Origin of the sequence: Pseudomonas capeferrum, assembly GCF_013523055.1 — a bacterium.
Classification (GTDB): Bacteria; Pseudomonadota; Gammaproteobacteria; order Pseudomonadales; family Pseudomonadaceae; genus Aquipseudomonas; species Aquipseudomonas capeferrum_A.
Genome location: NZ_JAAMQM010000033.1, coordinates 1 through 51,004, shown reverse-complemented (window position 1 = coordinate 51,004; position 51,004 = coordinate 1). Strand labels below are relative to the sequence as shown.

46 protein-coding genes, 5 tRNA genes and 1 pseudogene are annotated in these 51,004 nt (G+C 62.1%); 40 read left to right on the top strand and 12 right to left on the bottom strand.

Annotated elements, in window-relative coordinates; genetic code table 11:
- Positions 1–3,066, top strand: a 3,066-nt coding sequence (locus tag G7009_RS26120; RefSeq protein WP_219856777.1) for an RHS repeat domain-containing protein, incomplete at its 5' end; no start/stop codon positions are given.
- Between the two features lie 74 nt (positions 3,067–3,140).
- On the opposite strand, the gene G7009_RS26115 is transcribed toward G7009_RS26120, so the two are convergent.
- From G7009_RS26115 to G7009_RS26090, 6 genes are all read right to left on the bottom strand, one after another.
- A complete protein-coding gene (locus tag G7009_RS26115; RefSeq protein WP_181133162.1) occupies positions 3,141–4,223 on the bottom strand; it encodes a fimbrial protein in 1,083 nt (360 codons plus the stop codon).
- Positions 4,224–4,289: 66 nt separating this feature from the next.
- Positions 4,290–6,788: a fimbria/pilus outer membrane usher protein gene (locus tag G7009_RS26110; protein WP_181133161.1), complete on the bottom strand. Its 2,499-nt coding sequence runs from the start codon at positions 6,786–6,788 to the stop codon at positions 4,290–4,292.
- A gap of 27 nt (positions 6,789–6,815) precedes the next feature.
- On the bottom strand, positions 6,816–7,553 hold the full coding sequence (locus G7009_RS26105; protein WP_181133160.1) for a fimbrial biogenesis chaperone: 738 nt from the start codon (positions 7,551–7,553) through the stop codon (positions 6,816–6,818).
- Between the two features lie 60 nt (positions 7,554–7,613).
- On the bottom strand, positions 7,614–8,159 hold the full coding sequence (locus G7009_RS26100) for a fimbrial protein (RefSeq protein WP_181133159.1): 546 nt from the start codon (positions 8,157–8,159) through the stop codon (positions 7,614–7,616).
- Between the two features lie 181 nt (positions 8,160–8,340).
- Positions 8,341–8,751 carry a PA2817 family protein gene (locus tag G7009_RS26095; RefSeq protein WP_181133158.1) on the bottom strand — a complete coding sequence of 137 codons (411 nt, stop codon included), beginning with the start codon at positions 8,749–8,751 and terminating at the stop codon, positions 8,341–8,343.
- A gap of 186 nt (positions 8,752–8,937) precedes the next feature.
- On the bottom strand, positions 8,938–11,385 hold the full coding sequence (locus G7009_RS26090) for an acyl-CoA dehydrogenase (protein WP_181133157.1): 2,448 nt from the start codon (positions 11,383–11,385) through the stop codon (positions 8,938–8,940).
- Between the two features lie 332 nt (positions 11,386–11,717).
- Between G7009_RS26090 and G7009_RS26085 the strand changes: the two genes are divergently transcribed.
- The 3 genes from G7009_RS26085 (at position 11,718) to G7009_RS26075 (ending at position 14,204) form a co-directional block, all read left to right on the top strand.
- Positions 11,718–12,341, top strand: a complete 624-nt coding sequence (locus G7009_RS26085) for a glutathione S-transferase family protein (protein ID WP_181133156.1) — start codon at positions 11,718–11,720, stop codon at positions 12,339–12,341.
- Positions 12,342–12,495: 154 nt separating this feature from the next.
- Positions 12,496–13,428, top strand: a complete 933-nt coding sequence (locus tag G7009_RS26080; protein ID WP_181133155.1) for an ABC transporter ATP-binding protein — start codon at positions 12,496–12,498, stop codon at positions 13,426–13,428.
- Positions 13,425–14,204: an ABC transporter permease gene (locus G7009_RS26075; RefSeq protein ID WP_181133154.1), complete on the top strand. Its 780-nt coding sequence runs from the start codon at positions 13,425–13,427 to the stop codon at positions 14,202–14,204. Before G7009_RS26080 ends, G7009_RS26075 begins: the two co-directional genes overlap by 4 nt.
- Here G7009_RS26075 and G7009_RS26070 read toward each other — a convergent pair.
- A pseudogene (locus G7009_RS26070) lies at positions 14,196–14,711 on the bottom strand (DUF2062 domain-containing protein); the annotation flags it as partial. The gene G7009_RS26075 and the pseudogene G7009_RS26070 sit on opposite strands and share 9 nt — an antisense overlap.
- Positions 14,712–14,855: 144 nt before the next feature.
- On the opposite strand from G7009_RS26070, the gene G7009_RS26065 reads away from it, so the two are divergent.
- From G7009_RS26065 to murB, 8 genes are read left to right on the top strand one after another with little or no spacing between them, the layout of a single operon-like run.
- The gene (locus G7009_RS26065; protein WP_181133152.1) at positions 14,856–17,114 is read left to right on the top strand and encodes a DNA internalization-related competence protein ComEC/Rec2; all 2,259 of its coding nucleotides are present in this window, start codon (positions 14,856–14,858) and stop codon (positions 17,112–17,114) included.
- 32 nt (positions 17,115–17,146) lie between these two features.
- On the top strand, positions 17,147–17,782 hold the full coding sequence (locus G7009_RS26060) for a MotA/TolQ/ExbB proton channel family protein (protein ID WP_181133151.1): 636 nt from the start codon (positions 17,147–17,149) through the stop codon (positions 17,780–17,782).
- Complete coding sequence (locus G7009_RS26055) at positions 17,779–18,210, top strand: ExbD/TolR family protein (protein WP_181133150.1); 432 nt, start codon at positions 17,779–17,781, stop codon at positions 18,208–18,210. The genes G7009_RS26060 and G7009_RS26055 overlap by 4 nt, the downstream gene beginning before the upstream one ends.
- On the top strand, positions 18,210–19,220 hold the full coding sequence (gene lpxK / locus G7009_RS26050; protein WP_181133149.1) for a tetraacyldisaccharide 4'-kinase: 1,011 nt from the start codon (positions 18,210–18,212) through the stop codon (positions 19,218–19,220). The genes G7009_RS26055 and lpxK overlap by 1 nt, the downstream gene beginning before the upstream one ends.
- 40 nt (positions 19,221–19,260) lie before the next feature.
- Positions 19,261–19,446 (top strand): Trm112 family protein, encoded by a 186-nt coding sequence (locus G7009_RS26045; RefSeq protein WP_003247142.1) that lies wholly within the window; start codon positions 19,261–19,263, stop codon positions 19,444–19,446.
- On the top strand, positions 19,443–20,207 hold the full coding sequence (gene kdsB / locus G7009_RS26040) for a 3-deoxy-manno-octulosonate cytidylyltransferase (RefSeq protein WP_181133148.1): 765 nt from the start codon (positions 19,443–19,445) through the stop codon (positions 20,205–20,207). Before G7009_RS26045 ends, kdsB begins: the two co-directional genes overlap by 4 nt.
- Positions 20,207–20,671, top strand: coding sequence for a low molecular weight protein-tyrosine-phosphatase (locus tag G7009_RS26035; protein ID WP_181133147.1), 465 nt, complete (start codon positions 20,207–20,209; stop codon positions 20,669–20,671). The genes kdsB and G7009_RS26035 overlap by 1 nt, the downstream gene beginning before the upstream one ends.
- Positions 20,668–21,687, top strand: a complete 1,020-nt coding sequence (gene murB / locus G7009_RS26030) for a UDP-N-acetylmuramate dehydrogenase (protein WP_181133146.1) — start codon at positions 20,668–20,670, stop codon at positions 21,685–21,687. The genes G7009_RS26035 and murB overlap by 4 nt, the downstream gene beginning before the upstream one ends.
- A 110-nt stretch (positions 21,688–21,797) precedes the next feature.
- On the opposite strand, the gene rne is transcribed toward murB, so the two are convergent.
- Positions 21,798–25,361, bottom strand: coding sequence for a ribonuclease E (gene rne / locus G7009_RS26025; RefSeq protein ID WP_181133145.1), 3,564 nt, complete (start codon positions 25,359–25,361; stop codon positions 21,798–21,800).
- A gap of 418 nt (positions 25,362–25,779) precedes the next feature.
- Here rne and G7009_RS27940 point away from each other — a divergent pair, with 418 nt between their 5' ends.
- The 4 genes from G7009_RS27940 to G7009_RS26010 all read left to right on the top strand — a co-directional run bounded on the left by G7009_RS27940 (position 25,780) and on the right by G7009_RS26010 (position 28,740).
- Positions 25,780–25,911: a hypothetical protein gene (locus tag G7009_RS27940; RefSeq protein ID WP_258198057.1), complete on the top strand. Its 132-nt coding sequence runs from the start codon at positions 25,780–25,782 to the stop codon at positions 25,909–25,911.
- Positions 25,912–26,111: 200 nt separating this feature from the next.
- Complete coding sequence (gene rluC / locus G7009_RS26020; RefSeq protein ID WP_181133144.1) at positions 26,112–27,068, top strand: 23S rRNA pseudouridine(955/2504/2580) synthase RluC; 957 nt, start codon at positions 26,112–26,114, stop codon at positions 27,066–27,068.
- Positions 27,058–27,732: an HAD family hydrolase gene (locus G7009_RS26015; protein WP_181133143.1), complete on the top strand. Its 675-nt coding sequence runs from the start codon at positions 27,058–27,060 to the stop codon at positions 27,730–27,732. The genes rluC and G7009_RS26015 overlap by 11 nt, the downstream gene beginning before the upstream one ends.
- 6 nt (positions 27,733–27,738) lie before the next feature.
- Positions 27,739–28,740 carry a S49 family peptidase gene (locus G7009_RS26010; protein WP_181133142.1) on the top strand — a complete coding sequence of 334 codons (1,002 nt, stop codon included), beginning with the start codon at positions 27,739–27,741 and terminating at the stop codon, positions 28,738–28,740.
- 281 nt (positions 28,741–29,021) lie between these two features.
- Here G7009_RS26010 and G7009_RS26005 read toward each other — a convergent pair whose 3' ends face one another.
- Complete coding sequence (locus tag G7009_RS26005; RefSeq protein WP_181133141.1) at positions 29,022–29,600, bottom strand: Maf family protein; 579 nt, start codon at positions 29,598–29,600, stop codon at positions 29,022–29,024.
- Positions 29,601–29,695: 95 nt separating this feature from the next.
- Here G7009_RS26005 and G7009_RS26000 point away from each other — a divergent pair, with 95 nt between their 5' ends.
- The 15 genes from G7009_RS26000 to G7009_RS25930 all read left to right on the top strand — a co-directional run bounded on the left by G7009_RS26000 (position 29,696) and on the right by G7009_RS25930 (position 42,010).
- The gene (locus G7009_RS26000) at positions 29,696–30,223 is read left to right on the top strand and encodes a YceD family protein (protein ID WP_181133140.1); all 528 of its coding nucleotides are present in this window, start codon (positions 29,696–29,698) and stop codon (positions 30,221–30,223) included.
- A 13-nt stretch (positions 30,224–30,236) separates the two neighbouring features.
- Positions 30,237–30,419 carry a 50S ribosomal protein L32 gene (gene rpmF / locus G7009_RS25995; RefSeq protein WP_010223221.1) on the top strand — a complete coding sequence of 61 codons (183 nt, stop codon included), beginning with the start codon at positions 30,237–30,239 and terminating at the stop codon, positions 30,417–30,419.
- 3 nt (positions 30,420–30,422) lie between these two features.
- Positions 30,423–31,433 carry a phosphate acyltransferase PlsX gene (gene plsX, locus G7009_RS25990; RefSeq protein WP_181133139.1) on the top strand — a complete coding sequence of 337 codons (1,011 nt, stop codon included), beginning with the start codon at positions 30,423–30,425 and terminating at the stop codon, positions 31,431–31,433.
- Between the two features lie 127 nt (positions 31,434–31,560).
- Positions 31,561–32,499 carry an ACP S-malonyltransferase gene (gene fabD, locus G7009_RS25985; protein WP_181133138.1) on the top strand — a complete coding sequence of 313 codons (939 nt, stop codon included), beginning with the start codon at positions 31,561–31,563 and terminating at the stop codon, positions 32,497–32,499.
- Positions 32,500–32,515: 16 nt separating this feature from the next.
- On the top strand, positions 32,516–33,256 hold the full coding sequence (gene fabG, locus G7009_RS25980) for a 3-oxoacyl-ACP reductase FabG (RefSeq protein WP_181133137.1): 741 nt from the start codon (positions 32,516–32,518) through the stop codon (positions 33,254–33,256).
- Between the two features lie 201 nt (positions 33,257–33,457).
- Positions 33,458–33,694, top strand: coding sequence for an acyl carrier protein (acpP, locus tag G7009_RS25975; RefSeq protein ID WP_181133136.1), 237 nt, complete (start codon positions 33,458–33,460; stop codon positions 33,692–33,694).
- A gap of 154 nt (positions 33,695–33,848) precedes the next feature.
- The gene (gene fabF / locus G7009_RS25970; protein WP_181133135.1) at positions 33,849–35,093 is read left to right on the top strand and encodes a beta-ketoacyl-ACP synthase II; all 1,245 of its coding nucleotides are present in this window, start codon (positions 33,849–33,851) and stop codon (positions 35,091–35,093) included.
- Positions 35,093–35,908: an aminodeoxychorismate lyase gene (pabC, locus tag G7009_RS25965; RefSeq protein ID WP_181133134.1), complete on the top strand. Its 816-nt coding sequence runs from the start codon at positions 35,093–35,095 to the stop codon at positions 35,906–35,908. Before fabF ends, pabC begins: the two co-directional genes overlap by 1 nt.
- A gap of 3 nt (positions 35,909–35,911) precedes the next feature.
- The gene (gene mltG / locus G7009_RS25960) at positions 35,912–37,129 is read left to right on the top strand and encodes an endolytic transglycosylase MltG (protein WP_181133133.1); all 1,218 of its coding nucleotides are present in this window, start codon (positions 35,912–35,914) and stop codon (positions 37,127–37,129) included.
- 18 nt (positions 37,130–37,147) lie between these two features.
- Positions 37,148–37,780, top strand: coding sequence for a dTMP kinase (gene tmk, locus G7009_RS25955; protein ID WP_181133132.1), 633 nt, complete (start codon positions 37,148–37,150; stop codon positions 37,778–37,780).
- Positions 37,773–38,759 (top strand): DNA polymerase III subunit delta', encoded by a 987-nt coding sequence (locus tag G7009_RS25950; protein WP_181133130.1) that lies wholly within the window; start codon positions 37,773–37,775, stop codon positions 38,757–38,759. The genes tmk and G7009_RS25950 overlap by 8 nt, the downstream gene beginning before the upstream one ends.
- 40 nt (positions 38,760–38,799) lie before the next feature.
- Positions 38,800–39,582, top strand: coding sequence for a TatD family hydrolase (locus G7009_RS25945; protein ID WP_181133128.1), 783 nt, complete (start codon positions 38,800–38,802; stop codon positions 39,580–39,582).
- Between the two features lie 480 nt (positions 39,583–40,062).
- Positions 40,063–40,698 carry a TetR/AcrR family transcriptional regulator gene (locus G7009_RS25940; RefSeq protein WP_181133126.1) on the top strand — a complete coding sequence of 212 codons (636 nt, stop codon included), beginning with the start codon at positions 40,063–40,065 and terminating at the stop codon, positions 40,696–40,698.
- A 131-nt stretch (positions 40,699–40,829) separates the two neighbouring features.
- Positions 40,830–41,435: a DUF4823 domain-containing protein gene (locus tag G7009_RS25935; protein WP_181133124.1), complete on the top strand. Its 606-nt coding sequence runs from the start codon at positions 40,830–40,832 to the stop codon at positions 41,433–41,435.
- A 14-nt stretch (positions 41,436–41,449) separates the two neighbouring features.
- Positions 41,450–42,010, top strand: coding sequence for a DUF1285 domain-containing protein (locus G7009_RS25930; RefSeq protein WP_181133122.1), 561 nt, complete (start codon positions 41,450–41,452; stop codon positions 42,008–42,010).
- A gap of 58 nt (positions 42,011–42,068) precedes the next feature.
- Here the strand turns inward: G7009_RS25930 and G7009_RS25925 are convergent.
- Both G7009_RS25925 and G7009_RS25920 read right to left on the bottom strand, forming a co-directional pair.
- Positions 42,069–42,144 (bottom strand) — tRNA-Asn (locus G7009_RS25925).
- A gap of 62 nt (positions 42,145–42,206) precedes the next feature.
- A complete protein-coding gene (locus G7009_RS25920; RefSeq protein ID WP_181133120.1) occupies positions 42,207–43,403 on the bottom strand; it encodes an amino acid aminotransferase in 1,197 nt (398 codons plus the stop codon).
- Positions 43,404–43,700: 297 nt separating this feature from the next.
- Here G7009_RS25920 and uvrB point away from each other — a divergent pair, with 297 nt between their 5' ends.
- The 7 genes from uvrB to G7009_RS25885 all read left to right on the top strand — a co-directional run bounded on the left by uvrB (position 43,701) and on the right by G7009_RS25885 (position 48,729).
- Positions 43,701–45,716, top strand: coding sequence for an excinuclease ABC subunit UvrB (gene uvrB / locus G7009_RS25915; RefSeq protein WP_181133118.1), 2,016 nt, complete (start codon positions 43,701–43,703; stop codon positions 45,714–45,716).
- 159 nt (positions 45,717–45,875) lie between these two features.
- Complete coding sequence (gltX, locus tag G7009_RS25910; RefSeq protein WP_181133116.1) at positions 45,876–47,357, top strand: glutamate--tRNA ligase; 1,482 nt, start codon at positions 45,876–45,878, stop codon at positions 47,355–47,357.
- A 232-nt stretch (positions 47,358–47,589) separates the two neighbouring features.
- Positions 47,590–47,665, top strand: a tRNA-Ala gene (locus G7009_RS25905).
- A 77-nt stretch (positions 47,666–47,742) separates the two neighbouring features.
- Positions 47,743–47,818, top strand: a tRNA-Glu gene (locus tag G7009_RS25900).
- A gap of 52 nt (positions 47,819–47,870) precedes the next feature.
- Positions 47,871–47,946: transfer RNA gene (locus G7009_RS25895), tRNA-Ala, on the top strand.
- Between the two features lie 44 nt (positions 47,947–47,990).
- Positions 47,991–48,066 (top strand) — tRNA-Glu (locus tag G7009_RS25890).
- Positions 48,067–48,240: 174 nt separating this feature from the next.
- Complete coding sequence (locus G7009_RS25885; RefSeq protein ID WP_181133114.1) at positions 48,241–48,729, top strand: acyl-CoA thioesterase; 489 nt, start codon at positions 48,241–48,243, stop codon at positions 48,727–48,729.
- Here G7009_RS25885 and G7009_RS25880 read toward each other — a convergent pair.
- Positions 48,712–48,987, bottom strand: coding sequence for a hypothetical protein (locus tag G7009_RS25880; protein WP_181133112.1), 276 nt, complete (start codon positions 48,985–48,987; stop codon positions 48,712–48,714). The genes G7009_RS25885 and G7009_RS25880 overlap by 18 nt on opposite strands.
- A gap of 293 nt (positions 48,988–49,280) precedes the next feature.
- On the opposite strand from G7009_RS25880, the gene G7009_RS25875 reads away from it, so the two are divergent.
- Positions 49,281–50,261 (top strand): tRNA dihydrouridine synthase, encoded by a 981-nt coding sequence (locus tag G7009_RS25875; protein ID WP_181133111.1) that lies wholly within the window; start codon positions 49,281–49,283, stop codon positions 50,259–50,261.
- 152 nt (positions 50,262–50,413) lie between these two features.
- Complete coding sequence (locus G7009_RS25870) at positions 50,414–50,857, top strand: Hsp20 family protein (protein ID WP_181133109.1); 444 nt, start codon at positions 50,414–50,416, stop codon at positions 50,855–50,857.
- The last annotated feature ends 147 nt before the right edge of the window (positions 50,858–51,004 follow it).

Here is a 51,004-nt window from a genome sequence, read left to right as displayed (position 1 = left end):
ATCGGCTCAGGGGTCGATCCGATGCCGCGGGTGACCCAGCACCTCAACCATCCCGGCCATGGCCAACCGTCGATCGACACGCGCTACACCTATTCGGCCGATGGGCACAACTTCCTGGGCGGCAACGTGGCACTGGAGTGGAAGGACGATGGCCTGGACAACCTGTTCCGCAAGGCACTCGACTATGACTATGGCACCACCGAAACGCTGTGGGTCGATGGCAAGCCGGTGCGCAGCATCGTGCGCAGCTTCAACAAGTTTCACCTGATCACCACCGAGGCGATCTGTCACGGCAGCCAGCTGGGTAATGATGACAAAGAAGTCATTGGTGACAATATCCGACAAGTCACCACGGCGTACAATCTGCTTGCCGACCGTACCTTTGCCGAGCAGCCCAATTACTGCCAGCTGCCACATGGGGTCGAGACTCAGTGGTGGCTGAAAAGCAATGCCACTCGCAATCGCAAGGAAACAGTCAGCAGCACCTACGATGACCATGGCAACCTGAAGAGCCGCACGCTAGCTAACGGGATAGAAGAAACCTACAGCTGGTACGACAAGGCAGAGGCAGATTACCCGGGCGACGAGCAAGGGTTCGTTCGCCATCTTAAGGAAAAAACCGAAAAGCCCGCCAATGGCCATTCTGGCTCTGCGCTTGCGCGGACCACTCGCTACAGCTACCAGCGCCTGCCAGTGCTGGCTGCCTCAGCGGCACAAACCCAGCAGGACTTCTGGCTGGCGCTGAACAGCGAAACCCTGGCCAGCGGCCGCGACCTGAAAACGGTCAGCCACCGTTACTTGCAGGCCGCGGACGAAACGGTCCAGCCCGATAAGCCGCTGGTGCATGGACGCCTGCAGGCACAGGTAACGGCGTTCCCGAATCCCGAAGCAGACAAGCGGGGTGCGCCGAAAACGCTGGACACCCGCATCGAGCATGCCTACACGTTCGAAGCGCTCGACTGGCAAGAAACGGCACAAGCCGATCATGCACGCGATCGCAGCTACATGCTCAAGCTCAGGGGCTTGCGTGTCTTGCAGGACAAGCAGACCTTGACCGGTTTCGATGGCGCGGCCAAGGAGACAAGGGTGCAGCACTCGCTGGCAACGGGCGAGATGGTGCTCAGCCGCGACGACACCGATGTGGAAATTCTCACTCTGTTCGACCCGTTGCGTCGTGTCACCCACGAAATTGTCAGCCCAGGCAAGCCGGAAGAAGCGGAGCGACGCTACGAGTACCAGCTTTGCGCCAGCGAGAGTGACCAGGCAACCCAGGCGCGTATCGATGTCAAGAATGTGAAGACCGTGGCCTATTTCGATGGAGCGTACCGTACCGTCGAAGAGCAGCGGGATGACGCTGACAAGGAATGGTCGGAAGGCGGCTTCAGGTCGACCTACAAGGCCACTTATGACGCATGGGGTAATGTGGCTTCGGAAACAGAAATCGACTGGCTCAAGGACCATGAGCTGCACTTGGTCAGCCATGTCAGGTACGACGCTTGGGGGGAACAGCTTTGCGTGATCGGGCCGGACGGGGTAGGTGAGTTCGCCGAAATCGACCCTATCGGCGATGGCTCGACAGGCCCGATCACGCGTGAGTGGCGCCAGCAGGTATTGGACGACAAGGGCCAAGAGCTGGAAAACGGCACCAAGACCGGGGTGACCGAAAGCCAGTTGAACCTGTTCGACAACCCTGTTCGCGCGCGCCGCTTGATCAAGAGGGCGCCTGCCGATGAGCAGGAAACAGAGATCAAGAGCCAGACGATTACTGACTACGATGGGTTTGGCCGAAGGGTCAAGGAGGTTTCTGGCCTGGTTGAAGATAGCCAACAGCAGGAGGCGTTCACTTATGACCCGTTCGACCGTTTGCTGAACCATCAGCTGCGAGAAGGTGAAGTGGTGGTGCGCACCTACGCTGCGCACAGCGAAAAAGACTTGCCGGTCACCATCAAGGTGGGCGATGCACTGTTAGGCGAACAAGGCTTCGATGGCCTGGACCGCATGGTCCTGTCGAAAACAGGGGGACGCGAACAGACTTACGGATACCTGACCGGCCAGCTCAAACCGTGCACCGTGAAAACCCCGAAAGGCGAGATCCAATACACGTATCAGCCCCACCTGAGCGAAGAGCCGGTGCGGCGAATCCTCGGCGGGCAAGAGGCTGCTTATACCCTGGACAGCAAAAGTGCGCGGTTGGAAAGCTGTAGCGAGGAGGGTGGCCAGGCGTTCTCGCGTACCTACTTCAGCACGGGTGAAGTGAAGACTGAAACCCGTGGCGAATACGACATGGCATACGCCTACAGCTTCCGGGGGCGCCTGGAAAGCTATGTCGATGTGCTGAACCAGACTCAGAGTTACGTCTACGACAACAGCGGGCGACTTGCAAAAACCTCACTGGGTGCGCTGGTGTCCGAGTTCGAATATGACGCGTTGAGCCGTACGCTCAGCTTCAAGACCGTCGAAATCGACGACAACGCCAGCCCTGTCAACTCGTTGAAGACAACCCTCGGCTACGACGAGCTGGAGCGTGAGATCTCGCGTACGTTCACGTTTGGTGATTCTCCGGAACAGGTGCTGACCCAAGAATATGACGATTTTGACCGAATGACCAAGCGTACCCTCAAGGAAGGAAACACCACGCTGCGCGAGGAGACTTACAAGTACGATACGCGAGGCCGGCTGACGACGTACGGTTGCGAAGGCGATCAATGCCCTGTGGATCCCTATGGCAAGCACATCACGGGTCAGGTTTTCCGCTTCGACGCGCTGGACAATATCACGCAGGTGCTGACTCGGTTCCCGGGTGGAACGAACATGGCTGTTTACCATTTCGAAAACCCTGACCCGGTTCAGTTGAGCCGGATTACCAACAACGGCGGCGCGCCATACCCGGCCGAGATCAAGCTCGAATATGATGCCAATGGCAACCTGACGCGTGATGATGCAGGGCGTGCGCTGGAGTACGACGCGCTCAACCGCCTGCGTACAGTCACCGACCCCGTTCAAGGCGACTGCACTTACGGTTACGACCCAGTGAACATTCTGAGTTCGACCCAGAGCGTTGCCTGAACCGTTTGCATTGACCATCACATGCCCAGCTACCACAAGGCACCTGGGCATCGTTTTATCTGGCCATAGGCTTGTCAGCGATAACGAATGGTGAAGTTCAGCGCGCCTTTGGCCTTGCCAGGCCGGACTGCGCTAGCGCTGTCGGTCTGGTAGAAGCGGGCGCCGAAGTTGAGTACGGTACTGCCGTCCTGGATCGCCTTGAGGTCCACCTCTTTTTGTAGCGGCAATGGCGAATGGTCATCTTTGAGTATCTGGATGCCGATGCCTTCAACGTCGGAGTCGCTGGTGAGGCTGAACACGCCATCGAGCCCAAGGACCGGTGTCGAGCCTTCGGCACCGTCGAGCTCTATGGTCGCTCTGGTCTGCCCCCCAGCGTCGGTTTGGCAGTTGCTCAAGGTAATGGCGAAGGGGATGGTCGCAGTGGTGGTGCCTATCGCCTGGAAGTCGGCCTTGTCCCAGTCGCCGAGTTCTACCGGGTCGGCGCTCACTGGGTCGCCAATGAGGCTGCATTGGGTCTGTAATACGGTGGCTTGCAATCGGTAGCGCAGGACCAGCCCCATGCCGACGGGGCTGAAATGGCCAGTGAACAGCTCGCTGTCGACATAGTGTATGCCTGGGGCGATGTCACCTGTCTTCACCAGCGTAACCCGGTTTGAGAACCCCCGGAGCCTGAAGCCCCCGACGTCGGTGTTGGCCTGCTGGGTAGAGCGAAAGGGGATGAACGGGTTGTGTGCCCCACCCTCTGGCATGAAGTAGCCGTTGGCCGAACCGTTGAATGGGATGTCCAACATAATGCGCGCGCCAATGCCGTCGATATTGGTTTTCAGGATATGACCATTGGAGGGCATGCCGCCGACGGGCGGTAACGGGTCCGGGAAGATAGGCGCGGTCGGATTCATATCGAACCGCCAGAGTACTGTGCCATCGTTGAAGCAAAGGAATTCCGACGCGGGGAAAGACTGGGTGAACTCTCGCGTATTGGGCGTGCCGATCACATCCCCCGGCTTGGCACCGCCAGGCACATGCATGACACCCGCAAGCACGCGAGTGATATGCAAAGGGGGAGTTCCTGCGCTCCAGTTACAGACATCGCCGGCATGTGCCTGGCCGCTGGCGACCATCGCGACGACAAGCGCGATGTACTTGAAGTGTTTCATAGGCGTTTCCTGGTCATGCGCGCCGATGGCCGGCGCGCATTTCACGGTGAATGGGTGGGTATCGCGTCATTTACAGGTCAGCGTCTGTAGGCGGTAGCCCTGGTCTGGCGGGGTCGATTGAGGGTCCACCTGGAACAGGCAGCCGTCGTCCGGCGAGTCGCCCCAGCGGGCTTCCATGCGCTGTACGCCATCGTTCAGCGACAACATGGCTCGGCCGGCCTGGCCCACCATGCCGAGCACGTTGCTGTCGGTATCGTGCAGCTGAGTGCCAAATGGCAGCGGCTGCTGGTCTCTGGCGAGCAGGGTCAGCACTACGCGGTTGGCCCGGCGGGCGTTGAACTGGCTTTTGACTATCGCCCCACGGCGCGGCGTGACTGTGGCGGTACCATTGTCGATGTCCACTTCGGGGCTTAGCCGGTCCGTATCGAGTACCAACTGGTTGGCCCGGTAAGGTCGCAGATGGGGCACCAGGGCATAACCCTTGGCGTTGGTACGCAAGGCGCTATTGTTCTGCAAGCCCACGTCGGCGATATCAGGCACGTGCAGCAGGCCGATGGTTTCCCCCAAATAAGGCCCCAGTTCCACGCCGTCAGCATGTACCAGCGCCGCGCCACTGAGGTTGAGGGACAGGCTGTGATGGTTGTCGGAAGCGCTAATCCCCGCACCCACCGTGGCCTGGGGCGCCTGGTAGGCCAGCGAGAGCCCGGCGCTTTGCTGCTGCCGCTCGTTGATCGCCACACTGGCGTTGTAGCTCAGCCGGTCGGCATGGCTGCTCAGCGCGGCGCGCTGCGAAGTGCCGTGGGCCGAATGCTGCAGGTCGAGACTCAAGGTGCTGCTGCGCCCGAATTCCAATGGGATCGACACAGTGAGGCCGAACTGTCGGTCGCTGCCAGAGCGCGTTTGCGTCAACGACTGTGAGCCGTTGAAACTGTAGCTGATGCCCTTGTGCTGGGTGCTGAAGTTGAACTGGAACTGGCGTTGAACATCGCCGCGTTGCCAATAGTCCTGTTGCGACACTGACAGGCTTAGGGCGCTGCGCTGGCCAATGCGTTGATTGATCGAGCTTTCGAGGCGGCTGCGGCGGCTGCCGAGGAAGGTTCGATCGCTGCTGCGCTGGTTGATCCACTCATCGAAGTCACGATAGCCTTGGGTTGAATAGCGGTAACCGGCAAAGCGCAGGTGCGTACCACTGTTGAAGGCCTTGCTGTACTTGATGGCATAGCTGAGCCCTTGCAGGGTACGGTCTTCGACAGGCGCGAGGTCACTGCTCGAATGGGTGACGTCGAACGACAGCGCTCCTGCTGCGCCCAGATCGCGGGCGATACCGACAGCTTCGGCGGTATATCCCTCACTGGCCATCAGGCCGCCATACAGCGTGGCATTCCACACCGTGCCCAAGGCCAGGGTGCCTTGCCAGATAAGCGGGTCCTGGTCGCCAGCAGCGGGGTTGTAGCGGCCAAGGGTGGTGCTGTAACGCCACACCCCGGGTCGCAGCAGATTACTGATGCTGGCATAGGGCTGGGTGAACCGCCGCACTTGGCCATCGGCTTCGGTGAGCACTACCTCCAGTTCACCCGTGCCGCCGACGTTCAGGTCGTCGATGGCGTAGGAGCCGGGGCTGACGTAAGTGGAGTAGATCGGGTAGCCGTTTTGCCACACTTCAAGCTTGGCCCGTGTCTGCGCCACGCCACGTAGCGTAGGAGCATAGCTGCGGTGGGTGTCGGGCAGCATGTCAAAATCGGAGGCCAGGCGCATACCGCTGACGGGTATGCCACGGAACACATCGCTACTGGTGAAGCTCTGACCCAGCGTGATATTGCCCCAGGTGCCGGGCAGGTCATGCTGAGCGTAGGTATAGGCGCGGCTCCATTGTCGTTGGCCCTGGTTGTCCTGGCGCCAGGATTGGCTGCTACGCAGGCGCCAGCCGCCCAGGTTGATACCACCATTGAGGTACAGGTCCTGGTTGCTGTAGCGACCTTGGCCACGGGTGTCGCTTTGCAGCATCGAAGCCTGGTAGTTGACGAACGCGGCCGGGATGCCATTGTCCCAGCTTGCTGGGTCTACCTGGCCGGCCAGGTCCCGGCGCAGGGCAATCTGCGGGATGGAAATGGCAAGCTGCAGTTGGCTGCTGTCGAAATCGGCGAGTGCGCCCGGCACCAGGCCTGGCAAGTCGAGACAGGGTTGTTCGCGTACGGACGGGTCCGGCAACGCCTCCAGGCGCAGGCCCAGCTCGTCCAGTAGTTCAGGCGAAAGGCAAGGCCGTAGACGTCCACTGGCAGGGTCGGCTTCGAGCAGCAGTTCACGCAACCCAGCAGACGTCAGGTTGACCTGCACCCGTACCGGATACCGTCCGGGCGGAAGTTCCTCTCGTTCGGAGAGCGCACGCAAGGCATGCACCGCAGTCCCGGTTGGCTGCCTTGGATCTTGCCGAAGAAAGCCTGCCTGGAATTCCATGTCCGAAGGTTCATGGGAGTCTGCCAGTGCCATGGGGGCCGATATGCAGATGATTATCAGGCACGCGTGGCGCAGGCGAACACGCCCGCGCCCAAGGGGTCGCAGGATCATTTGACGTCCTCAAGAATGCCGTTGGGATCAGGGTGTGTTGTGCACGGGCAGAGTCAGGGGCTTGCTGGTGCCGCCGTAGTCGTTGATGACCGTCACGATCGCTTGCAGATTGGAGCCGTCGATGCCCGCTGGCAGCGCATAGCTACGCTCGGAAAGGGGCGCCAGCATGTCAGTGGCGGGTATGGCTTTTTGCTGACTGCCGTTGACGATATCGAGGCGGCTGAAGGTGTAGTGGTAGGGCGTCGGGTTGCGGATGGACAGGTGAGGGCGGCCCTCTTGCCGGGTTATGGCAAGGTATAGTTCCTTGAGGCTGCGTACCGGGTCGCCTTGAATTTGTGTCGGGCGGTAGAACAGCTTGATCCGAGTGCGCAGGGCGATGTTGAGTACATTACTGGGCCCGTTACTTGCCTGAGGGACCTCCTGCAGGTTGAAGAAGAACAGTGATTCGCGGTCCTGGGGCAGGTCGTTGGGCAGGCCGCTGATCTGGACTGTCTGGTCTTTGCCGGCAGACAGCCGGAACAGCGCAGGTGCGGTGATGAAGGGGACGGCCGTGGTGGTATCGTCGGCCTGGGTGTTGATCCAGGTCTGTGCGGCGAACGGGCGTTGGCTGGGGTTGGCGATGACTACCGAGGCGCTGCGTTGGGCGCTGTCGTAAACGATGCGTGTGGTACTGATGGTAAGAGCGGCATGGGCGCTGTTCAGGGTACAGACCAGCGCCAGCAAGCAGCCTCCCAGCAGCGTCGAGGTGCGGGTGATGGAGAGCATGAAAGATGACCGTTTCAGAAAGAAGGGGATTCCAGGTGCGTGACCGCACCTGGAGGACCATCAAGGCAGTTCGACCTTGAAGTTCACTTCGGCTTCGGCCAGACCTTCACCGACCGTGGCGCCGGTCGACACGTAGGCGGCGTAGAATTTCAGATCCGTGGGCTGGGACGAATACAGGTCGTATTCCTTGGACGGGTCCAGCGGTTCGACCCTGTTCTTGTCCTCGTCCTTGATCTCGACCGCAATATGGGTAGCACCGCCCCCACGGACTGCGTAGAACTCGCCACCGGTACCGGCGGGACCATGCAGCGACTCGAAGGTGATCTTGGCTTTTGCGTTTGGTGCGATCACGCAGGTGGCATCCGGGGTGACTCGCAGTGCAAAGGCGACATCGGGAGTGGCTGTGCCGGGGGTAGTGAAGTACTTGCTCAGGTAGTTGCCCAGCGATACCCAGGGCAGCACGCCGGCGCCCGGGTCGACGACTTCGATGGGGCAGGTGCCACCGGCGTAGACACTACCGTGGAAGTTGATGCGCCCGGTTTCATCTGCGGCGAATGCAGTGCTGCTTGCCAGGCTTAAGGCAAGTGTCATCATGATCTTTTTCATTGTTCAATCCATACAGTGAAGGTCGAAGGGCTGCGGGCAGAGCCTGCAGCTATTCAAGCGGTCGGAGTTCGCTTGAATCTGCCTTCAGGGTATGGATCGACGCCGGGAAAGGATGTAGGGCGAAGTAGCACGTGTAGGCGGAAGTATCGTCAGGCACCTGGCCAGGCAGGTGCCGAGGGGCTTAGTGGCGAGGGGCGCTGGAGGCCAGGTTCAGCAACTGCTTTTGCGCATTCCAATCGAACGGTTCGCCGTTCTGTTCGGCCTCGTAGCGGCGCTCTTCCAATTGCTGATACAGGTCTAGCTCTTCGTCGGGCATAAAGTGCAGGCAGTCACCAGCAAAGAACCACAACAGGTCGCGCGGTACCAGATGGGCGATTTGCGGGTAGCGCTGGATCACCTGGCAGATCAGGTCCTGGCCCAGATACTGGCTTTCGAGTGGATCTTGCGGCAGCAGGGTCAGCAACTCGTCAAAGCGTTCGAGGAACAGGGCGTGGCTTTCCTCCGGTACCTGTTCGGCTTCACCCAGGGCTGCCAGGATGGTGCGCAGGTGGTGGAGCAATTGCAGGTGGTAGTGCAGGTGCGGATTGGCCATGGGGGCAGTCCTCGGTGAAGTTGAAACGGGCGCGGAGTATACGCCGGTTGAGAAGGACTTGGGCAATGTGCTGCCGGTGCTGACCATTCGCGGGCAAGCCCCACACAGCCCTCGCAGCCCTTGAAAGCGGCCGGGTATCTGGGGAGCGTGCTTGCCCGCGAATGGGCCGTGAAGCGGCCCCTTGTGTCAGCGCACCTTGCCCTGCTCCAGCAGCAACTGCTCCTTGTCGAATGCATCCACATCGATCACCACGCGACGTGCCTGCTCGGCCGCATGCAGGCGCTGACCCTCACCTGGCTGTAGCACGCCACTTTCCACGGCTGCATCAACCGCCGACTGCCCTGCGGCTGGTCGCACCTTGCCCTCCTTGATGGCCTGGTGCAGTGCCTTGTGCAGCGGCGCGGCTTCGTCCAGCAAGTCGCTTGCCTGTTGCAAGGCCGCCACCGGATCGCCTTCGGCTTGCGGCCTGAAACATCCCGCGAGCAACTCCTCCAGCGCAGGATCGCCTTTCGTGCGGCCAATTAGTTCCGCCACTTCGGCATCCAACTCGTCGCTTGGCCCGGTGTGACGGCGGCCGAAGGGGAATACCAGCACCCGCAGCGCGCAGCCGACAAAGCGGTTGGGGAAGTTGTCGAGCAGGCGGTCCATAGCCTTTTCCGCCTGGCCCAGGCTCTCTTCCAGGGCCCAGCGCAGCAGCGGGCGCATGTGTTCAGGCGAACCCAGGTCGTGGTAGCGCTTGAGCGCCGCCGAGGAGAGGTACAGGTAGCTCAATACATCGCCCAGACGCGCCGAAAGGCGCTCGCGACGCTTGAGCGCGCCTCCCAGCAGCATCATGCTCAGGTCCGCCAGCAGCGCGAACGCTGCCGCCTGGCGGTCGAGTGCATGGAAGTAGCTCTGGCTCAAGGCATCGCCCGGCACTTTTTCCAGACGCCCGAGCCCCAGGCCGAGCACCAGGGTGCTGGCGGCGTTGCCCACGGCGAAACCGATATGCTTGAGCAGCAGCTGGTCGAATTCCACCAGCGCCTGAGCGCGGTCTTCACGCCCGGCCAGGGCCATCTCCTTGAGCACGAACGGATGGCAGCGAATGGCTCCCTGACCGAAAATCATCAGGTTGCGCGAAAGAATGTTGGCCCCTTCCACGGTGATGAAGATCGGCGCGCCCTGCCAGTTGCGTCCCAGGTAATTGTTCGGGCCCATGATGATGCCCTTGCCGCCGTGCACGTCCATCGCGTGCTGGATGCATTCGCGACCGCGCTCGGTCAGGTGGTACTTGAGGATCGCCGACAGCACCGAGGGCTTTTCTCCCAGGTCCACGGCCTGCGCGGTGAGCAGGCGGGCGCTGTCCATCAGCCAGGCATTGCCGCCGATGCGTGCCAGCGATTCCTGGATACCTTCGAAGGCCGCGAGAGGGACGTTGAACTGCTCACGGATACGCGCGTACTGCCCGGTCACCAGGCTGGTGTACTTGGCGGCGCCGGTGCCCACGGCAGGCAACGAGATCGAGCGGCCCACCGACAGGCAGTTCATCAGCATCATCCAGCCCTTGCCGAGCATCTTCTGGCCGCCGATGAGGTAGTCCAGCGGGATGAAGACGTCCTTGCCGCTGTTGGGGCCGTTCATGAAGGCTGCGCCCAGGGGCAGGTGGCGCTGGCCGATTTCCACGCCGGGCGTGTCGGTGGGGATCAATGCCAGACTGATGCCGAGCGCTTCCTGCTCGCCGAGCAGATGGTCAGGGTCATAGGCCTTGAATGCCAGACCCAACAGCGTGGCCACGGGGCCGAGCGTGATGTAGCGCTTTTCCCAGTTCAGGCGCAGGCCGATGACCTCTTCGCCCTGCCATTGGCCCTTGCAGATCACTCCGGTATCGGGCATCGCGCCGGCATCGGAACCGGCCAGCGGGCCAGTAAGGGCGAAACAGGGAATCTCGTCGCCGCGTGCCAGGCGTGGCAGGTAGTGATTGCGCTGCTCACCGGTGCCGTAGTGCAGCAACAGCTCGGCCGGGCCTAGCGAGTTGGGCACCATGACGGTAGAGGCCAGATCACCGCTGCGGGTCGCCAGCTTCATGGCCACCTGCGAGTGAGCGTAGGCCGAGAAGCCCTTGCCGCCGTATTCCTTGGGGATGATCAGGGCAAAGAAGCCATGTTCCTTGATGTGCGTCCAAGCCGCGGGTGGCAGGTCCATGTCCTGGCCGATCTGCCAGTCGCTGACCATGGCGCAGAGCGCTTCGGTCGGGCCATCGATGAACGCCTGCTCCTCTTCGGTCAGCCTTGCGGCGGGATAGCCGAGCAAGGTGTCCCAGTTCGGTCGGCCACTGAACAGTTCGCCGTCCCACCATACGGTGCCTGCATCGATGGCCTCGCGCTCGGTCTGCGACATGGGCGGCAGGGTTCGCTGGAACCAGCTGAACATCGGCGCGGTGAAGACCTTGCGGCGCCACTCAGGCAACAGCAGGAAGGCCGCCGCCGCTGCCAGCAGCCCCCAGAGGATGACCAGCAACCAGCCCGGTGCATGGCTGAAGATACCCATCAGCAGCACGTACCCGGCGATGATGCCCAGCGCCGTCAGGGCCGCCATACGTCGGTGCGCCAGCCAGGCTGCACCGATCACCAGAACTATCAACCACAACAGCAACATGATTCATCCTCCGTGGACAGCGTGGGCGCCTTGCCGCCAACCAGAGCTTGGGTGGTCATCGCCGGACGGCCTCGTCTGTTGAGTGACAGGGCTCGGCAGCAGGAGTTCGCCGGGGGGTTGTCAGAGTATGTTTCCTTGCTGTCCGTACCAGCCTCTTCGCGGGACAAGCCGGCTCCCACCGGTTGGCGTGTAAACCAGTAGAATCGGTGCTGTACCCAGTTTACAAGGCGTACATCGCACTCGGTGGGAGCGGGCTTGCCCCGCGAAGAGGCCGGTACATGCCACGATGCTCTGGAGTAAACTCCCACGCTCGCACTCATGAGGACGTCGTCATGCTGAAGATCTGGGGCAGGAAGAATTCGAGCAACGTGCGCAAGGCACTCTGGTGCGCGCAGGAGCTGGGGCTGGACTATCAGTCGATCGACGCTGGCGGCGCCTTCGGCCTGGTCGACGAACCGGATTATCGGGCGCGCAATCCCAATGGCCTGGTGCCGCTGTTGGAAGACGGCGACTTCGTGCTATGGGAATCCAACACTATCGTGCGTTACCTGTGCGCCCAGTACGGACATGAAGCCGGCTGGTATCCGGACGACGCACGCCAGCGCGCCCAGGCGGAAAAATGGATGGACTGGACCACCTCGGCCCTGGCGCCGGTGTTCCGTCCATTGTTCTGGGGCATTCTGCGCACTCCGCCGGAGCAGCAGGACTGGGTGGCGATCAACGCTGCGCACAAGGCCGTTGCCCAATTGCTGTCGATGGCCGACCAGACCCTGGCACGCCAACCCTATCTGTCGGGCGATGACGTCGGCATGGGTGACATTCCGTTGGGCTGCTTTGCCTATGCCTGGTTTGAAATGCCCATCGAGAGGCCCGACATGCATCATCTGCGTGCCTGGTACGAGCGACTCGCGGCTCGCCCGGCCTACCAGGCGGCGGTAATGACCGCGCTGACCTGAGCCAATCGGCCTGAACACAACGGCCACTTCGATAGTCACTATCGATACGCACGACTGTACTTGTGCGGCCTGGCCTTGCACCATGGCCGTACTCACTGCGCCAGCCCTCTGACCTGGCGTGTTCCGAACCCCTTTCCACGGTACGCGATCCGCTATGAGTTCTGCCCTGTCCATCCGACAGCTCACCAAGATCTACGGCAACGGTTTCCAGGCCCTCAAAGGCATCGATCTGGAAGTGGCCGAAGGTGACTTCTTCGCTTTGCTCGGCCCCAACGGCGCCGGTAAATCCACGACCATCGGCATCCTCTCGACCCTGGTCAACAAGACCAGCGGCACGGTGAATGTCTTCGGTCACGACCTGGACCGCGAGCCGTCCGCGCTCAAGCGCAGCATCGGCGTGGTGCCCCAGGAATTCAACTTCAACCAGTTCGAGAAGACCTTCGACATCGTCGTGACCCAGGCCGGCTATTACGGCATCCCGCCGAAACTGGCCAAGGCCCGCGCCGAGCAGTACCTGACCCAGCTCGGTCTGTGGGACAAGCGCGACGTGCCGTCCCGCGAGCTGTCGGGCGGCATGAAGCGGCGCCTGATGATCGCTCGTGCGCTGATCCATGAACCGCGCCTGCTGATCCTCGATGAGCCTACGGCCGGGGTGGACATCGAACTGCGCCGCTCGATGTGGAGCTTTCTCACCGAGCTGAACCAGAAAGGCATCACCATCATCCTGACCACTCACTACCTGGAAGAGGCCGAGCAGCTGTGCCGTCACATCGGCATCATCGACCATGGCACCATCGTCGAGAACACCAGCATGCGCAAGCTGCTGGGCAAGCTGCACGTCGAGACCTTCGTGCTCGACATCAAGGGGGACCTGGCTCAGGCGCCGGCCCTGGCCGGTTACCCGTGTCGGTTGATCAACCCGCACAGCCTGGAAGTGCAAGTGGACAAGGATATCGGTATCACCGCGCTGTTCGGCCAGCTCGCGCTGCAGAACATTGAGGTCCTGAGCCTGCGTAACAAGACCAACCGTCTCGAGGAGTTGTTCGTGTCCCTGGTGGAAAAGAACCTGGCCAAGGTGGCCGTATGAGTGTGGAACTGCAGACCAACTGGGTCGCCCTCAATACCATCGTCTACCGCGAAGTCCGACGCTTCCTGCGGATCTGGCCACAGACCCTGCTGCCGCCGGCGATCACCATGGTCCTGTACTTCGTGATCTTCGGCAATCTGATCGGTCGGCAGATCGGCGACATGGGCGGCTTCACCTACATGGAGTACATCGTGCCAGGGTTGATCATGATGTCGGTGATCACCAACTCCTACGGCAACGTGGTATCGAGCTTCTTCGGCAGCAAGTTCCAGCGCTCGATCGAAGAACTGATGGTGTCGCCGGTCTCGCCGCATACCATTCTGGTCGGCTATGCCCTCGGCGGCGTGCTGCGTGGGCTGGCAGTGGGGGTGATCGTGACCCTGCTGTCGATGTTCTTCACCAAGCTGCAGATCCACCACCTGGGCGTGACCGTCGTGGTGGTCTTGCTGACGGCAACGATCTTCTCGTTGCTGGGCTTCCTCAATGCGGTGTTCGCCCGCAACTTCGACGATATCTCGATCGTCCCGACCTTCGTCCTGACGCCACTGACCTACCTGGGCGGCGTGTTCTATTCGATCACCCTGTTGCCGCCGTTCTGGCAAATGGTGTCGTTGGCCAACCCGGTGCTGCATATGGTCAATTCGTTCCGCTACGGCATCCTAGGGGTTTCGGATATCCGTATCGGCACGGCGATTACCTTCATGCTGGTGGCCACTGCCGTGCTCTACACCCTGTGCGTGCGCCTGCTGGTCAGCGGACGCGGCATGCGCAGCTGATCGCTGCCGACGACGGCGCCACTGCCGACCTACCCACCAGCGCCAGTAAAGCATGGTCAGGCAGTAGGCGAGGGCACCGAGCACCACGCCGCAGACGATCGAGCCCAGCAGGAAGGGTTGCCAGAGCGTGGAGAGCTGATCGGTGATCCACTCGAAGGTCAGCGATTCGGGCAGGGTGCGCGGCGGAACCTGCATTAGCCAGGCACCGGTCATGTAGGTTGCGAAGAACACCGGCGGCATGGTGATCGGGTTGGTCAGCCAGACCAGGCTGACCGAGATCGGCATGTTGCCGCGTACCAGGATGGCCAGGCAGGCGGCGAGCAGCATCTGCATGGGGATCGGAATGAACGCGGCGAACAGCCCCACGGCCATGGCCCGCGCCACGGAGTGGCGATTAAGGTGCCAGAGGTTAGGGTCATGCAGCAATCGGCCGAGAAAGCGTAAGGATTTGTGTTCCCTGATGCTGGTCGGATCCGGCATGTAGCGTTTGAAAAGTCGGCGCGGCATGTCAGGCCTCGGCGGGATGAAGGCCCTCAGTATGCCTTTATTCCCCTGAATACCTTGTTCAGACTTTGTGACAATTGTTGAGTGAGCAACCCACGTGCGTGGGCTATGCCTCAGGAGGATGTTTTTCTTCTGGAGCCTGGAACCATGCGCACAGGGATGTTCGCGCTCGCACTCGGGCTGCTCAGCCTGCGTTTTCTGTCTGCCTTGCCATCGGTCGGATGGCTCGCCCTGATGGCCGTGCTTGGACTCGCCAGCCTGCGCAGTCGGGTCTGGCCCCTGGGCTGCTTCCTGCTCGGATTGAGCTGGGCCTGCTGGGTTGCCCAGGCCGCATTGGATGACCGCCTGGCCCCGGAGCTGGATGGCCGGACCTTGTGGCTGGAGGGCAGGGTAGTGGGTCTGCCGACCCAGGGAACTCGCTCGATACGCTTCGAACTCGAGGAGGCCACGTCGCGACGGGCGCGGTTGCCCACGCGCCTGCAACTGAGCTGGTTCGACGGACCGCAGGTGAACAGCGGCGAACGCTGGCGCCTGGCAGTCATTCTCAGGCGCCCGCATGGCTTGCTCAACCCCCATGGCCCCGATCGCGAAGCCACCTTGCTGGCGCGGCGCACGGGCGGGACCGGTACGGTCAAGGCCGGCATCTTGCTGGAGCCGGCAAGTGCCGCCTGGCGCGACGCCATCCGCCAGCGCGTGCTGGCTGTCGATGCCCAGGGCCGCGAAACGGCGTTGGCTGCCTTGGTGCTGGGCGATGGGGGCGGCTTGCCGGATCGGGACTGGCGAACCTTGCAAGCGACGGGCACGGTCCACCTGCTGGTGATCTCGGGACAGCACATTGGGTTGCTGGCGGGCCTGGTATACGCCTTGATCGCTGGCGCGGCTCGGTTAGGAGCATGGCCACGAAAACTGCCCTGGCTACCCTGGGCGTGCGGTCTGGCGATGGGGTCGGCACTGGCCTATGGACTGCTGGCGGGGTTCGAGGTGCCGGTCCAGCGCGCCTGCCTGATGCTGGCGGTGGTGCTGCTCTGGCGCCTGCGCTTTCGCCACCTGGGGGCGACCTTCCCCTTGCTCTTGGCGCTTGTGGGTATCCTCCTTGCCGCGCCTCTGGCGAGTCTGCTGCCAGGGTTCTGGTTATCGTTCGCCGCCGTGGCCATCCTCGTCTACACCTTCTCCGGCCGCCTAGGTGGCTGGCGCCCCTGGCAAGCCTGGACTCGCGCCCAATGCGTCATCGCCGTCGGTCTCCTGCCGCTGCTGCTGGCGCTCGGCCTGCCCATCAGCCTGACGGCGCCTTTGGCCAATCTCCTGGCCGTGCCCTGGATCAGCCTTTTGGTGCTGCCCCTGGCGTTGCTAGGCACACTCCTGTTACCGCTGCCCATGCTCGGGGCACCGCTGCTGTGGCTGGCCGGCGGCTTGCTGGATGGGCTGTTCCAGGTATTGTCGTGGGTCGCCGATGGATATCCGGCCTGGGTGCCCGAACAACTGCCGATCTGGGCCTGGTGCCTGGTCTCGCTGGGGACGCTGCTGGTGCTGCTGCCGCGAGGCATGCCCTTGCGTGTACCCGGGGCAGTCATGCTGCTGGCGCTCTGGGCACCTCGGGAGCACGTGCCAGAGGGTCAGGCGCAGATCTGGCAACTGGACGTCGGCCAAGGCCTGGCCGTCCTGCTGCGTACTCGCCACCACACCTTGCTTTACGATGCCGGGCCGGCGCAGGGCGAGGTGGACCTGGGCGAGAGCGTGGTGCTGCCTAGCTTGCGCAAACTCGGCGTGCGCCGGCTGGATGTGATGCTGATCAGCCATGCGCATGCCGACCACGCAGGCGGAGCAGGGGCCGTCCAGCGGGGCCTGCCGACCACACGGGTGCTGGCGGGCGAGGCGTCGGCGCTGCCGCCCGACATGCGGGCGCAGCCTTGTACCAGTGGAGAGCGCTGGCGCTGGGATGGCGTGGAGTTCTCGCTATGGCGCTGGTCCGATGCGCCAACCAGCAATGAGCGCTCTTGCGTGCTGCTGGTCGAGGCGCGGGGCGAGCGGCTGCTGCTGGCGGGCGACATGGAAGCGGGGGCCGAGCGTGCATGGCTCGCTGACACCCTCGACCCTGGCATCGATTGGCTGCAGGCGCCCCATCATGGCAGCCGAACATCGTCCAGCGAGCTTTTCATGGCTGCCACCGCGCCTCGGGGCGTGCTGATTTCGCGGGGACGTTACAACACCTTCGGCCATCCGCATGCCGAGGTCATCGACCGTTACAGGCGCGCGAACCTGGAAATCCATGACACGGCCTTGCACGGTGCCCTGCGCCTTCAGCTGGGAGCCCAGAGCGAGGTCCTTGGCCAACGTACCCAGCGTCGGTTCTGGCGCGAGCCCGGTCGACGACCTCTGGCTGATGAGCCCCTCTCGCTCCTATGGTAGAGTGGCGGACTTTTTCCGAGGGGATGTCTACTGTGTGGGAGTTGGTCAAGTCCGGTGGCTGGATGATGCTGCCGATCATTCTGAGCTCCATCGCCGCCATGGCGATCGTCGCAGAGCGTTTGTGGACCTTGCGTGCCAGTCGCGTGACCCCGCCCCACCTGCTGGGCCAGGTGTGGATGTGGATCAAGGACAAGCAGCTCACCAGTGACAAGCTCAAGGAGTTGCGCGCGGATTCGCCATTGGGCGAGATCCTCGCCGCGGGCCTGGCCAATTCGCGCCATGGCCGCGAGATCATGAAGGAGTGCATCGAAGAGGCGGCGGCCCGTGTCATCCATGAGCTGGAGCGCTACATCAATGCGCTTGGCACCATTGCCGCCATGGCGCCGTTGCTCGGTCTGCTGGGGACCGTGCTGGGCATGATCGATATCTTCAGTGCCTTCATGGGTACGCAGATGACCGCAAACGCCGCGGTGCTTGCCGGGGGCATATCCAAGGCCCTGATAACCACCGCTGCCGGCCTGATGGTCGGTATCCCGGCGGTATTCTTCCATCGTTTCCTGCAGCGACGCATCGACGAGTTGGTGGTCGGCATGGAGCAGGAGGCGATCAAGCTGGTCGAGGTCGTGCAGGGCGATCGCGAAGTCGAAGTGGCCGGAGACAAGGCGTGAAATTTCGGCGCAAACCACGGGAGACCGTGGACATCAACCTGGCCTCGCTGATCGACGTGGTGTTCATCCTGCTGTTGTTCTTCGTGGTCACCACCACCTTCACCCGCGAAACGCAACTGCGTGTCGAGCTGCCGGAGGCCGCCAGCGCTACCGCGGCCGAGCCGGAGCAGGGCAAGCGCCTGGACGTCACCATCAGCGCCGAAGGCGTGTATTCTGTGAATGACCACCTGCTGCCCAAGAGCGACCTGGCGACCCTCACCGAGGCGTTGCAGCGAGAATCCGGCGGTGACACCACGCTACCGCTTTCGATCAGCGCCGATGGCAAGACGCCGCACCAGGCAGTGGTCACCGCGATGGATGCCGCCGGCAAGCTCGGCTTCAGCCAGTTGCGCATGACCACCGTCGAGGCGGCCCAGGGGACGCCCTGATGGCCCTGGGGGAACGCCTGCTCGCCGCCTGGTATGAAGGTCACCGCGGCTTGGCGTTGCTGCGACCGTTGGAAGCCTTGTACCGGCGTGTGGTAGTGAACAAGCGCGCGCGTTTCCTCAGTGGCGACAGCCCCAGCTATCGCGCGCCGGTGCCCGTGGTCGTGGTGGGCAACATTACCGTTGGTGGCACCGGCAAGACACCCATGATCCTCTGGCTGGTCGAGCACTGTCGTCGCCAGGGGCTGCGTGTCGGTGTCGTCAGTCGTGGATATGGCGCCAGGCCGCCGCATCTTCCCTGGCGTGTCCAGGCCGAGCAGTCGGCCGAACAGGCTGGCGACGAGCCACTGCTGATCGTCCAGCGCACCGGCGTGCCGCTGATTATCGATCCCGATCGTTCCCAGGCCGTGAAGGCCCTGTTGGCCAGCGAACCACTGGACCTGATCCTTTGCGACGATGGCCTGCAGCACTACCGCCTCGATCGTGACCTGGAGCTGGTACTGATCGACGCAGCCCGCGGCCTCGGCAATGCCCGCTGTCTGCCGGCAGGGCCGCTGCGCGAGCCGGTCGAACGCCTGGAGCAGGTCGATGCGCTGCTTTACAACGGTGCCGGTGCCGACCCTGAGGATGGCTACGCCTTCCGCCTGGATCCCGCCGCGCTGGTCAACCTGCGCAGCGGCGAACGCCGTGGACTCGATCATTTCCCTCCGGGCCAGGCCGTGCATGCGGTGGCCGGGATCGGTAATCCCCAGCGTTTCTTCGACACGCTGCAAGGGCTAGACTGGCAGCCGGTGCCGCACCCTTTTGCCGACCATGCGCAGTTCAGCGCCGAGCGTCTGGCCTTCAGCCCGGCCTTGCCGCTGGTCATGACCGAGAAGGACGCGGTGAAGTGTCGCACCTTCGCTGGCGACGACTGGTGGTACCTGGCAGTCGATGCGCGGCCGTCCGCTGCTTTCCGTGACTGGTTCGACGCCCAGCTCGAGCGCCTTCTGCCGGGCCGATCTCGACCCTGACCTTACCCACTTTCCGGCCATTGGCCTCTAGGAACATTCCATGGACACCAAACTGCTCGATATCCTGGCCTGCCCGATCACCAAGGGCCCGCTCAAGCTCAGCGCCGACAAGACCGAGCTGATCAGCAAGGGCGCCGGGCTGGCCTATCCGATCCGCGATGGCATCCCGGTGATGCTGGAAAGCGAAGCCCGTACCTTGACCGATGACGAGCGCCTGGACAAATGAGTCTGGATTTCACCGTTGTGATTCCTGCCCGCCTGCGCTCCACGCGCCTGCCGGGCAAACCCTTGCTGCCGATTGCCGGCAAGCCAATGGTTCAGCATGTCTGGGAACAGGCGTGCAAGAGCGGCGCCGGCCGCGTGGTGGTCGCCACCGACGACGTCAGCATCCTCGAAGCCTGTCGGGCATTCGGCGCCGAGGTGCTGTTGACACGGGCCGACCATGAGTCCGGCACCGATCGTCTGGCCGAAGTGGCCGCGCAGTTGGGCCTGTCCAGCGATGCCATCGTGGTCAATGTCCAGGGCGACGAGCCGCTGATACCTCCTGTGATCATCGACCAGGTGGCGGCCAACCTGGCGGCTCACCCGGAAGCGGGTATCGCGACCCTGGCCGAGCCGATCAGCGAGCCCGAGGTGGTGTTCAATCCCAACGCGGTCAAGGTTGTCAGCGACAAGAACGGCCTGGCCCTGAGCTTCAGCCGCGCGCCGCTGCCATGGGCACGGGATACCTTCGCCAGGACGCGCGAGCAACTGCCGGACGGTGTGCCTTATCGTCGCCATATCGGCATGTATGCCTACCGGGTCGGCTTCCTGCGGGACTTCGTTGCCTGGGGCCCATGCTGGCTGGAGCAGACCGAGTCGCTGGAACAGCTGCGGGCACTCTGGCATGGCGTGCGCATTCACGTGGCCGACGCTATCGAGGCACCGCCCGTGGGCGTCGACACGGCCGAAGACCTGGAGCGCGCCCGGCGCTTGCTGGAGGCCTGATGCGTATTCTGTTCGTCTGCCTGGGTAATATCTGCCGCTCGCCAACCGCCGAAGGGGTGCTGCGTCATCAATTGCAAACCGCTGGCCTGACATCGCGGGTCCATGTCGCCTCTGCCGGAACCGGCGACTGGCATGTGGGCAAGGCGCCGGACAGTCGTACCTGCCGTGCGGCAATGGCGCGTGGCTATGACTTGTCGCGCCAACGCGCGCAGCAGGTCAGCACGGCGCATTTCGCCGAGTACGACCTGGTCCTGGCCATGGACGAAAGCAATCTCGCTCACTTGCGTGTCATGCGTCCGCACGGCGGGGCGGGCGAGCTGGACCTGTTCCTGAGACGCTACGGTGCAGAACTCGATGAAGTGCCGGATCCTTACTACGGTGGCGAGGCCGGCTTCGAGCAAGTGCTGGATCTGATCGAAATCGCCTGTCAGGCGCTGATCGTCGAAATCAAGGGGCGTCTATGACCGAGCATTGGCAGCAGCAGGTTTCGCTCAAGCCATACAACAGCTTCGGCATCGATGTGAAAGCACAGTATTTCACCCAGGCACACAACGACGATGAGGTCCGCGACGCCCTCGCCGAGGCGGCCGCGCGACAGCTGCCGGTGCTGGTACTGGGTGGTGGCAGCAATGTGCTGCTTACGGGCGATGTGCAAGGGCTGGTCCTGCATATGGCCAGCCGTGGACGACGTGTAGTGCAGGATGACGGCGAGCGCATTGTGGTGGAGGCCGAAGCTGGTGAGCCGTGGCACCCCTTCGTGCAATGGAGCCTGGCGCAGGGGTTTGCCGGATTGGAAAACCTCAGTCTCATTCCAGGCACCGTGGGTGCCGCGCCGATGCAGAATGTCGGCGCCTATGGGGTCGAGATCAAGGATGTATTCGCGGGCCTGACCGCCTTGGATCGGCAGACGGGCGAGCTGCGTGAGTTCGGCACGGAAGCTTGCGCATTCGGTTATCGTGACAGCCTGTTCAAGCGTCAGGTGGGTCGTTGGTTGATTTTGCGGGTATGTTTCGCCCTTGGGCGCGCACTGCGCCCCCAGCTTGACTACGGACCTGTACGGCAGCGTCTGGCCGAGCAAGGTATCGAGCAGCCGACCGCGCAAGCAATCAGCGAAGCTATCTGTAGCATTCGCCGTGAAAAACTCCCTGATCCTGCCGAGCTGGGCAACGCGGGAAGCTTCTTCAAGAATCCTGTCGTACCTGTCGCTGTCGCCGAGCGGATTCGCGCGAGCCATCCGGGTGTCGTGGCCTATCCCCAGGCCGACGGACAGGCCAAGCTGGCGGCTGGATGGTTGATCGAACAAGCGGGTTGGAAGGGCTACAGGGAAGGGGACGCGGGCGTGCATCGCTTGCAAGCGCTGGTACTGGTCAATTACGGCCAGGCCAGTGGGGCGCAGCTGCGGGCGCTGGCGCAAAAGATACAGGCCGATATCCACGAGCGCTTCGGCGTGGAGCTGGAAATGGAGCCGAACCTGTATTGAGGGTTGCTAGGCGCGTACGTGCGTTGCGCTGTCGCGGACGTCTCGACAGACAGGCATGAAAAAGCCCCGCCAGCGAAAGCTGGCGGGGCTTTTTCATTCAGCCAGGGAGATCAACCGTGAGGCTTGTGCTCCTCGGTTGTTTCCAAGGCTTTCGGCTCGCGTTGCACTGCTGCAGGTTCCTCGATCACTGGCACTGACTCGTCGATAGACGGAGCGCTTTCCACGGTCGATTGCTGCTGGGCGGCAGCGGCAGCGGCAGCTTCGGCCTCGCGCTTGCGACGACGCACTTCGCGCGGGTCGTTCGGCGCTCGACCGTTGGAGAGCATGACCGTCGCGGGTTCTGCTTTCGGCTCCGGGGCAGGCTCGACGGCAACCGGGGCTGGCTCGGTCACGTCAGGCTTGGCCTCGGCTGGCGCTTCGGTGGTCGGAGCGGCTTCTGCCTGTTCGGCAACGGCGTGCACAGGTTGCACCTCGATCACGGTCGCGGTGGTCGCAGGGGCTTCGACCGCTGGTGTCTCGACCACTGGCGCGTCGACGGCAGGCACTTCGACGGCTACCGGTGGCACGACTTCGACCACAGGGTCGGCAGTCGGCTCGACAGCGGCGACCGGCTCGGTGACCGGCTGTTCGACAACCGGCGCGATCGCGACTTCAGGTGCTTGGGTCACGGCTTGCGGTGCTACTTGTTCAGCCGACTCGACCGGAGCCTGTTCGCTATCGACTTCGGCTGTCGCGGTTTCCTCCACAAGGGCGGAAGCGCGTTCGGCCTGCTGATGGGCCTGGGCTTCGGCATTGGCGCTGATGTTGCTGGAGGCGACGGCGGCAGTTACTGCCAGACCGGCGGCCAAGTCGGCGCCCAGCTCGGTAGCCTTGTGCTGTTCCTCGGCCCCCTCTTCGCTACCTTCTTCCAGCTCACCGTTGACATTGCGTTGGCGCTCGCGACGATTGCTGCGGCGACGCTGGCCACGGGAGCGACGACGAGGACGTTCGCCATCGCCACCTTCCTGCTGCTCGTCCTGCGATTCCTCGTTTGTCAGCTCTTCCTCGACAGCTTCGCCAATCGGCTCGGCGGGACGTGACTGGCGCTCTTCACGCGGTGGGCGTGGCTGGCGCTCTTCGCGAGAGATGCGTTGCTCGTCTTCGGCATGCTCTTCGGTACGTTCAGCGCGAGGAGCGCGTTGCTCGCCTTCGGCACGCTCTTCGGTACGTTCAGCACGAGGAGCACGTTGCTCGCCTTCGGCACGCTCTTCGGTACGTTCAGCACGAGGAGCACGTTGCTCGCCTTCGGTCCGCTCTTCGGTACGTTCAGCGCGAGGGGCGCGTTGCTCGCCTTCGGTCCGCTCTTCGGTACGTTCAGCACGAGGAGCGCGTTGCTCGCCTTCGGTCCGCTCTGCGTTACGTTCGGCGCGTGGGGCGCGTTGCTCGCCCTCGGTACGCTCTTCGTTACGCTCCGCGCGAGGGGCGCGCTGTTCGGCTTCCGCACGTTCTTCACGAGGGGCGCGCTCTTCACGCGGTACACGCTCTTCACGAGGGGTACGCTCTTCACGCAATGCACGCTCTTCGCGCGGTTGACGCTCTTCACGGGTTACACGCTCTTCACGCGGCTGACGCTCCTCGCGAGCGACCGGTGTCGCGTCCAGCGGTTCGCGCAGTTCGCGGACAGGGCGGTCCTCGCGGTTACCGCGGCGATCCTCGCGTGCCTGGCGTGGTTGACGCTCTTCGCGGGGAGCGCGCTCTTCACGTGGCGCACGTTCTTCACGTGGCGCACGTTCTTCGCGCGGCGCTCGCTCGGCGCGTTCTTCACGCGGCTTGCGTTCTTCATCGCGGCGACCGTTACGGTTACGGCTCTGCTGACGACCATTGCGGCGCTCGTCATTACGCTGCGGGCGTTCGGCAGCAGGCTTTTCCGGTGCTACCACCGGGGCGGCGGCAGGCTCTTCCTTGCCGGCGAACAGGCTGACCAGCGACTTGACCAGGCCTTTGAACAGGCTCGGCTCCGGTATGCTTGGGGCCGGTGCTGGAGCGACGGGCGCGGCGGGCTGCTCCGGTGGTGCGGTCTGAGCCGGAACTGGCGCACTGGTACGGGCGGGAGCGGTCTTCACGGCCGCTTCCTGGCGTACCAGGGTGCGGGTAGCGATCGGTTGCGGCGCTTCTTCGGTTTCGGTAGTGGCGATTTCGTAGCTGGACTGGCCGGTTTGCGCTTCAGGGCTGTCGTCGCGCAGGCGCTGGACTTCGAAGTGCGGGGTTTCCAGATGGTCGTTCGGCAGGATGACGATGCGTGCACGGGTGCGCAGTTCGATCTTGGTGATCGAATTGCGTTTTTCGTTCAGCAGGAAGGCTGCCACCGGGATCGGTACCTGGGCGCGGACCTCGGCGGTGCGATCCTTGAGGGCTTCTTCCTCGATCAGGCGCAGGATGGCCAGCGACAGCGACTCGACGTCACGGATGATACCGGTGCCGCTGCAACGAGGGCAGACGATACCGCTGCTTTCGCCGAGCGACGGACGCAGGCGCTGGCGAGACATCTCCAGCAGGCCGAAACGCGAGATGCGACCGACCTGGACACGGGCGCGATCGGCTTCGAGGCATTCGCGCACGCGTTCTTCGACGGCGCGCTGGTTCTTGGCCGGAGTCATGTCGATGAAGTCGATGACGATCAGGCCGCCGATATCGCGCAGGCGCAGCTGGCGGGCGATTTCCTCGGCCGCTTCCAGGTTGGTCTGCAGCGCGGTTTCCTCGATGTCGCTACCCTTGGTGGCGCGCGCCGAGTTGATGTCGATGGAAACCAGGGCTTCGGTCGGGTCGATGACGATCGAGCCGCCCGATGGCAGGTCGACGACGCGTTGGAAGGCGGTCTCGATCTGGCTTTCGATCTGGAAACGGTTGAACAGCGGGACGCTGTCTTCGTAGAGCTTGACCTTGCTGGCGTACTGGGGCATCACCTGGCGGATGAAGGTGAGGGCCTCTTCCTGGGCGTCCATGCTGTCGATCAGCACTTCGCCGATATCCTGGCGCAGGTAGTCGCGGATGGCGCGGATGATGACGTTGCTTTCCTGATAGATCAGGAAAGGCGCGGAGCGGTCCAGGGACGCTTCCTTGATCGCGGTCCAGAGCTGCAGCAGGTAGTCGAGGTCCCATTGCATTTCCTCGCTGCTGCGACCCAGGCCGGCGGTGCGCACGATCAGGCCCATGTCGCTCGGGACGGTCAGGCCATTGAGAGCTTCGCGCAGCTCGTTGCGTTCTTCGCCCTCGATGCGACGAGAGATGCCGCCGGCGCGTGGGTTGTTGGGCATCAGCACCAGGTAGCGACCGGCCAGGCTGATGAAGGTGGTAAGGGCCGCGCCCTTGTTGCCGCGCTCTTCCTTCTCGACCTGGACGATGACTTCCTGGCCTTCGCTCAATACTTCCTTGATGTTGACTCGGCCTTCGGGGGCCTTCTTGAAGTATTCGCGGGAGATTTCCTTCAGCGGCAGGAAGCCGTGACGTTCGGAGCCGAAGTCGACGAAGGCGGCTTCGAGGCTGGGTTCGATCCGGGTGATGCGACCCTTGTAGATGTTGGCTTTCTTCTGCTCGCGGGCGCCGGACTCGATGTCCAGGTCATAGAGGCGTTGGCCATCTACCAGAGCTACACGCAACTCTTCGGGTTGAGTTGCGTTGATCAGCATTCTTTTCATGTTGTACCGTCGGTTTCCGGGCTGCCGGAAACGGCGTTCGGCACACACGACTTCTCAGGGTCTGTGCCAGGGTGCGCAAAGGGTGGCGAGCCACCCCCGTGTCCAGCGATGCTCGATCCTTGCCGGTTGCCCGGCGCTGTCGATGTCGCGACGACGCGTCCTGTTTGCTGCGGTGCCTAGTGCACTCAGGCAGGAGGAGGAATCAGCCTTCGGTCGTGGACGCCCGGGGGCATCTTGATCAGGACCGGGTCCGCTCGCCGAGCCAAACAGTGGGTCGGTGGCCGGACGCAGTGCTACACGGTCCGAGGGTTGTGCATCTCCACCCTGCACGTATCCCTGAAAATTCGGGTGCTGCCGCGCGCTGAATCCGCAACGGGTTGCATTTTTTACCAGCCCCGGTTCTAGAGCTGGCGCATTCATGTCCAAGGCAGGTATTTCCGAAGCATTCGCCAGGCGCTGCGTGGAAGCGACGGTGCAGGCAGAGTGCAAGGAAAAAGAACAGGAAGGAGGTGAAACACCGCACTTGTCGTTTTTTTTCGATCTTCTCTAGCCGACGCTGGTGGCGATTCCAGGCAATTCGTTAAACTGGCGAAAACCCCGTCGGACGGCCTCGCGTCCTCTAGAATTGCGTTGGTCAGGGGCCGACTCCAAGCCGTGTACCGCTGGCCTGCCGCTGGTGGGCGGCGTTCGCGACTATAGCAGTAATCATTAAGTGCTTCAAATCCATAAAAAATTGTTATGATCGGCGCCATGACGACCAAAACCCCCCCGACCCCCGGCGTTCAGCTGATCGAGGTCGCGCCGGAGCTTGCCGGCCAACGCATAGACAACTTCCTCATCACCGCGCTCAAGGGGGTACCCAAGACCCTGGTGTACCGAATCCTGCGCAAGGGTGAAGTGCGAGTGAACAAAGGGCGTATCAAGCCCGAGTACAAACTGCAGGCCGGCGACGTGGTACGCGTGCCGCCCGTGCGCCTGCCCGAGCGCGACGAGCCCGCGCCGGTGGCGCAGGGCCTGTTGCAGCGCCTGGAAGCCGCCATCGTCTATGAAGACAAGGCCCTGATCGTGCTGAACAAGCCGACGGGTATCGCCGTGCATGGCGGCAGCGGCCTGAGCTTCGGCGTGATCGAAGCGATGCGTCAGATGCGTCCGGATGCCAAGGAGCTCGAGCTCGTGCATCGCCTGGATCGCGACACGTCCGGCTTGCTGATGATTGCCAAGAAACGCAGCATGCTGCGCCATCTGCACGCCGCGTTGCGCGGCGACGGTGTCGACAAGCGCTACATGGCGTTGGTGCGTGGCCATTGGGCGACCTCGAAGAAGCAGGTCAATGCGCCCTTGCAGAAGAGCAACCTGCGCTCGGGTGAGCGCATGGTCGAAGTGAACGAAGAGGGCAAGGACGCCTTGACCGTCTTCCGTGTGCTGCGCCGCTTCGGCGAGTTCGCCACCCTGGTCGAGGCGCGCCCCATCACCGGGCGTACCCATCAGATCCGTGTGCACACCCTGCATGCCGGGCACTGCATTGCCGGTGACAACAAGTACGGCGACGAGGACTTCAGTCGCGAGATCCGCGAGTTGGGCGGCAAGCGGCTGTTCCTGCATGCCTACGCACTGACCGTACCCTTGCCTGACGGTGGCGAGCTGAAACTCGAGGCGCCGGTCGACGAGATGTGGGCCAAGACCGTGGAGCGTCTGAGTGCGACGTGATTACGAGCTGCTGATCTTCGATTGGGACGGCACCTTGGCCGACTCCATCGGCCGTATCGTCCTGGCCATGAACCTGGCGGCCGAGCGCGCGGGCGAAGCGCTCCGCGCCGAGGAAGCGATCAAGGGTATCATCGGCCTGGCGCTCGACGAAGCCATCCTGACTCTCTATCCGCACCTGGATGCCGCGCAGGTCCAGACCCTGCGCAGGCACTACGCCGATGTCTACATGGCTCTGGACGAGCAGCCTTCGCCGCTGTTCGACGGTGTCAGCGAGTCGCTGGAAGCGTTTCGCGCCGAGGGCTACCGCCTGGCCGTGGCAACCGGCAAGGCGCGGCGCGGCCTGGATCGGGTACTGAAAGCCAACGGTTGGGAAAACTACTTCGATGTCACTCGCGGCGCCGATGAGACACGTGGCAAGCCGCACCCGCGGATGCTCGAGGAGATTCTCGCGCACTGCGCTGTCGAACCGCAGCGTGCGCTGATGGTCGGAGATTCCTCGTTCGATCTGTTGATGGCGCGCAATGCGGGCATGCACTCGGTCGCTGTGGGTTATGGCGCGATGTCGCTGGAGGCCTTGAGCGAGTTCGGTCCGCAAGTATGCATCGATCATTTTTCGCAGTTGCGCGACTGGCTGGCTGGTTCGCGCACTCATAACCCGGGGTAGGTAAGCATGGCTGACGAGTGGAAAGCGCCAGAGTCCCAAGAATCCCAGGAGCCCGATGACCGGGAAGAGCGCAAGGGCTGGAAGCTGCTGGAGAAGACCCTGTTGGCCGGCGTTCAGGAGCAGCGGCGGGCGCGGCGGTGGGGGATCTTCTTCAAGCTGCTCACCTTCGTCTACCTGTTCGGCATTCTGGCGCTGTTCCTGCCGTTCATGGATGTGGACAAGGCCGCTTCGCGCAGCGGTAGTCACACTGCATTGATCGAGGTGCGCGGAATGATTGCCGACCAGGAGCCGGCCAGTGCCGACAACCTGATCAGCAGCCTGCGGGAAGCATTCAAGGATTCCGGTACCAGGGCGGTGTTGATGCGTATCAACAGTCCGGGTGGCAGTCCGGTGCAGTCCGGCTACGTCTATGACGAGATCCGGCGCCTGCGTGCCGAATATCCGGCGATCAAGCTCTACGCGGTGATCACCGACCTGGGGGCTTCCGGAGCCTATTACATCGCCAGCGCGGCGGACCAGATCTACGCTGACAAGTCCAGCCTTGTCGGCTCGATTGGTGTGACCGCGGCGGGTTATGGTTTCGTGGGCGCCATGGAGAAGTTGGGTGTCGAGCGGCGTACCTATACAGCAGGTGAGCATAAGGCATTCCTCGATCCCTTCCAGCCGCAAAAGCCGGACGAGACGGCCTTCTGGCAGGGTGTGCTGGAAACCACCCATCGCCAGTTCATTGCCAGTGTCAAGCAGGGGCGAGGCGAGCGCCTGAAGGACAAGGAGCATCCTGAGTTGTTCAGTGGCCTGGTCTGGTCGGGTGAGCAAGCCCTGGACTTGGGTCTGGTGGATGGTCTGGGCAGTGCCGGCTACGTGGCGCGTGAGGTCGTGGGCGAGAAGAACCTGGTGGACTTCACGGTTCAGGAATCGCCGTTCGATCGCTTCTCCAAGCGCCTGGGTGCCAGCGTGGCCGAGCGCCTGGCGATGTGGATGGGCTTCCAGGGCCCTGCCTTGCGCTGATGTCTTGAAAAGCCAGTCTGGTGGTTGATGTCAGTCAGGCATCAGATTTCGATGCCAGGGCTGATCGTTCGGCTTGCGAGCCTTCAGTGATGCTGCTGGCAAGCCCGCTCGCCACTGGACACGTAGTCTTGGCTACACCGCATACAGGTGGCGAGGGGGCTTGCCCCGCGATAGGGCTTCGGCATCGGAAGGTTCAAGAGCTGCCAAATATGCTTTGGCATATGATCGAATGTCTTTGCTCGAGTGGCTGGCTTTGATCTGATGGTCGGCTTTTTTGTCTATCAGGGGATGCACACGCCTTCCTGGGCCAGCATGTCCACCAGTCGGATCAGGGGCAGCCCGATCAGGCTGGTCGCATCGGGGCCGTGTGTGCTCTGGAACAGACTGACGCCGAGACCTTCGGCCTTGAAGCTGCCTGCGCAGTCGAAAGGCCGTTCGGCTTCGACATAACGCTCGATGCACGCCACATCCAGTTCGCGCATGTTCACCGTGAAGGGGATGCAGTCGACCTGGCACGTTCCGGTTTCGCTGTTGAGCAACGCCACGCCGGTCAGGAAGGTGACCTGCTGCCCGCTGGCGGCCAGCAATTGCTCGCAGGCGCGCTCGAAGGTATGGGGTTTGCCAAGGATCTGCTCGCCAAGTACCGCTACCTGATCCGAACCGATGATCAAATGGCGGGGATATGCGCCTGCCAAGGCGTGCGCCTTTTGTCGGGAAAGTCGGCGTACCAGGTCGCCTGCGCCTTCGCCGGCAAGGCGCTGCTCGTCTATGTCGGGGCTGGCGCAGGTAAAGGGCAGGCGCAGGCGCTGCAGCAATTCGCGTCGGTAAGAAGAGCTGGAAGCCAATAACAAAGGAAGCATGGAAGACTCCTGGACAGGTGCGCGGATTCTAACATGCGAGATGCCGCGGAATTTCCTTTGACAGGGGGAGGGGGCATCCCTAGAATGCTGCGCCTATGTTGAATGACCCGATTCCACCTCACGTTGACCCGCGCAAATTGGCTGATCGCGGCGTAACCCTCCAGGGTTCGCTTCCGCTCGCCGATTTGGAAAGACTCTGCGACCCGCTTTCCGATTCTGTCGGTACGGTGCAGGTCAAATTCGATTTTGAGCGAGACGAACAGAACGTTGTGGTATGCCACAGCGAACTCGACGTCGAGGTCAAGATGATTTGCCAGCGTTGTCTTGAGCAGGTCACCCTGCCGATCCACAGCGAGTGTACCTACGCCGTGGTGAAGGAGGGTGCGAATACCCAGTCGTTGCCGAAAGGTTATGACGTGCTGGAACTGGGCGAAGATCCTTTGGATCTGCAGGCGCTGGTCGAGGAAGAGCTGCTGCTCGCCCTGCCTATCGTGCCTGCTCATCATCCGGAAGAATGCCAGCAGCCGGCGGGCGTAAATGAGCCCGAACCGAGCAAGGACGAGGTATCGCGGTCCAACCCGTTCAGTGTTTTGGCGCAGTTAAAGCGTGACCCAAACGTTTAGGAGTTAATCAATTATGGCTGTTCAGCAGAACAAAAAATCCCGCTCTGCCCGTGACATGCGTCGTTCGCACGATGCCTTGTCGGAAAACGCGCTGTCGGTAGAAAAAACTACCGGTGAAGTTCACCTGCGTCACCACGTTTCGCCAGAAGGCGTATACCGTGGCCGTAAAGTGATCGACAAGGGCGCTGACGAGTAAACCTTGTCCGCTCAGATCATCGCGATCGACGCAATGGGCGGGGACTTCGGTCCCCGCAGCATTGTCCAGGCATGCATTGCCTGCCTTTCGGCTACACCTTCGCTGCACCTGACCCTTGTCGGTCAACCCTCTCTCCTTGAAGACCTTCTTGCCAGCCAGCCGGTGGCGAATCGCGCGCGCCTGCAGATCGTGGCTGCCAGCGAAGTGATCGGCATGGACGAACGGCCCTCCCAGGCACTACGAGGCAAGCCGGATTCATCGATGCGCGTTGCCCTCGAGCTGGTGCGGGATGGGAAGGCGCACGCCTGCGTCAGTGCTGGCAATACCGGCGCGCTGATGGCGCTGTCGCGCTTCGTTCTCAAGACATTGCCAGGCGTCGATCGCCCGGCGATGGTGGCGGCCATTCCCACCCGGACCGGCTATTGTCAGTTGTTGGACCTGGGGGCGAATGTCGATTGCACCGCCGAGCACCTCCACCAATTCGCGGTGATGGGCTCGGTTGCCGCTCAGGCGCTGGGTGTTCAGCGCCCGCGCGTGGCGCTGCTCAATATCGGTATCGAGGACATCAAGGGCAACCAGCAAGTGAAGCTGGCCGCCAGCCTTCTGCAGAATGCCCGGGGGCTAAACTATATCGGCTTCGTCGAAGGTGACGGCCTGTACCGCGGCGAGGCCGACGTGGTGGTCTGCGACGGATTCGTTGGCAATATCCTGCTAAAGTCGAGCGAAGGATTGGCTACCATGATTGCCGCGCGTATCGAGGCTCTGTTCAAGGGTGGGGCATTCGCGCGCATGGCGGGGCTCATGGCGATGCCGCTGCTCAAGCGGCTGCAGGCCGACCTGGCGCCCGCGCGTCATAATGGCGCAAGTTTCCTCGGGTTGCAGGGTATCGTGATAAAAAGCCACGGTGCCGCGGGCGTGCAAGGCTTCCAGAGTGCGATCCAGCGCGCGCTGATCGAGATCCAGGAGGGGTTGCCGCAGCGTCTGCATGGTCGCCTGGAAGACCTGTTGCTTTAGGCGGATCCGTCATGAGGTGGTTAAATGTGACCACTTGGTTTTCGTTTTCATCCAAGTTTTCAGTTTCCGTGTTGTGCCATGCGCGCGATACCTATCATTCGACGACTAGATCATAAGGGCTTGTTCAATGTCTGCATCCCTCGCATTCGTCTTTCCCGGTCAAGGTTCTCAGTCGCTGGGCATGCTCGCCGAGCTCGGCGCGCAGCAGCCACTGATCATTGAAACCTTTCGCGAGGCCTCCGAGGCTCTGGGTTACGATCTCTGGAAGCTTGTCCAGGAAGGCCCGGAAGAACAACTCAACCGAACCGACAAGACTCAACCGGCCATCCTTGTCGCCTCCATCGCGCTGTGGCGCTTGTGGCTGGCCGAGGGCGGCGTGCGTCCCGCCTACGTGGCGGGCCACAGCCTGGGCGAATACAGTGCCTTGGTCGCTGTGGGCAGCCTGACCCTGGCCGAAGCGGTCAAGCTGGTCGAGCGCCGCGGCCAACTGATGCAGGAAGCAGTGCCGGCAGGGCATGGCGCCATGGCGGCGATTCTCGGCCTGGAAAATAACGTCGTCGTGGACATCTGCGCGCAAGCCGCGGAAGACGAAGTGGTCAGCGCGGTCAATTTCAACTCCCCGGGCCAGGTAGTCATCGCCGGCAGCAAGGCTGCCGTCGATCGGGCCGTCGAGCTGTGCAAGGCCGCAGGCGCCAAGCGCGCGCTGCCGCTGGCGGTCAGCGTGCCTTCGCATTGCGAGCTGATGCGTCCCGCCGCCGAGCGCTTCGCCGAGGCGGTCAACGCCATCGATTGGAAGGCGCCAGAGATTCCCGTGGTCCAGAACGTCAGCGCCGCGGTTGCGGCTGACCTCGAGACCCTCAAGCACGACCTGCTCGAACAGCTGTACAAGCCGGTCCGCTGGGTCGAGTGCGTGCAGCGCCTGGCGGCGCAAGGCGCCGTGAATCTGGTCGAGTGCGGCCCTGGCAAGGTCCTGGCGGGCCTGAACAAGCGCTGCGCCGAAGGCGTGACCACTTACAACCTCAATACCCCTGACGCTGTCGCCGCCACTCGCGCGGCGCTGGCCTGAATTCGGAGAAACTTGCATGAGCCTGCAAGGTAAAGTTGCACTGGTCACCGGCGCCAGTCGTGGCATCGGCCAGGCCATCGCCCTGGAACTGGGTCGCATGGGCGCCACCGTGATCGGTACCGCTACCACGGAGTCCGGTGCCGAGCGTATTGCCGCGACCCTGAAGGAAAACGGTGTGACCGGCACTGGCTTGGCGCTCAACGTCACCGACCGCGAGTCGGTCGAGGCCACTCTGGCCACTATCCAGGCCCAATACGGTGCACCGGCGATCCTGGTCAACAACGCAGGCATCACGCGTGACAACCTCATGCTGCGCATGAAAGATGACGAGTGGTTCGACGTTGTCGATACCAATCTCAACAGCCTCTACCGTCTGTCCAAGGCTGTGCTGCGTGGCATGACCAAGGCACGCTGGGGTCGTATCATCAGCATCGGTTCGGTCGTCGGCGCCATGGGCAATGTCGGCCAGGTGAACTACGCTGCAGCCAAGGCGGGCCTGGAAGGTTTCAGTCGAGCCTTGGCGCGTGAAGTCGGATCGCGTGGTATTACCGTCAATTCGGTAGCCCCAGGCTTCATCGATACGGACATGACGCGCGAGCTGCCCGAAGCGCACCGTGAGGGCCTGCTGACTCAGATCCCGCTGGGTCGCCTGGGTCACGCCGACGAAATCGCCAAAGTAGTTGCGTTCTTGGCATCCGACGGTGCAGCCTATGTCACCGGCGCCACCGTGCCAGTGAACGGCGGGATGTATATGTAACCCTGCAACTCAATGTGACGGATTGCCTCGAAAAAGAGTCATACTCGCACGCTGAAATCCGTTATAAAGCTGCCACCAGATTCCAGGCAGAGGGTGAGTGTCAGGTTCGAGGTGCATTACGCTTGAAAAGCAGGCGTCTTTCTATAAACTTGTCCACCGGCCAGCTGCCTGACATATATTCATTAGGAGTGAAAAATAGGTATGAGCACCATCGAAGAACGCGTCAAGAAAATCGTCGCCGAGCAACTGGGCGTCAAGGAAGAAGAAGTGAAGAACACCTCTTCCTTCGTCGAAGACCTGGGTGCCGATTCGCTTGACACCGTCGAGCTGGTGATGGCTCTGGAAGAGGAATTCGAGACCGAGATTCCTGACGAAGAAGCCGAGAAAATCACTACCGTTCAAGCGGCTATCGACTACGTCAACAGCCACCAGGCCTAAGACGTTTGTAGTCGACGCTTCTTGTCGGGAAAAACCGCACTGCCTTGACTGGCGTGCGGTTTTTTCTTTGCGAGAACCGCAGGGTCCGTCGCCTTTCATTTGCCCTCGCGAATCAAAGGGCAACGCACCTCGTGAATAGAATAAGGAGAGTACTGTGTCGCGTAGACGCGTCGTGGTCACTGGTATGGGTATGCTGTCGCCACTGGGTACCGATGTACCGAGCACCTGGCAGGGCATTCTGGCTGGCCGCAGTGGGATCGGTCCGATCGAGCATACGGACCTGTCTGCCTACTCCACCCGTTTTGGCGGCTCGGTGAAGGGTTTCGAGATCGAGCAGTACATGTCGGCCAAGGAGGCTCGCAAGCTCGACCTGTTCATCCAGTACGGCCTGGCGGCCGGGTTCCAGGCCGTGCGCAGCGCAGGGTTGGAAGTCACCGATGCCAACCGTGAGCGCATTGGCGTGGCCATGGGCTCGGGGATCGGTGGGCTGACCAACATCGAAGAAACCAGCAGGACCTTGCATGAGCAGGGCCCGCGGCGGATTTCGCCGTTCTTCGTGCCTGGATCGATCATCAACATGATTTCCGGCTTCCTGTCGATCCACCTGGGGCTGCAAGGCCCCAACTATGCCATTGCGACTGCCTGCACCACGGGTACGCATTGTATCGGCATGGCGGCGCGCAATATCGTCCACGGCGAAGCCGATGTGATGATCGCCGGTGGTGCCGAGATGGCGGCCTGTGGTCTGGGCATGGGTGGCTTTGGTGCTTCCCGCGCGCTTTCGACACGCAATGACGAACCGTCTCGCGCGAGTCGTCCGTGGGACAAGGGTCGGGATGGCTTCGTGCTGTCCGATGGCGCTGGTGCTCTGGTGCTCGAGGAACTCGAGCATGCCAAGGCGCGCGGAGCCACGATTTACGCCGAGCTTGTCGGTTTCGGCATGAGTGGCGACGCCTTCCACATGACTTCGCCACCTGCCGATGGCGCCGGTGCTGCTCGCTGCATGGCCAATGCCCTGCGCGATGCCGGCCTGGAGGCTGCACAGGTCCAGTACATCAATGCCCATGGCACCTCGACCCCGGCAGGCGATCTGGCAGAAGTGGCAGCGATCAAGCGTGTGTTCGCAAGCCATGCCCAGCAGCTCGCGGTCAGTTCGACGAAGTCGATGACCGGTCATCTGCTCGGCGCCGCGGGTGCCGTGGAGGCGATCTTCAGCGTGTTGGCCATCAGGGATCAGGTAGCCCCCCCCACGATCAACCTGGATGAGCCCGATGAAGGTTGTGACCTGGATTTCGTGCCGCATGAGGCACGCCAGATGCCAATCGATGTCGTGCTGTCCAACTCGTTCGGCTTTGGCGGGACCAACGGCTCGCTGGTATTCCGCCGGTTCGCCGACTGATGCATGGCTGGATAGATGGCCAACCTGCGACTGCGGTCAATCTGCAGAATCGTGGACTGGCCTACGGCGATGGTCTGTTCGAGACCATTGCGGTCAGGGCTGGTCATCCGGCTTTGCTGGAAGGTCACCTGGGGCGCCTCGCGCTGGGTTGCCAGCGTTTGGCGATCCCGGTCGATATCGCCCTTGTGCGTGACGAGGTCCTGCGCTACGCCAGGGCCTTGGATAATGGCGTGGCCAAGCTGATCCTCACTCGCGGTGACAGTCAGCGTGGCTATGCGCCGGCTGACGGGGCCTTGTCGCGTCGCATTCTTCAAGGCACCCCAGCGCCTGGTTATCCGGCCGGCAACGGCGAGCACGGCGTACGCCTGTACCCTTGCAGCACCCGTCTGGCGGAACAACCACGCCTTGCCGGGCTCAAACATCTCAACCGTCTGGAGCAGGTGTTGGCGCGCGCCGAATGGCAGGATAGCGAGCATGCCGAGGGGCTGATGCGCGACACCAGCGGGCGGGTGATCGAGGGGGTCTACAGCAACCTTTTCATCGTCCGCGACGGCGTGCTGCAGACCGCTTGCCTCAGTCGCTGCGGCGTCGCCGGTGTGATGCGCGCCGCCTTGCTGGACCTGGCGCCCGGCCTCGGGATCCCTGTTCAGATCAGGGACCTGTCACTGTCGGACCTGGAAAAGGCCGATGAAGTTTTCCTCTGCAACAGTGTCTACGGGGTCTGGCCGGTCCGCGCATTCGCCGCCTCGAACTGGCCGCCAGGATCGCTGACCCGTAGACTGCAGGCCGTTGCCCAAACGCTATTGGATGCCTGATTCGTGAGACGTAAATTCCTGCTGTTGCTGGAAATGTGTTTGATTCTGGCTGGGCTGGCAGTGGGCTGGTCGGCCTGGAAGGTACACTCCGCCCTGGATCAACCCCTGCAGGTCACGCAGGAGCAGATGCTCGATGTGCCTACTGGGACTACACCGAACCGCATGTTCTATCGCCTGGAAGGCGAGGGCATCCTCGACGACGCTTTCTGGTTGCGTCTGTACTGGCGATTCAATATGGCGGGTGTGCCGCTGCATACTGGTGAATACCGCCTGTCCCCAGGAATGACCGTGCAAGACATGTTCGAAGCCTGGCGACGCGGAGAGGTCGTGCAATACAGCATGACCTTGGTCGAAGGCTGGACATTCCGTCAGGTCCGTAGCGCGATCGCCCGTCATGAAAAGATCACCCAGACTCTCGATGGTTTTTCCGATGCCGAGGTGATGGACAAGCTGGGTCACACCGGTGTCTTCCCCGAGGGACGCTTCTTCCCGGATACCTACCGTTTCGTGCGCGGCATGACCGATGTGGAGCTGCTGCAACAGGCCTACATGCGCTTGGAGGAAGTCCTGGCGCGCGAATGGGCCCAGCGTTCCACCGACCTGCCTTACCGTGACCCCTACCAGGCCCTGATCATGGCGTCCCTGGTGGAAAAGGAAACCGGTGTTCCGCAGGAGCGTGGCCAGATCGCCGGTGTGTTCATCCGTCGTTTGCGCCTGGGGATGATGCTGCAGACCGACCCCACGGTGATCTATGGCATGGGCGAGCGCTATAACGGTCGTATTACCCGAGCCGACTTGCGCGAACCGACGCCTTATAACACCTATACCATGACCGGTTTGCCGCCGACGCCGATCGCCATGGTCGGACGCGAGGCGATCCACGCCGCGCTCAACCCCCTGGAAGGCAAAAGCCTGTACTTCGTGGCCCGGGGTGACGGCAGCCACGTCTTCTCCGATGACCTGGATGAACACAATACGGCGGTGCGCGAATACCAGCTCAAGCGTCGCTCGGACTATCGCTCGAGCCCGGCGCCGCAGTCGGGTAACGATAGCGGCGACGCCGCCGCGCCGACTACCGGGGAGCAGGGCGCTACCGACGAGCCAGCCACGCCATCGCCGGATGACCACATCGAGCCATCTGATGGCAACCCTGCGCCCGGCACCGAGGTGCCTGTACTGACTCCCGACTCTGCGCCGGCCGAAGAGCCGGCAACTCGCTGATCAATTGAAGGACTGCCTGTGAGCGGCTTGTTTATTACCCTGGAAGGCCCGGAAGGTGCGGGCAAGAGCACCAATCGAGAATACCTGGCGGCGCGGTTGCGCGAGCGGGGCCTGGACGTGCTTCTGACGCGCGAGCCGGGCGGAACGCCCCTCGCCGAGCGGATCCGAGAGCTGCTGCTGGCACCGAGCGATGAAGTGATGGATGCCGATACCGAGCTGCTGCTGGTGTTCGCCGCGCGTGCCCAGCACCTGGCGCAGGTCATTCGTCCGGCATTGGCGCGTGGCGCAATCGTACTGTGCGACCGCTTCACGGATGCGACCTACGCCTACCAGGGTGGTGGACGTGGCCTGTCGGTCGAACGCATCGCGATCCTGGAGCGCTTCGTCCAGGGGGATCTGCGCCCTGACCTGACCCTGGTCTTCGACCTCCCCGTGGAGGTCGGCCTGGCCCGCGCTGCCGCTCGCGGCCGTCTGGATCGTTTCGAGCAGGAGGGCCTGGCCTTCTTCGAGGCCGTTCGTCACGCCTACCTGGAACGAGCGCGCCGTGAACCGCAGCGTTACAGCCTGCTGGATGCGGCGCAGCCACTCGACACCGTACAGCGTACCCTCGATGGCCTGGTGCCGGTCATCCTGGAGCGGTACCGTGGCTGAAGCCTATCCGTGGCAGCAGGCGTCATGGCAGCAACTGGCCGGACGTCAGCAGCATGCCCACGCCTACCTGCTCCATGGTGTGCAAGGGATCGGCAAGCGTGCGCTGGCAGAGCGGCTCATGGCGCGTCTGTTATGCCAGCGACCGCAGGCGCTGGACGCTTGTGGGCAGTGCAAGTCTTGCCTGCTGCTCAAGGCGGGTAGCCATCCGGACAATTTCGTACTGGAGCCGGAAGACGCCGACAAGCCGATCAAGGTGGACCAGGTTCGCGACCTGGTGTCCTTCGTGGTCCAGACCGCGCAACTGGGTGGACGCAAGGTGATCTTGATCGAGCCGGTCGAGGCCATGAACGTCAACGCTTCCAACGCGCTGCTCAAGAGCCTCGAGGAGCCGTCCGGCAACACCGTCCTGCTGTTGGTCAGCCATCAGCCGAGCCGTCTATTGCCCACCATCAAGAGCCGCTGCCAGCAAGTCGCCTGTCCGCAGCCTAGTCTGGCCCAGAGCCAGGAGTGGCTCGCCACGGCGCTGCCTGACTGTGATGAAGTGGAGCGCGATGAACTGCTCAGCCTGGCTGCCGGCTCGCCCTTGACTGCCGTCAGCCTGCAGGCGCAGGGTGTTCGCGAGCAGCGGGCGTTGGTCACTGAAGGGGTCAAGAAGCTTCTCAAGCAGCAGCAGTCGCCCAGTCAGCTGGCCGAGGCGTGGAATGGCATTCCCTTGTTGCTGCTGTTCGACTGGTTCTGCGACTGGTCGTATCGCGTCCTGCGCTATCAACTGACACAGGACGAAGAGGGCCTGGGCATGGCTGACATGCGCAAGGTCATCCAATACCTCGCGCAGAAAAGTCGACAGGACAAGGTCCTGGAGATCCAGGCGTGGATCCTCGAGCAGCGTCAGAAGGTGCTCGGCAAGGCCAACCTCAATCGTGTTCTGTTGCTCGAGGCGCTGCTGGCATTCTGGGCCCAGTTGCCGGGTTCGCGTTGAGCCTGGTCATCCTCCATTTTTTTCATGTGTGCTATTTCCCATGCTCGTAGATTCCCATTGTCACCTTGACCGTCTTGACCTGACTGCCCACCAGGGCTCGCTCGATGCCGCGCTGCAGGCCGCCCGTGATCGCGGTGTCGGGCATTTCCTGTGTATCGGGGTGAGCGCCGAGAATGCCGGCGCGGTGAAGTCATTGAGCGAGCAGTATGCCGATGTCGATTGCTCCGTCGGTATACACCCCTTGGATCTCGCGCCCGGCGAAGCACCAGCGTTGGAGTGGCTGCTGCGGGAGCTGACGCATCCGCATGTGGTAGCCATCGGTGAAACGGGACTCGACTATCACTATGAGCCGGAAGCCGCCGAGCTCCAGCAGACATCCTTCCGCTTGCACCTGGAAGCTTCACGCCTGACTGGCAAGCCGGTGATCGTCCATACGCGCGCCGCGCGTGCCGACACACTGACTCTGTTGCGTGAAGCAAGCCTGCCCCAAGCCGGGGTTCTGCACTGCTTTACCGAAGACTGGGACATGGCCAAGGCGGCGCTGGACCTTGGCTACTACATCTCGTTGTCGGGCATCGTTACCTTCCGCAATGCCGACGGCCTGCGCGAAGTGGCGCGCCAGGTCCCCGCCGATCGCTTGCTGGTGGAAACCGATTCGCCCTACCTTGCGCCAATCCCTTACCGCGGCAAGCCCAATCTGCCGCAGTACGTGCGCGAAGTGGCCGAGTTCATCGCTCAGGTGCGAGGCGAATCCTATGAGCGTCTGGCTCGGCAGACCACTGACAATTTCAAGCGACTATTCCCCCTGGCTCGGGTTGCTTGATAGCGATGTACCGATGGCCGCGAGAAGCGGTCGCAAGCACTCTGAAGGTAACCCCCAGCAGATAAAAAAAACCCGGGTTCTGGGGGAGGAATCCGGGTCAAGACCATTAGGAGTAAAACAAAGGTGCACGGTCCGTAGGCACCTTTATCAGCACGGCACTGGGGGGTGTGCCGTGTCAACACTTCTAGTATTGGTCATGTTTGGCCGCGCGCCACTGGCAATCGCTCATTTTTTAAACAGATTTGGAATACGACGGGGAATCATTGCGCTTTGAAAGCACTATCGAGCGTTGAACCAGGCGTTGCGCGGCTTTTTTCGGCTTGGCCCGACAGCCTAGGTGTTGCACCCATCCGGCGCTCGTCTCTATCCGCGCGACTGCGCAAACTCATCATGAAACATTGATATGAACGGATGATCCGTGCAATTTCCTGCAAGATAGGCATAATAATCTGCTTCTTTTTTCATCCAGTCCTTCTTCATATGCAGAAAGAACCTCGTAAGGTCCGTGAGTTTCGCCGCCGCGAACAAGAGATCCTCGATACGGCGCTGAAGCTGTTTCTCGAACAGGGTGAAGACAGCGTCACCGTCGAGATGATCGCCGATGCCGTGGGTATCGGCAAAGGCACCATCTACAAGCACTTCAAGTCCAAGGCCGAAATCTACCTGCGCCTCATGCTGGACTATGAACGTGATCTGAATGCCCTGCTGCATTCGGCCGATGTCGATCGCGACAAGGAAGCCTTGTCGCGCGCCTATTTCGAGTTCCGCATGCGCGATCCCCAGCGCTATCGGCTGTTCGACCGTCTCGAAGAAAAGGTAGTCAAGGGCAACCAGGTGCCGGAGCTGGTTCAGGAGCTGCACAGCATTCGCGCCTCCAATTTCGACCGCCTTACCCTGTTGATCAAAGGTCGGATCAGCGAGGGCAAGCTTGAGGACGTGCCTCCATACTTCCACTATTGCGCAGCCTGGGCACTGGTCCATGGCGCGGTGGCCCTCTACCATTCGCCGTTCTGGAGCAATGTCCTGGAAGATCAGGAAGGTTTCTTCCAGTTCCTCATGGACATCGGTGTGCGCATGGGCAACAAGCGCAAGCGTGATCCGGACCCCGCAGGCTGAGGCAACCCAAACGCGCAACTCCGGATCCAGGCAGGCGCCGCGACAGTGAAGCAATGGGTGTCGGAACCTGGCGCAAAAGCTGCATCACGCGGCTGTTCGCCGGTTTTTCGTCGCCGGCTCTGGAGAAAAAGATGCGTAGCCTGGTCTTGCTGCTGGCGCTCATGGCGTTGGGCGGCTGCATGAATGTCAGCGATATGGGCGAAGGCGTCCGATACCACATGAGCGATGCGGGGTTGCTCGACCATAGTGATACCCGTCGCACACTGTCCGTGCGGCTTCAGCCCGATTCCTTCATCTTCATCGGTCAAGGCGCCTTCGCACCGCCTGGGCGTGGGGCGCTGCCGCGGCCGAACGTGGTGGCCGAAGAGGCGTTCGACGCATTCGTCGAGTATTTCCCGTTGGTGCGTCGTGCCCAGGGTCCACTGGGGCTCGAGGAGGCGCTGGCTGAAGCTCGGTCGGTAGGCGCGCACTATGTGCTGTATACCCGCTTTGCGCGGACCGACGACCGCATCGGCAACAGTGACGAGTGGTATGACGAACAGGCGGTCGACCGCCTGGGGGTCGACACTGGCGTTGTGCAGATGATGCTGATCGAGACAAGCACGCGTTATCTCATCGACACGGCACGGGTACGCAGTCGCGGCGGTTTGTTGACGTTCCATGACAACAAGCCGGAAGATTTGCTAGGGCCCCCCTTGCGCGATTACGCTCGTAGTCTGTTAGGCATGAGCCGCTAAGAGAGGAGAGCGCAATGACCGGTAGTGCGAAGGCCGATGATCTTCTATCCCAGATCCCCGCAGCGGGGAAGGGGCTACCGCCGGTGCACCTGTGGAATCCGGATTTCTGTGGCGACATCGATATGCGTATCGCGCGAGACGGGACCTGGTATTACCTGGGTACCCCGATCGGGCGCAAGCCGATGGTGCGCCTGTTCTCGACCATCATCCGCCGCGAAGGCGATGACTATTTCCTGGTAACCCCGGTCGAGAAGGTAGGGATCAAGGTCGATGACGCCCCCTTCGTTGCCGTGATTCTGGAAACGCTCGGCCATGGCGAACAGCAGGTGCTGCGGTTCACCAGCAATGTCGAGGATCAGGTCGATGCCGGGTCGGATCATCCCTTGCGCGTGGAAATCGATCCACGGACCCAGGAACCTGCGCCTTATGTCGTCGTTCGGGGAAACCTTGAGGCGTTGATCAATCGGAACGTGTTCTATCAGTTGGTCGAACTGGCGGTGCCACGGCAGATCGATGGCCAAGAGTGGTTGGGCGTCTGGAGTAGCGGGGCGTTCTATCCCATTGGTCGGGTCTGACACCCGGCCGGAAATGAAAAAACCTCCAGTGCTTGCGCAACTGGAGGTTTTCAGTATTTGGCTCCGCGACCTGGACTCGAACCAGGGACCCAATGATTAACAGTCATTTGCTCTACCGACTGAGCTATCGCGGAATCTGAGGCGTATCTTACTGATTGCTAAAGGGAAGTCAAGCTTCCCTTTAGCAGTCGATGGATTACAGGACCGCGACGATAGCCTTGGTCACCACATGGATGTTGCTCTGGTTCAGGGCGGCGACGCAGATCCGGCCGGTATCCAGCGCGTAGATGCCGAATTCGTTCTTCAGACGTGCAACCTGCTCGGCGGTCAGGCCGGAGTAGGAGAACATCCCGCGTTGACGACCCACGAAGCTGAAGTCGCGCTTGGCGCCGTACTGGGCGAGCAGTTCGACCATCTGCTTGCGCATGCCATGAATGCGACCGCGCATCTCGCCCAGCTCGGTTTCCCAGGACTGGCTCAATTGCGCGTCGTTGAGCACGGCGGCAACGATGCTGGCGCCATGGGTCGGCGGATTGGAGTAGGTGGTGCGGATCACGCGCTTGACCTGGGACAGGACGCGGGTGCTCTCGTCCTTGGAGTCGGTCACGATCGACAGTGCGCCGACGCGCTCGCCATACAGCGAGAACGACTTGGAGAACGAGCTGGAGACGAAGAAATTCAGGCCCGACTCCGCGAACAGTCGCACGGCGAAGGCGTCTTCGGCGATGCCGTCGCCGAAGCCCTGATAGGCCATGTCGAGGAAGGGTACATGCCCCTTGGCCTTGATCACCTCGAGGACGTTTTTCCAGTCTTCCAGGGTCAGGTCGACACCGGTCGGGTTATGGCAGCAGGCGTGAAGCACGATCACCGAGCCGGAGGGCAAGGCGTCCAGGTCTTCCAGCATGCCAGCGCGATCTACATCGTGGCTGGGCGCGTCGTAATAGCGGTAGTTCCGCACCGGGAAACCGGCGGTTTCGAACAGCGCGCGGTGGTTTTCCCAGCTTGGGTCGCTGATGGCGACCACGGTGTCAGGTGCCAGGCGCTTGAGGAAGTCGGCACCGATCTTCAAGGCGCCGGTGCCACCCACTGCCTGGACTGTCACGACACGGCCTTCGGCCAGCAGGGGCGACTCGGCGCCGAAGAGCAGCTTCTGTACGGCCTGGTCGTAGGTGGCGATCCCGTCGATCGGCAGGTAGCCGCGGGAGGCGTGCTGTGCGGCACGCTGGGTCTCGGCTTCGATGACAGCGCGCAGCAGCGGAATGCGGCCTTCCTCATTGCAGTAGACGCCCACGCCCAGGTTCACCTTGTCGGTGCGGGTATCGGCGATGAATGCTTCGTTGAGGCCCAGGATAGGGTCGCGGGGTGCCAGCTCGACAGCGGAAAACAGGCTCATTGTTACCTTGGCTCTGATAGGAGGTGAGAGAGGTAGCACGCTCCAGCCGAATGCACTGAAGCGGTGCGAAAACGGGGAGTCAGTATAGTGATAGCGCTCGGTGACTGCGACAGTCTGGCGCAGCTTTTCAGCGCTTTTACGCGAATATTTTTCAACCATTGGTCCAATTGATCGGTCCACTGGGTTAATTACCCCGCGCGCAGTCTTGAAACTGGCCGCAGGTAGCCTCAATTGGGTATAACTACTGGCTAAATCCACAGTGGGGAGTTTCCTGCTGTAAGCACACCGAGGTCCGTCATGCCCGAGTTTCAACTCGTTACCCGTTTCCAGCCAGCCGGCGACCAGCCCGAAGCTATCCGTCAGATGGTCGAGGGCATCGAGGCTGGCCTCGCGCACCAGACCCTGCTCGGCGTGACAGGCTCGGGCAAGACCTTCAGCATCGCCAACGTCATCGCCCAGGTGCAGCGTCCGACCTTGGTCCTGGCGCCGAACAAGACGCTGGCTGCCCAGCTCTATGGCGAGTTCAAGGCGTTTTTCCCGCACAACGCGGTGGAGTACTTCGTCTCCTACTACGACTACTACCAGCCCGAAGCCTATGTGCCGTCCTCGGATACCTTCATCGAGAAGGATGCGTCGATCAACGATCATATCGAGCAGATGCGACTGTCGGCGACCAAGGCGCTGCTGGAGCGTCGCGATGCGATCATCGTCACGACGGTCTCCTGTATCTATGGCCTGGGCAGTCCCGAAACCTACCTGAAGATGGTCCTGCACGTGGACCGAGGCGACAAGCTTGACCAGCGCGCGCTGCTGCGCCGCCTCGCCGACCTGCAGTACACCCGCAACGAGATGGACTTCGCCCGGGCCACTTTCCGCGTGCGCGGGGACGTGGTCGATATCTTCCCGGCCGAATCGGACCTGGAGGCCATCCGTATCGAACTGTTCGATGACGAGGTGGAGAACATCGCCGCCTTCGATCCGTTGACCGGCGAGGTGATCCGCAAGCTGCCCCGCTTCACCTTCTACCCCAAGAGCCACTATGTGACCCCGCGCGAGACTCTGCTCGGCGCGGTGGAAGGGATCAAGGAGGAGCTCAAGGATCGGCTCGATTACCTGCACAAGGGCAACAAGCTGGTTGAAGCCCAGCGCCTGGAGCAGCGGACCCGTTTCGACCTGGAGATGATCCTCGAGCTGGGGTACTGCAACGGGATCGAGAACTACTCGCGCTACCTGTCCGGACGGCCATCCGGCGCGGCGCCGCCCACGCTCTATGATTACCTGCCCGCGGATGCCTTGCTGGTGATCGACGAATCCCACGTCAGCGTTCCGCAGGTCGGCGCCATGTACAAGGGCGACCGCTCGCGCAAGGAAACCCTGGTGGAGTACGGCTTCCGTCTGCCTTCGGCGCTGGATAACCGGCCCATGCGTTTCGATGAGTGGGAGAGTATCAGTCCGCAGACCATCTTCGTCTCGGCGACGCCTGGGCCCTACGAGGCCGAACATGCGGGGCGGGTCGTGGAGCAGGTGGTGCGTCCGACCGGGCTGGTCGACCCGCAGATCGAGATTCGTCCCGCGCTCACGCAGGTCGATGATCTGCTTTCGGAGATACGCAAGCGCGTTGCCAATGAAGAGCGGGTGCTGGTTACCACCCTGACCAAACGCATGTCCGAAGACCTTACCGACTACCTGGCCGACCACGATGTACGGGTACGCTACCTGCACTCGGACATCGACACGGTGGAAAGGGTCGAGATCATCCGCGATCTGCGCCTGGGCACCTTCGACGTACTGGTAGGGATCAACCTGCTGCGCGAGGGACTGGACATGCCGGAGGTGTCGCTGGTCGCGATCCTCGATGCCGACAAGGAAGGCTTCCTGCGTTCCGAGCGCTCGTTGATCCAGACCATCGGTCGCGCGGCGCGAAACCTCAATGGCCGGGCGATTCTCTATGCCGACCAGATGACGGGATCCATGCAGCGAGCGATAGACGAGACCGACCGTCGCCGTGCCAAGCAGGTCGCGTTCAACGAGGCCCATGGCATCGTACCCAAGGGCGTGGTCAAGGACATTACCGACATTCTCGAGGGCGCCACGGTGCCGGGCGCGCGCAGCAAGAAGCGCAAGGGGATGGCCAAGGCCGCGGAAGAGAATGCGCGCTACGAGGCCGAATTGCGTACTCCCGGCGAGATCACCAAGCGTATCAAGCAACTGGAAGAGAAGATGTTCCAATTCGCGCGCGATCTGGAGTTCGAGGCGGCCGGGCAGTTGCGTGACGAGATTGCCAAGTTGCGCGAACGGCTGATCACCACCTGAGTCAGGCAGGAGAGGGCGCGAGTCGCCATGCAGGGTTGGCGCTCAGGTGTGCCCGACGCGCCACCGCGTCATGTCCTGTGTGCATGCGCCATGGCTGGAGCCCGGCGCCCGCTCCCTGTTAACATCGCGCCTTTGTTTCAGCCCTGATTCGAGACTCCCATGACCACCGTACGCACGCGTATCGCGCCATCGCCCACCGGCGACCCCCATGTCGGCACCGCCTACATCGCCCTGTTCAACTACTGCTTCGCCAAGCAGCACGGCGGGGAGTTCATCCTGCGCATTGAAGACACCGACCAGTTGCGCTCCACGCGCGAGTCGGAGCAGCAGATCTTCGACGCCCTGCGCTGGCTGGGTATCGAGTGGAATGAAGGCCCGGATGTCGGCGGTCCGCATGGTCCGTACCGTCAGAGCGAACGCGGCGAAATCTATGCCCGATACGCCAAGGAGCTGGTCGACGCCGGTCACGCGTTCTATTGCTTCTGCACCGCTGAAGAGCTGGATCAGATGCGCGCGGATCAGATAGCCCGAGGCGAGACGGCGCGTTATGACGGCCGCGCGCTGAAGCTCGGCGCCGAGGAAGTGCAGCGCCGACTGGCCGCCGGCGAGCCTCACGTGATTCGCATGAAAGTGCCGAGCGAAGGCGTCTGTGTCGTGCCCGACATGCTTCGCGGCGACGTCGAGATCCCATGGGATCGCATGGACATGCAGGTCCTGATGAAGAATGACGGACTGCCTACCTACTTCCTGGCGAACGTGGTCGACGATCACCTGATGGGCATCACCCACGTCCTGCGGGGCGAGGAGTGGCTGCCATCGGCGCCTAAACTGATCAAGCTGTACGAATACTTCGGCTGGGAACAGCCCAAGCTGTGCTACATGCCGCTGCTGCGCAATCCGGACAAGAGCAAGTTGTCCAAGCGCAAGAACCCGACCTCGGTGACCTTCTACGAGCGCATGGGCTTCATGCCTGAAGCCATGCTCAACTACCTGGGCCGCATGGGCTGGTCCATGCCCGACGAGCGCGAAAAGTTCTCCCTCGCCGAAATGGTCGAGCACTTCGATCTGTCGCGCATTTCCCTGGGTGGCCCGATCTTCGACATCGAGAAGCTGTCCTGGCTCAATGGCCAGTGGCTGCGTGACTTGCCGGTGGAAGAGTTCGCCGCGCGAGTGCGGCAATGGGCCTTCAACAGCGAGTACATGATGAAGATTGCCCCGCACGTGCAGGGCAGGGTCGAGACCTTCAGCCAGATCGCGCCGCTAGGCGGGTTCTTCTTCGAAGGCGCGCTCAAGCTCGATGCGAAACTGTTCGAGCACAAGAAGCTTTCTCCGGATCAGGTTCGCCAGGTCATCCAACTGATCCTGTGGAAGCTGGAAAGCCTGCGGCAGTGGGAGAAGGACCGCATCACCGGCTGTATCCAGGCGGTGGTCGAAGTCCTGGAGCTCAAGCTGCGTGACGCAATGCCTCTGATGTTCGCGGCCATCAGCGGTCAGGCCAGCTCGGTGTCGGTACTCGACGCCATGGAAATCCTCGGTCCCGACCTGGCCCGTTACCGCCTGCGTCAGGCGCTGGATCTGCTGGGCGGCGTGTCCAAGAAGGAAAACAAGGAGTGGGAAAAGCTGCTGGCGTCCATCGCCTGAGGGTCTCGCCAGGCTGAACCGTCGCGAATGTCGGCTCGAGAGGGCCAGCATTTGCGGGGGTTTTCCCGCTTGGGGCGTTAAGTGATTGTTATCTCGGAAATTTTTTTTGGTTTTTTTCAAAAATATATTTGACAGGCTATCGATCCGATCTTAATATGCGCCCCGTCCACAGCGATGAACAAAACGAAACGCGAAGCACCCAGCCAAGCGATTCAGTTCAAAGCGACATTGTGGGGCTATAGCTCAGCTGGGAGAGCGCCTGCATGGCATGCAGGAGGTCAGCGGTTCGATCCCGCTTAGCTCCACCAAATTCCGCTTCACAGTCGGCATCAGGACTGGGAAGAAAGACCGGGTCCAGCAACCGGGTCTTTGAGGTAGAAGGTTCGTCCCCTTCGTCTAGTGGCCTAGGACACCGCCCTTTCACGGCGGTAACAGGGGTTCGAGTCCCCTAGGGGACGCCAGTTTTACACAAGCGATGTCAAGGATATCGCTGGGCCGAGAGGCTAGAAATCCGGGGCTATAGCTCAGCTGGGAGAGCGCCTGCATGGCATGCAGGAGGTCAGCGGTTCGATCCCGCTTAGCTCCACCAATTCAGCCAGGATTCGTGAAAACGGATCTGTACGAAGGTTACATGTCCCCTTCGTCTAGTGGCCTAGGACACCGCCCTTTCACGGCGGTAACAGGGGTTCGAGTCCCCTAGGGGACGCCAATTTACCCGCATTTGCGGGACTTTAAAGGCTCATTCGCATATTGAATGGGCCTTTTGTTTTTTCCTCGAAAAAAACCACTGTCCACGGCATGCTGGCGTACAGGGCTCTACCCTCGCGCAAATCTGCGTGAGCATCCGTTACACTCAGACCGTTCACCACAGACAGGAGCGGGCATGAGCTGGGATCTGGCAACGCCATTCATCATCGACCTGCGGGTTGGCGCCGAAGACATCGATGGCCTCGGTCATGCCAACAACGCAGTCTACGTCACCTGGCTGGAGCGCTGCGCCTGGCGTCACTCCCAGCGCCTGGGCCTGGACCTGAGCGAATACCGTCGGCTCGACCGCGCCATGGCCGTGCTCCGCCATGAGATCGACTACATCGCCGCGGCCTATGAAGATGACGAGCTGCAGCTGGGTACCTGGATCACCGACTGGGATCAGCGGCTGCGCATGACCCGTCGCTTCCAGCTCAGGCGGCCCAGTGACGGCGCCACTGTCCTGCGCGCCCGGACGACGTTCGTCTGTATCGAGTTGTCCAGCGGCAGGCCCAAGCGCATGCCGCCGGAGTTCATCGGAGGCTACGGCCCCGCGCTGATGCTGGAGCAAGCTCTTGACGACGGCACGCTCGAAGGCCCGACCGGTTCAAGGTCGCTTGCCTGACGGAGTGAGTTCGGGCGCTCCATGGACATTCAGGTCGTCGTCGGTCTCTGTTACGACATGAATCGACGAGCGCGCCTGAAGCTCGTTCATGCCGGGCGGGTAGTCGTTGTCATCGAGCGAGCGGGCTTTGGCAAGGGAGAGGTGGAAGTGAAGAATCTCGTAGTTGTAGGGTCTGATGTGCTTCATTGAATTGGCGTATTCCAGCGGCTCGTCAACGCAGCGGCGGGCTGGCAGTCGTAGTGAACGGATGTCGTACACGCTGCGCAGGCCTGTCATTCAGGAGCAGGTGAGCACTGGTAGGACATGCTGAAAGTCATCTGCGGGAGCACCGCTGAACAGCTGCTTCATTATTTTCTCCGGACTTATCCGTGGCGTGGATCAAAGGCATGATGTTAATGCGCTGGCTCATGGCCTGTGGATGACGGGCTTCCGGGATGCAAGTAGTTGTTTTCTCAGCGTACTGTCGGATGTGTCTGACGGCTGGATGAATGCTTATCCGGGCTTGCAGGCGTTCTGGTAGCATTCGCGTTTTTCCAAGCGGTCCTTTCCCCATGCAAATAGCCCTGGCCCCGATGGAGGGGCTGGTCGACAACATCCTGCGCGATGTCCTTACCCGAGTAGGCGGCATCGACTGGTGCGTCACCGAGTTCATTCGGGTCTGTGACCAGCTGCTGCCCAAGGCGCAGTTCGACAAACTGGCACCGGAACTGCGCCATGGCGCGCAGACGGCGGCGGGAGTACCCATGCGTGTGCAGTTGCTGGGTTCCGATCCGGTCTGCCTGGCCGAGAATGCGGCCTTCGCCTGCGAGTTGGGGGCGCCGGTGATCGACTTGAACTTCGGCTGCCCGGCCAAGACGGTGAACAAGTCCCGCGGCGGCGCCGTGCTGCTCAAGGAACCCGAGCTGCTCCATGCGATCGTCCGTGAAGTGCGCCGGGCAGTACCGGCGCATATTCCGGTCACCGCCAAGATGCGCCTGGGGTTCGACAGCCCGGATGCAGCGCTGGACTGCGGTACGGCGTTGGCCGAAGGCGGCGCGGCGCACCTGGTGGTGCATGCTCGGACCAAGGTCGAGGGCTACAAGCCACCGGCTCACTGGGAATGGGTTGCGCGTGTCCAGGAAGTGGTCAAGGTACCGGTGTTCGCCAATGGCGAGATCTGGACGGTCGAAGACTGGCGGCGTTGCAGGGAAGTCAGTGGCGCACAGGACTTCATGCTTGGCCGTGGCCTGGTCTCACGCCCGGACCTGGCCCTGCAGATCGCCGCTGCCCGTGCCGGTCATGACTATCAGCCCTTGGACTGGCCGGCGCTGCTCCCGTTGCTCCAGGAGTTCTGGCGCCAGGCTCAGGCCAAGCTGTCGCCACGCTATGCGCCGGGTCGACTCAAGCAGTGGCTGGGCATGCTTACCCGTGGCTATCCCGAGGCCGTGGCGCTGTTCGCTGAAGTGCGCCGAGAAAGCGACTGCCAGCGTATCAGCCATTTGCTGGGCATGGTCGACATGCAGCATACCGAGACGTACAGGGCTATCGCCTGACGCCGAGCGACCGCTGGTCGGGCAAGATGCACCGGCGAAAAAAATTTTCAAAGGGGCGCTTGAAAAATCCTGGTGGGTACATATCTCTGTGTTACGCGATGCCGAAGTCGGGTCGCGCAACGAAGAACTCGCTGATTACCAGGAGATGTACCATGACTACCGCTTTCTCTCTCGCTCCACTGTTCCGCCACTCCGTCGGTTTCGATCGTTTCAACGACCTGTTCGAATCCGCGGCACGTAACGAGGCGGGCAGCAGCTATCCTCCCTACAATGTCGAGAAGCATGGCGAGGACCAGTACCGTATCGTGGTTGCCGCAGCCGGTTTCCAGGAAGAAGACCTCGATCTCCAGGTGGAGAAGGGCGTCCTGACCGTCACCGGTGGCAAACGCGCCGACAGCGCCAAGGACGTGACCTACCTGCATCAGGGGATCGCCCAGCGCGCGTTCAAGCTGTCCTTCCGCCTGGCCGACCACATCGAGGTCAAGGCCGCCGGCCTGGCCAATGGGCTGCTCAGCATCGATCTGCTGCGCATCGTGCCTGAAGAAGCCAAGGCCAAGCGCATCCCGATCACCGGGGAAAAACCTGCGCTGAACTGAGTTCGGCAGCAGAGAAAAAGGGCACCTTCGGGTTAATGCTTGTCAGTTAAGGCCAATGGGGCTGCTTCGCACCCCTTCGCGGGCAAGCCCGCTCCCACAAGAAGTGCGCAGTTCCTGAATTCAGCGCTCAACTTGTGGGAGCGGGCT

Coding starts and splice junctions, on each gene's coding strand:
- G7009_RS26115 (WP_181133162.1), bottom strand. CDS start 4,223: ATGAAACACTTCAAGTACATCGCGCTTGTCGTCGCGATGGTCGCCAGC.
- G7009_RS26110 (WP_181133161.1), bottom strand. CDS start 6,788: ATGATCCTGCGACCCCTTGGGCGCGGGCGTGTTCGCCTGCGCCACGCG.
- G7009_RS26105 (WP_181133160.1), bottom strand. CDS start 7,553: ATGCTCTCCATCACCCGCACCTCGACGCTGCTGGGAGGCTGCTTGCTG.
- G7009_RS26100 (WP_181133159.1), bottom strand. CDS start 8,159: ATGAAAAAGATCATGATGACACTTGCCTTAAGCCTGGCAAGCAGCACT.
- G7009_RS26095 (WP_181133158.1), bottom strand. CDS start 8,751: ATGGCCAATCCGCACCTGCACTACCACCTGCAATTGCTCCACCACCTG.
- G7009_RS26090 (WP_181133157.1), bottom strand. CDS start 11,385: ATGTTGCTGTTGTGGTTGATAGTTCTGGTGATCGGTGCAGCCTGGCTG.
- G7009_RS26085 (WP_181133156.1), top strand. CDS start 11,718: ATGCTGAAGATCTGGGGCAGGAAGAATTCGAGCAACGTGCGCAAGGCA.
- G7009_RS26080 (WP_181133155.1), top strand. CDS start 12,496: ATGAGTTCTGCCCTGTCCATCCGACAGCTCACCAAGATCTACGGCAAC.
- G7009_RS26075 (WP_181133154.1), top strand. CDS start 13,425: ATGAGTGTGGAACTGCAGACCAACTGGGTCGCCCTCAATACCATCGTC.
- G7009_RS26065 (WP_181133152.1), top strand. CDS start 14,856: ATGCGCACAGGGATGTTCGCGCTCGCACTCGGGCTGCTCAGCCTGCGT.
- lpxK (WP_181133149.1), top strand. CDS start 18,210: ATGGCCCTGGGGGAACGCCTGCTCGCCGCCTGGTATGAAGGTCACCGC.
- G7009_RS26045 (WP_003247142.1), top strand. CDS start 19,261: ATGGACACCAAACTGCTCGATATCCTGGCCTGCCCGATCACCAAGGGC.
- kdsB (WP_181133148.1), top strand. CDS start 19,443: ATGAGTCTGGATTTCACCGTTGTGATTCCTGCCCGCCTGCGCTCCACG.
- G7009_RS26035 (WP_181133147.1), top strand. CDS start 20,207: ATGCGTATTCTGTTCGTCTGCCTGGGTAATATCTGCCGCTCGCCAACC.
- murB (WP_181133146.1), top strand. CDS start 20,668: ATGACCGAGCATTGGCAGCAGCAGGTTTCGCTCAAGCCATACAACAGC.
- rne (WP_181133145.1), bottom strand. CDS start 25,361: ATGAAAAGAATGCTGATCAACGCAACTCAACCCGAAGAGTTGCGTGTA.
- G7009_RS27940 (WP_258198057.1), top strand. CDS start 25,780: ATGTCCAAGGCAGGTATTTCCGAAGCATTCGCCAGGCGCTGCGTGGAA.
- rluC (WP_181133144.1), top strand. CDS start 26,112: ATGACGACCAAAACCCCCCCGACCCCCGGCGTTCAGCTGATCGAGGTC.
- G7009_RS26010 (WP_181133142.1), top strand. CDS start 27,739: ATGGCTGACGAGTGGAAAGCGCCAGAGTCCCAAGAATCCCAGGAGCCC.
- G7009_RS26005 (WP_181133141.1), bottom strand. CDS start 29,600: ATGCTTCCTTTGTTATTGGCTTCCAGCTCTTCTTACCGACGCGAATTG.
- G7009_RS26000 (WP_181133140.1), top strand. CDS start 29,696: ATGTTGAATGACCCGATTCCACCTCACGTTGACCCGCGCAAATTGGCT.
- rpmF (WP_010223221.1), top strand. CDS start 30,237: ATGGCTGTTCAGCAGAACAAAAAATCCCGCTCTGCCCGTGACATGCGT.
- fabD (WP_181133138.1), top strand. CDS start 31,561: ATGTCTGCATCCCTCGCATTCGTCTTTCCCGGTCAAGGTTCTCAGTCG.
- fabG (WP_181133137.1), top strand. CDS start 32,516: ATGAGCCTGCAAGGTAAAGTTGCACTGGTCACCGGCGCCAGTCGTGGC.
- acpP (WP_181133136.1), top strand. CDS start 33,458: ATGAGCACCATCGAAGAACGCGTCAAGAAAATCGTCGCCGAGCAACTG.
- pabC (WP_181133134.1), top strand. CDS start 35,093: ATGCATGGCTGGATAGATGGCCAACCTGCGACTGCGGTCAATCTGCAG.
- G7009_RS25945 (WP_181133128.1), top strand. CDS start 38,800: ATGCTCGTAGATTCCCATTGTCACCTTGACCGTCTTGACCTGACTGCC.
- G7009_RS25940 (WP_181133126.1), top strand. CDS start 40,063: ATGCAGAAAGAACCTCGTAAGGTCCGTGAGTTTCGCCGCCGCGAACAA.
- G7009_RS25935 (WP_181133124.1), top strand. CDS start 40,830: ATGCGTAGCCTGGTCTTGCTGCTGGCGCTCATGGCGTTGGGCGGCTGC.
- G7009_RS25930 (WP_181133122.1), top strand. CDS start 41,450: ATGACCGGTAGTGCGAAGGCCGATGATCTTCTATCCCAGATCCCCGCA.
- G7009_RS25920 (WP_181133120.1), bottom strand. CDS start 43,403: ATGAGCCTGTTTTCCGCTGTCGAGCTGGCACCCCGCGACCCTATCCTG.
- uvrB (WP_181133118.1), top strand. CDS start 43,701: ATGCCCGAGTTTCAACTCGTTACCCGTTTCCAGCCAGCCGGCGACCAG.
- gltX (WP_181133116.1), top strand. CDS start 45,876: ATGACCACCGTACGCACGCGTATCGCGCCATCGCCCACCGGCGACCCC.
- G7009_RS25885 (WP_181133114.1), top strand. CDS start 48,241: ATGAGCTGGGATCTGGCAACGCCATTCATCATCGACCTGCGGGTTGGC.
- G7009_RS25875 (WP_181133111.1), top strand. CDS start 49,281: ATGCAAATAGCCCTGGCCCCGATGGAGGGGCTGGTCGACAACATCCTG.
- G7009_RS25870 (WP_181133109.1), top strand. CDS start 50,414: ATGACTACCGCTTTCTCTCTCGCTCCACTGTTCCGCCACTCCGTCGGT.